This window comes from Leptospira borgpetersenii serovar Javanica (assembly GCF_003046425.1).
Classification (GTDB): Bacteria; Spirochaetota; Leptospiria; order Leptospirales; family Leptospiraceae; genus Leptospira; species Leptospira borgpetersenii.
Window position 1 is genome coordinate 115,172 of record NZ_QAJG01000005.1, and the last position, 44,829, is coordinate 160,000.

41 protein-coding genes and 3 pseudogenes (2 of these 44 only partly in view) are annotated in these 44,829 nt (G+C 39.7%); 19 read left to right on the forward strand and 25 right to left on the reverse strand.

Annotated elements, in window-relative coordinates; genetic code table 11:
• The 5 genes in view from CLV95_RS05490 to CLV95_RS05510 are tightly spaced (at most 9 nt apart) and all read right to left on the reverse strand, a layout consistent with a single transcriptional unit that may run on beyond the window.
• Nucleotides 1-44, reverse strand: the 5' portion of a protein-coding gene (locus tag CLV95_RS05490) for a DUF1292 domain-containing protein (RefSeq protein ID WP_002729472.1). Its footprint begins 283 nt before the window's first position; the window shows 44 of its 327 coding nt (coding positions 1-44); it begins with the start codon at nucleotides 42-44; the stop codon falls past the left edge of the window.
• A 2-nt stretch (nucleotides 45-46) separates the two neighbouring features.
• On the reverse strand, nucleotides 47-340 hold the full coding sequence (locus tag CLV95_RS05495; protein WP_002734311.1) for an HNH endonuclease: 294 nt from the start codon (nucleotides 338-340) through the stop codon (nucleotides 47-49).
• A gap of 9 nt (nucleotides 341-349) precedes the next feature.
• Complete coding sequence (locus CLV95_RS05500) at nucleotides 350-1,342, reverse strand: type I phosphomannose isomerase catalytic subunit (RefSeq protein ID WP_002729480.1); 993 nt, start codon at nucleotides 1,340-1,342, stop codon at nucleotides 350-352.
• Between the two features lie 5 nt (nucleotides 1,343-1,347).
• Complete coding sequence (locus CLV95_RS05505; RefSeq protein ID WP_002729451.1) at nucleotides 1,348-2,064, reverse strand: J domain-containing protein; 717 nt, start codon at nucleotides 2,062-2,064, stop codon at nucleotides 1,348-1,350.
• Between the two features lie 9 nt (nucleotides 2,065-2,073).
• Nucleotides 2,074-2,775: an LIC_12936 family protein gene (locus CLV95_RS05510; protein WP_002729449.1), complete on the reverse strand. Its 702-nt coding sequence runs from the start codon at nucleotides 2,773-2,775 to the stop codon at nucleotides 2,074-2,076.
• A gap of 116 nt (nucleotides 2,776-2,891) precedes the next feature.
• Here CLV95_RS05510 and CLV95_RS05515 point away from each other — a divergent pair, with 116 nt between their 5' ends.
• Nucleotides 2,892-3,224 (forward strand): STAS domain-containing protein, encoded by a 333-nt coding sequence (locus CLV95_RS05515; RefSeq protein WP_002729495.1) that lies wholly within the window; start codon nucleotides 2,892-2,894, stop codon nucleotides 3,222-3,224.
• A gap of 737 nt (nucleotides 3,225-3,961) precedes the next feature.
• Here CLV95_RS05515 and CLV95_RS05520 read toward each other — a convergent pair.
• Complete coding sequence (locus CLV95_RS05520; RefSeq protein WP_002729493.1) at nucleotides 3,962-4,564, reverse strand: LIC10729 family protein; 603 nt, start codon at nucleotides 4,562-4,564, stop codon at nucleotides 3,962-3,964.
• The gene (locus CLV95_RS19745; protein ID WP_080595541.1) at nucleotides 4,476-4,682 is read right to left on the reverse strand and encodes a hypothetical protein; all 207 of its coding nucleotides are present in this window, start codon (nucleotides 4,680-4,682) and stop codon (nucleotides 4,476-4,478) included. The genes CLV95_RS05520 and CLV95_RS19745 overlap by 89 nt, the downstream gene beginning before the upstream one ends.
• Here CLV95_RS19745 and CLV95_RS05530 point away from each other — a divergent pair.
• From CLV95_RS05530 to CLV95_RS05540, 3 genes are all read left to right on the forward strand, one after another.
• Nucleotides 4,596-5,555, forward strand: a complete 960-nt coding sequence (locus tag CLV95_RS05530) for a bifunctional riboflavin kinase/FAD synthetase (RefSeq protein WP_002734301.1) — start codon at nucleotides 4,596-4,598, stop codon at nucleotides 5,553-5,555. The two genes, CLV95_RS19745 and CLV95_RS05530, sit on opposite strands and share 87 nt — an antisense overlap.
• Nucleotides 5,556-5,660: 105 nt before the next feature.
• Entirely contained in the window at nucleotides 5,661-7,400 is a 1,740-nt protein-coding gene (locus CLV95_RS05535; RefSeq protein WP_016561296.1) for a SpoIIE family protein phosphatase, read from the forward strand.
• A gap of 3 nt (nucleotides 7,401-7,403) precedes the next feature.
• Nucleotides 7,404-9,200: a SpoIIE family protein phosphatase gene (locus tag CLV95_RS05540; protein WP_107694885.1), complete on the forward strand. Its 1,797-nt coding sequence runs from the start codon at nucleotides 7,404-7,406 to the stop codon at nucleotides 9,198-9,200.
• Here the strand turns inward: CLV95_RS05540 and CLV95_RS05545 are convergent.
• Nucleotides 9,197-10,153 carry a hypothetical protein gene (locus CLV95_RS05545; protein WP_002729482.1) on the reverse strand — a complete coding sequence of 319 codons (957 nt, stop codon included), beginning with the start codon at nucleotides 10,151-10,153 and terminating at the stop codon, nucleotides 9,197-9,199. The two genes, CLV95_RS05540 and CLV95_RS05545, sit on opposite strands and share 4 nt — an antisense overlap.
• 18 nt (nucleotides 10,154-10,171) lie before the next feature.
• Entirely contained in the window at nucleotides 10,172-12,091 is a 1,920-nt protein-coding gene (gene fliD, locus CLV95_RS05550; RefSeq protein WP_002729488.1) for a flagellar filament capping protein FliD, read from the reverse strand.
• A gap of 133 nt (nucleotides 12,092-12,224) precedes the next feature.
• On the opposite strand from fliD, the pseudogene CLV95_RS05555 reads away from it, so the two are divergent.
• The 4 genes and pseudogenes from CLV95_RS05555 (at nucleotide 12,225) to CLV95_RS05570 (ending at nucleotide 14,498) form a co-directional block, all read left to right on the forward strand.
• Nucleotides 12,225-12,946, forward strand: a pseudogene (locus tag CLV95_RS05555) (MIP/aquaporin family protein).
• Between the two features lie 323 nt (nucleotides 12,947-13,269).
• Nucleotides 13,270-13,707 carry a Spy/CpxP family protein refolding chaperone gene (locus CLV95_RS05560; RefSeq protein WP_002729508.1) on the forward strand — a complete coding sequence of 146 codons (438 nt, stop codon included), beginning with the start codon at nucleotides 13,270-13,272 and terminating at the stop codon, nucleotides 13,705-13,707.
• Nucleotides 13,697-14,245: an RNA polymerase sigma factor gene (locus tag CLV95_RS05565; protein ID WP_002734287.1), complete on the forward strand. Its 549-nt coding sequence runs from the start codon at nucleotides 13,697-13,699 to the stop codon at nucleotides 14,243-14,245. Before CLV95_RS05560 ends, CLV95_RS05565 begins: the two co-directional genes overlap by 11 nt.
• Nucleotides 14,235-14,498 carry a hypothetical protein gene (locus CLV95_RS05570; RefSeq protein WP_002729490.1) on the forward strand — a complete coding sequence of 88 codons (264 nt, stop codon included), beginning with the start codon at nucleotides 14,235-14,237 and terminating at the stop codon, nucleotides 14,496-14,498. The genes CLV95_RS05565 and CLV95_RS05570 overlap by 11 nt, the downstream gene beginning before the upstream one ends.
• A gap of 48 nt (nucleotides 14,499-14,546) precedes the next feature.
• On the opposite strand, the gene CLV95_RS05575 is transcribed toward CLV95_RS05570, so the two are convergent.
• The gene (locus CLV95_RS05575; protein ID WP_026054887.1) at nucleotides 14,547-17,549 is read right to left on the reverse strand and encodes a DUF2339 domain-containing protein; all 3,003 of its coding nucleotides are present in this window, start codon (nucleotides 17,547-17,549) and stop codon (nucleotides 14,547-14,549) included.
• A gap of 368 nt (nucleotides 17,550-17,917) precedes the next feature.
• Between CLV95_RS05575 and CLV95_RS05585 the strand changes: the two genes are divergently transcribed.
• From CLV95_RS05585 to CLV95_RS05620, 8 genes are all read left to right on the forward strand, one after another.
• Entirely contained in the window at nucleotides 17,918-18,271 is a 354-nt protein-coding gene (locus CLV95_RS05585) for a single-stranded DNA-binding protein (RefSeq protein WP_002729454.1), read from the forward strand.
• Nucleotides 18,272-18,487: 216 nt separating this feature from the next.
• Complete coding sequence (locus CLV95_RS05590) at nucleotides 18,488-19,051, forward strand: phosphoribosyl-AMP cyclohydrolase (protein ID WP_002733987.1); 564 nt, start codon at nucleotides 18,488-18,490, stop codon at nucleotides 19,049-19,051.
• Nucleotides 19,052-19,109: 58 nt separating this feature from the next.
• Nucleotides 19,110-20,126 carry an endolytic transglycosylase MltG gene (gene mltG, locus CLV95_RS05595; RefSeq protein ID WP_002729465.1) on the forward strand — a complete coding sequence of 339 codons (1,017 nt, stop codon included), beginning with the start codon at nucleotides 19,110-19,112 and terminating at the stop codon, nucleotides 20,124-20,126.
• A gap of 385 nt (nucleotides 20,127-20,511) precedes the next feature.
• Nucleotides 20,512-20,781 carry a hypothetical protein gene (locus tag CLV95_RS05600; RefSeq protein ID WP_002729492.1) on the forward strand — a complete coding sequence of 90 codons (270 nt, stop codon included), beginning with the start codon at nucleotides 20,512-20,514 and terminating at the stop codon, nucleotides 20,779-20,781.
• A 946-nt stretch (nucleotides 20,782-21,727) separates the two neighbouring features.
• Complete coding sequence (locus CLV95_RS05605; protein WP_002729513.1) at nucleotides 21,728-23,152, forward strand: sugar phosphate nucleotidyltransferase; 1,425 nt, start codon at nucleotides 21,728-21,730, stop codon at nucleotides 23,150-23,152.
• A 41-nt stretch (nucleotides 23,153-23,193) separates the two neighbouring features.
• The gene (locus CLV95_RS05610) at nucleotides 23,194-24,231 is read left to right on the forward strand and encodes an NAD-dependent epimerase/dehydratase family protein (protein ID WP_002729504.1); all 1,038 of its coding nucleotides are present in this window, start codon (nucleotides 23,194-23,196) and stop codon (nucleotides 24,229-24,231) included.
• Nucleotides 24,228-24,932: a glycosyltransferase family 2 protein gene (locus CLV95_RS05615; RefSeq protein ID WP_002729510.1), complete on the forward strand. Its 705-nt coding sequence runs from the start codon at nucleotides 24,228-24,230 to the stop codon at nucleotides 24,930-24,932. The genes CLV95_RS05610 and CLV95_RS05615 overlap by 4 nt, the downstream gene beginning before the upstream one ends.
• Nucleotides 24,933-24,936: 4 nt before the next feature.
• Nucleotides 24,937-26,136: an AZOBR_p60025 family cell surface glycopolymer formation protein gene (locus CLV95_RS05620; RefSeq protein ID WP_002729485.1), complete on the forward strand. Its 1,200-nt coding sequence runs from the start codon at nucleotides 24,937-24,939 to the stop codon at nucleotides 26,134-26,136.
• 719 nt (nucleotides 26,137-26,855) lie between these two features.
• On the opposite strand, the gene CLV95_RS05625 is transcribed toward CLV95_RS05620, so the two are convergent.
• From CLV95_RS05625 to CLV95_RS05675, 10 genes and pseudogenes are all read right to left on the reverse strand, one after another.
• Nucleotides 26,856-27,539, reverse strand: a complete 684-nt coding sequence (locus CLV95_RS05625; protein WP_011670816.1) for a flagellin N-terminal helical domain-containing protein — start codon at nucleotides 27,537-27,539, stop codon at nucleotides 26,856-26,858.
• Nucleotides 27,540-27,598: 59 nt separating this feature from the next.
• Entirely contained in the window at nucleotides 27,599-28,207 is a 609-nt protein-coding gene (locus CLV95_RS05630) for a dihydrofolate reductase family protein (protein ID WP_002734233.1), read from the reverse strand.
• A gap of 451 nt (nucleotides 28,208-28,658) precedes the next feature.
• A complete protein-coding gene (gene vapC / locus CLV95_RS05640) occupies nucleotides 28,659-29,057 on the reverse strand; it encodes a type II toxin-antitoxin system tRNA(fMet)-specific endonuclease VapC (RefSeq protein ID WP_002734031.1) in 399 nt (132 codons plus the stop codon).
• Nucleotides 29,054-29,284, reverse strand: coding sequence for a ribbon-helix-helix domain-containing protein (locus tag CLV95_RS05645; protein ID WP_002733962.1), 231 nt, complete (start codon nucleotides 29,282-29,284; stop codon nucleotides 29,054-29,056). The genes vapC and CLV95_RS05645 overlap by 4 nt, the downstream gene beginning before the upstream one ends.
• A 454-nt stretch (nucleotides 29,285-29,738) precedes the next feature.
• On the reverse strand, nucleotides 29,739-30,056 hold the full coding sequence (locus CLV95_RS05650) for a hypothetical protein (RefSeq protein ID WP_228003530.1): 318 nt from the start codon (nucleotides 30,054-30,056) through the stop codon (nucleotides 29,739-29,741).
• Nucleotides 30,057-30,627: 571 nt separating this feature from the next.
• The gene (locus CLV95_RS05655; RefSeq protein WP_002734114.1) at nucleotides 30,628-31,185 is read right to left on the reverse strand and encodes a dihydrofolate reductase family protein; all 558 of its coding nucleotides are present in this window, start codon (nucleotides 31,183-31,185) and stop codon (nucleotides 30,628-30,630) included.
• A 335-nt stretch (nucleotides 31,186-31,520) separates the two neighbouring features.
• Nucleotides 31,521-31,730: a KTSC domain-containing protein gene (locus CLV95_RS05660; RefSeq protein WP_016749018.1), complete on the reverse strand. Its 210-nt coding sequence runs from the start codon at nucleotides 31,728-31,730 to the stop codon at nucleotides 31,521-31,523.
• A gap of 4 nt (nucleotides 31,731-31,734) precedes the next feature.
• Complete coding sequence (locus CLV95_RS05665; RefSeq protein ID WP_002734021.1) at nucleotides 31,735-33,618, reverse strand: ATP-binding protein; 1,884 nt, start codon at nucleotides 33,616-33,618, stop codon at nucleotides 31,735-31,737.
• The gene (locus tag CLV95_RS05670) at nucleotides 33,608-34,816 is read right to left on the reverse strand and encodes an SIR2 family NAD-dependent protein deacylase (RefSeq protein WP_016561305.1); all 1,209 of its coding nucleotides are present in this window, start codon (nucleotides 34,814-34,816) and stop codon (nucleotides 33,608-33,610) included. The genes CLV95_RS05665 and CLV95_RS05670 overlap by 11 nt, the downstream gene beginning before the upstream one ends.
• A gap of 71 nt (nucleotides 34,817-34,887) precedes the next feature.
• A pseudogene (locus tag CLV95_RS05675) lies at nucleotides 34,888-35,067 on the reverse strand (DUF2130 domain-containing protein); the annotation flags it as partial.
• Nucleotides 35,068-35,139: 72 nt separating this feature from the next.
• Between CLV95_RS05675 and CLV95_RS05680 the strand changes: the two are divergent.
• Nucleotides 35,140-35,902 (forward strand): annotated as a pseudogene (locus CLV95_RS05680) (IS5 family transposase).
• Between the two features lie 46 nt (nucleotides 35,903-35,948).
• Here the strand turns inward: CLV95_RS05680 and CLV95_RS05685 are convergent.
• The 3 genes from CLV95_RS05685 to CLV95_RS05695 form a co-directional block, all read right to left on the reverse strand.
• The gene (locus CLV95_RS05685; protein ID WP_026053995.1) at nucleotides 35,949-36,221 is read right to left on the reverse strand and encodes a DUF3800 domain-containing protein; all 273 of its coding nucleotides are present in this window, start codon (nucleotides 36,219-36,221) and stop codon (nucleotides 35,949-35,951) included.
• Nucleotides 36,200-36,517: a hypothetical protein gene (locus CLV95_RS05690; protein WP_016749015.1), complete on the reverse strand. Its 318-nt coding sequence runs from the start codon at nucleotides 36,515-36,517 to the stop codon at nucleotides 36,200-36,202. The genes CLV95_RS05685 and CLV95_RS05690 overlap by 22 nt, the downstream gene beginning before the upstream one ends.
• Before the next feature lie 209 nt (nucleotides 36,518-36,726).
• Nucleotides 36,727-36,906, reverse strand: a complete 180-nt coding sequence (locus CLV95_RS05695; protein WP_016561300.1) for a hypothetical protein — start codon at nucleotides 36,904-36,906, stop codon at nucleotides 36,727-36,729.
• A gap of 1,267 nt (nucleotides 36,907-38,173) precedes the next feature.
• On the opposite strand from CLV95_RS05695, the gene CLV95_RS05705 reads away from it, so the two are divergent.
• Nucleotides 38,174-39,631 (forward strand): SBBP repeat beta-propeller lipoprotein, LipL53 family, encoded by a 1,458-nt coding sequence (locus CLV95_RS05705; protein WP_002734128.1) that lies wholly within the window; start codon nucleotides 38,174-38,176, stop codon nucleotides 39,629-39,631.
• Nucleotides 39,632-40,070: 439 nt separating this feature from the next.
• Here the strand turns inward: CLV95_RS05705 and CLV95_RS05715 are convergent, their stop codons facing one another.
• On the reverse strand, nucleotides 40,071-41,546 hold the full coding sequence (locus CLV95_RS05715) for a WGR domain-containing protein (RefSeq protein WP_016561285.1): 1,476 nt from the start codon (nucleotides 41,544-41,546) through the stop codon (nucleotides 40,071-40,073).
• 1,457 nt (nucleotides 41,547-43,003) lie between these two features.
• Between CLV95_RS05715 and CLV95_RS05725 the strand changes: the two genes are divergently transcribed.
• Entirely contained in the window at nucleotides 43,004-44,089 is a 1,086-nt protein-coding gene (locus CLV95_RS05725) for an LIC10774 family surface protein (RefSeq protein WP_002734058.1), read from the forward strand.
• A gap of 240 nt (nucleotides 44,090-44,329) precedes the next feature.
• Here the strand turns inward: CLV95_RS05725 and CLV95_RS05730 are convergent, their stop codons facing one another.
• Nucleotides 44,330-44,829, reverse strand: partial view of an O-methyltransferase gene (locus CLV95_RS05730; protein WP_002734050.1) — the 3' portion only. Its footprint extends 196 nt past the window's final position; the window shows 500 of its 696 coding nt (coding positions 197-696); its start codon lies beyond the right edge, outside the window; its stop codon occupies nucleotides 44,330-44,332.

Below are 44,829 nucleotides of genomic sequence, written 5' to 3' on the forward strand. Positions count from 1 at the left end.
CGAGTCTGCCCCTCGTGTTCTTCATCTTGAAAAAGATCGCTCATCTTCAACTTTCTTCCCTTTCGGAATCGAATTCAAAGGGAAGTTTATTCTTTTTAGAGAAATTACATTCTTTGCATGCGGGGACAAGATTGGCCTTGATAGACTTTCCTCCTTTTGCAAGAGGAATCAAATGATCCATTGTAAGCTCTTCGGGAGAAAATTTTCTTCTGCAATAGTGGCAGATCCCAGTTCCTTTTTTCTTTTTCCACCAGGAAGTTTTGCGAAGATCCTTTGCGATCCTTCTTTGTTTTGCAAGTTCTGCCTCGCTAATCCATAGTATCGGTTCTTCCGGGTCCATTCAAAAATTCTAATCTTTGTAAATCGCCCAGTCGGAACCCGGACCGGAAACGGAAAGTTTCGTTAGATCACTTCTATTGGTCGCAAAAATTCCTTCTTTCAAACCGGACGCGGTCAACAATAAAGTATCACCCTGAGAAAGCGTTTCCCCCTCCACATCGATCCGTCCTCGAAGAACAACCAAAATCTGAAACACAGATTCCTGGTAAACATCCGGAATTCGAAATATTTTTCCGTTTCCGGCAACCTCCAAAGTTTCCATCAAAAACTTATCGTTTGCCGTTAGACGAAATCTATCGCCTTCCTCCCAGAACTTAGGCGAAGGTTTCATCACAACTTCTTCGAAACGTCCGGAATAATCCAAAACGTCGAGGGCTTTGTCGAGATGTAGTTCCCTCGGTCTTCCGTAATCGTAGACTCTGTAAGTGGAATCCGAAGATTGCTGGACTTCCATCAAAAGAATTCCCGCGCCGATTGCATGGATTTTTCCCGGATTTAAAAGAAAAGAATCCCCTTCCTTCACCGGAATCTGCCTTAAGATCTCCTCGGCACGATTTTGTTCCACCAGGACTTTGAACTTCTCTCTACTTGTTGCATTAGAAAAATCGCATATAAGTTTAGCGCCAGATTCCGCTTGTAGAACAATCCAGGCTTCCTTTTTTCCCGCACTCTGCGGATCGTATTTTGCCGCGTACAAATCGTCCGGATGCACTTGGACGGAAAGTTTTTCCTTTGCATCTATGATCTTGATCAAAAGTGGGAAGGATTTCCCTCGAAACGGTTTTCCCAAAATCGAATCCGTGTTTTCCAGATATACGGTCCGAAAGTTTTTTCCGGAAAGAGGACCGTTACTAATCACGGACACGTCGTTTCCATAGTCCGAAATTTCCCAGGACTCTCCGATGTTTCCCTCCGGGATTTTTCTTCCTGAAAAATTCCCGAGCTTTCTACCGCCCCAAATCCTTTCCTTATAAATCGGATGAAAACGGATCACCTTCTGCATAAAACCTATTTTTTCACTCCCTCTAGGAGTTCAATTTTTACTTTGAGGCGATTCTTTTTAAAATGGACGAATCCTTCGGGTTTCAATTTAGCAAGATCCAACTCGTAGACCTTCCCGGGTAACAACTTACCGGCTTCCGCTTCTAAGTTGAGATTTCGAAAACTTTTATATGTACCTTTTCCACCACAGGAATCGCAGAATACGTTGGAGCCTCTGCAATCCGGACAAAGGACACGCACTACCAGAGGAATTTTCGCGGAAAGAGGAAAATTTAATTCTTCGGGAGTTAAGAGAATTCTAATATCGTAATAGATCCCGGAGTATTTTCTCCTATCTCTGTTTCTCATTCCCGCCCGAAGTAACCCTTTTCTAGCCAATTCCACCGCTTGCCCCGCGTATAAAATTCTGGTACTCGGTATCCGTTTGATTTTTGCCGGGTCGTTTTGCCCTTCCAGGGAAGTTTTAAACCGAAATAGAATCTCGGGATGTCTGGAAAGATACCAAAGATCATATTCTTTTCTTCGAACCGGATGTGTGAGAATCTGATAAGAGTGAGCGAATTTTTGAAAGAGATCGGAAGATCCCGTTTCTCGGTTGTCGGGATGGAAAATCTTGGCCAATTCTCGATAACGTGACTTTACCTTTTCAATAGATGCGAGCGGAGAAAGACCCAAATTTCTATAATGATCCGGGAAGTCGGTTTTAGATCCCGAATCATTCATAGAGAAATTTTAATCCTTCGGAAGCTCCTCCTGATAAGGCCCGCCGTTTTCCACCGCTTTAAGCGTGGTTTCCACATCTTCCGCGACAGTTTTAATGCTTCCTTCCACATACTTATCGATTCGACGGATGATTTCCAGTAGATTGGTTCTATAAATTCGAACGAGTTTTACTCTTTGAGCAGGTTCTCGAATCGTGGCTACGTTATAAACCGTTTCTTTTGTACCTGCATCCGTTTTTTTTCTCACGACCAATTCAATGGATTCCGGTCCTTCGTTCTTGATCTTTTCATTTTTCAGAATACTAATCTCTTCGTATTGAGGACGCATTTTGGAAATTAATGATTTTCTACTCCAAAACACGATCGATTCCAATTTCAAGGGAGAATTTTCCGCGCCCGCCCCCGAAACTTTCAATACGAATCTGAGATCTAGCATATAACGATTTCTACTTTGAGGGATTTGATCCTCGTAAGCGGGAATAAATTGACTATAAAGATTATCTTGTATTTTATTTTTTTTGTTTAGAAAGGCGAGACGACTTTCTATTCTTTTGTGAAACTCCGCAATATCTTTTCCTAATACTTCCAGGTCCTTAACTTGTCCCCGTTCATAGGGTAGGATTTTCACTTTACCATCCGGTTCGAACTCTTGGCCCAAAATACCGGCAAAGGCGGAAATTAAAATCAGGAAATAAAATAATTTTTCTTTCATTGTGGATTTTCCCAAAAGCCGTCCTTTATTAGTTTCGGAGGTTCTTTGATTTTCCCCATAATTTTATCAAAAATAGATTGAACTTATCGTCAAATCCTAGAAAAAGGGAAGGCGATATGGAAATCAATCACAGAAAGTCGGGAGAAACAAACATCGTGAGTCTTTCGGGCAGTCTCGACATCTATACCTCAATTGATCTCAAAACATTCTTCGAAAATAGCATCAACAAAGATAACAAAAACGTAGTCGTAAATCTTGAAAAACTTAATTACATTGATTCATCCGGAATCGGGATGTTAATCAAACAATTGAATTACGTGCAAGATCTTAACGGATCTTTTTCCATCGCAAACATGAAACCGGCGATCGAAAAAGTCTTTAAAGTCGCCGGTTTAACTTCTTACTTCAAGACTATGAGCCCCGCCGAATTCAGTTCCAATTATCCTTAACAAGAGTTTTTTCAGAAAAAAATTTCCGGCCAGCAGATTTCAAGAACACGGTATTTTCCGATGTCTTAGCGGTCAAAGTATCGAATCCACTGCCACGAAAACTCAGTTGGATAATAAGATCTTTCGAAGAGTGATCTGCAACACGCACTAAAAACGGGCATTACATCACAAATAAGAGTTTGTAAGGTAAAAAAATGGAACATAGTTCATTAGAGAAATCTAAACTTATGTTCAAAAGACGTAAGAGTTTTCGAATAACTCAACCTGAAACGCGATCCGTAGAGAGCGTTTCATTCCCCGAATAGCGGAGCGTAATGAGGGCTCACAACGTAGTTGAGAAATCAACGCGCCCCTTAGGAAGCCATAACGTTACCCACAAATTAAGAAGGCTTTTGGGATCATAAGGATCAAAAACTGATATTTTTCAAGTGTTCCGACAAGAATGAGGCTTTTTACTTGCAAGAAGTATGATTTTGTGGTAAAGAAAACCTCCCGAGTCTTCCCACCGCCTCTCCCCTCCACCCAAAATCAGGGTGGGGCGTAAGTTTCACAGAGGATTTGTAGTAATTCCGACAGATTTATCTTCAGATCCAAGTATTTGTGGGTAAGGTTATGTTAGGAAGCGTTTCATTGAGTTCTGCGGCTCAGCTTTGCTACGCAAAGAGCCTGCGAATAACTCAACCTCGCTTCTACGGGCGCTCGGTAATGCTACGCTATCTACGGCTATATCTCGCTTACTATGGGGCGCTCGATATATATAAAACGTCCCAAATTCCCCAAAAACGACCAATCTCTCCCGCATTCGGAAGTAATCTGAAATCCATTCTACCTTCAATCAATTCCCCAGGATCCACACGAAACCGTACCGGAAATTGAGAAGAATACGTATCACTTCCCGGAAACCGAACCGTCGTCTTTAAAACTCCATTCATATACACTTTCAGCTCTCTCGGTTTTATACCTTTAGGTCTTTCAGTATACGTAAAGTGCGTTAGGTCCAATTGAACATAAAGAGATTCGTTTCGAAAAGGATCTGCAGTCAGATAAAAACGAAGACCTTCCTCCGGAATCATCCTGCAAAGTCCATCTTGAAGCCTACCGGTTCCCACACCCGGCGCAGAATCCGGTCTATCTCTCTCTAACTGCATTCCATTGTGAATCGCCCAAGTGGAAAGCTCGTCGTAAGTTCTAAAATCCTCGGTACGAAGAGGCTCTCCACTTTCACCCTGATGATCAAAGTTGATGAATTTTTTAAATTTCGGATTTTCTTTCGATTGGAGAAATTCCGTATTGGTAAAAGTAAAACAGAAAAAAACGAGTATCAATCGGTGCCAAACCATCTACTCTAGTATCGACAGGATCGGGAAGAATTTGATCACAATCTCTACAATTGAACAAGCCGGAAAAACAATTCATTCTCCCTGCGTCGTTACCTTGGGAAACTTTGACGGGATTCATCTGGGACATCAAGCCCTCTTAGACCGGGTTTTGCAGGTCTCCCAAAAAACCGGACTTGCTTCCTGCGCCGTTACTTACGACCCCAATCCTGCTGTTGTACTCGGAAAAAAACCCGAAATGAAAAATCTCATGACTTTTGCAGACAAGGAAGAATGGATTCGTCAAAAAGGAATCGATTTTTTAGTCGTACTTTCGTTTAACAAAGAATTGGCGGAAATGAGCGCGGAATCGTTTTTAGAGGAAATTCTCCTCAAACAACTGAAGGCCAAAAATATCATCATCGGTTTCAATCATTGTTTCGGAAAAGAAAGAAGAGGTAATTACGAACTTCTGAAAGAATATTCAGAAAGACTAAAATACTCTGTGGAAAAAATGGATCCAGTATTTTTAAAAGAGATCAAACTTTCCAGCTCGTACGTGAGAAGACTGATCTCCGAAGGCAACGTAAAAGAAGCGGCACATTGTCTGAATCGTTTCTATTCCGTTTCCGGAACCGTGGTCGGAGGACACAAACGAGGAAGAAAAATCGGATTTCCGACTGCGAACGTCCAACCGACGAACGCAGATATTCTCCTCCCTGGCATCGGAGTTTACGCCGGATTTACCACCGTGGCAGGAATCGAATATTCCTCCATGATCAACATCGGTCACAATCCCACCTTCGGGGAAAACGCGATAACTTTGGAATCCAACATATTCGACTTTCAAAAAAATATTTACGATGAAGGGATAAAAATCGCATTCACGGAAAAAATTCGAAACGAGATTAAATTTTCCAGCGTCGAAAATTTGATCGCTCAACTCAAACAAGACGAGATTTCCGCAAGAAACATCCTTAAAACAACAATCAAAGAAAAATCATCCCGTCCTTAAGTGTAAATAGAAACTTAAAAAAGACTTAGAAATCTAAAATAGAAATTTTATAGTTTCAAATTCATTGTCGAAATCCATTCTATATCCCAAGCTTCGTTCTTCCGTATGAATTATTATCTCTTTTTTCCTATGGCGGCTTTTGTTGCAAACACGATGTTCATCGCATTTGTATATGCAAGACGTACCAACAGCCCGATCATCCGCTCTTATTTACTCTATACGATCTCTTTAGATGCTTGGCTTTTCACTTACGCATTCGGTTGGTCCTTTCCTCCGAAACCTTGGATGACTTGGGCATTTAAAATTCTCTCGATCACTTGGCTTCCTCTCGGTACACTTTATTTGGAATTTGTTTTTACGTTTCTAAACAGAAAACCCGGAATTTTTCTTTGGCTTTTTAGAATCGGAATTCCAATTTCGTATCTAATCATCCTTTCCACGGACTGGGTCATCCAGGGAAGCATCCATTATTATTGGGGTAATGAAGGCGAACCCGGTCCTTTGCACTTTTTCGTAATTTCCAACTTCGTCGCGCTTCCCGCCCTTATTGGTTTGGGAGTTTTGACCCAGTCCTTTTTCGCTTCGGGAAAAGACCAAAGAAAACAAACCGGATTGGCTATCCTAGGTTCCATGTTTGCGATATTCCTGAGTTTTTATTCAGAAATCATTCAGGTGGACGATCAGGGAAGAATGTTATCCATGCCTTTGACTTCAATCGGAATCGTGATCCAATCTTTCTTGATTTTTATCGCAATCACGAGATACGGATTTTTAAGAATCAACGTAGAAGGACTCGCAGCGGATTTGTTTCGGGACATTCACGACGGAATGATCTTGGTCAGGCGGGATCGATCCCTTTTTTTTATGAACGAATCCGCAATTAGAATATTAGGAATTTCGAATTCTCCTCCTTCCCACTTTTACCCCTCCGATTTTTTAAAAGGATATCGGGAAAGTCCGGATCATTTTTCCAAAGAGTACGAACCCATTTTCAATGTCGATTGTAGAGGAGTCGAACTCACAAGATCACACATAGAATTGACGGGAAAAGAAAGCGGATACCTTTACATTCTGAGAGATATCAGTGAAAAAATAGAATCCAGAGAAAAGATAAAACGTTTTTATTCCGATTTTAACAAAGATTTGGAAATCGCAAAAATCGCACAAACTTCCGCGATTTCCACAATATTTCCGGAAAGTTCGAAATATAAATTCTATTCTCACTTTCAACCGTTCGAGCTTGTAGGCGGAGATTTTTTACGAGCCTTAGAACGTTCCGACGGAAAATTAGATATCCTTTTTGCGGATGTTTCGGGGCACGGCATTTCCTCCGCCATGGTTGCCGGAATGTTATCTATCTCCTTCCAGTTGGTTATAGAAACAAATCCAACTCCGAAAAAAGCTCTGGAAAAAACCCAAACCTTACTTTTAAATGCGGTATTAAACCATCATGTTTCCGCAATTTATCTCTCGTTCGATCCGGATACAAAAACATTAGAATATTCTTATGCAGGTCATCATCCGATTTTGATTTTTAGGGAAGGGGAAATCATTCCTCTGAGAGGCGTAGGAAGAATCTTGTTGATTACCCCGGACACGGAATTGAACAATTATACTTTTCAACTCAAGAAGGGAGATATTTTATTCCTTTATTCGGATTGTCTTTTCGAAGTGAGAAGTCCTGAAGGAGAAATACTCGGATACGAAAATTTCATGTTAAAAATGAACGAAATCTCGGTTTATACTCCCGTCAACATTCTCAAAACCTGCATAGGCCAGGCCCTGGCCTTCGGCAACGGAAAACTCACAGACGACTTGACGATTTTGATTTTGGAGATTTTTTAAAGAATGAATCCGTACATTCTGATTCCTTTTTCGACCTTAATCATAAACGGATTTTTGTTCTCCTATGTAAGCGCACTCAAAGGAAAATCCGAAACGGTTACTCTGTATCAAAGATACTCTTTTTTACTTTTTCTCTGGCACGTCTCGATCATCCTGTATTGGTCCTTTTTGCCGAATGACTGGGCCACAATCGTTTTCAAAGCGTCCTCCTTTTGTTGGATCTTTATCGGTCTTTTATTCTTTGAATTTGCGGTTCGATTTACAAATTCTTCGTATCGATTTACGATCTACTTCTTCAGAGGCTTTTGCCTCGTTTCGTTCTTGTTAACGATTAGCACGGATTTGGTGATAACGGGCACGATTCGCTCTTATTGGGGAGATATGATTCTCGCCGGTCCTTTGTATCTTCCCATAAGCAACTTTGTAAGCGTAATTCCCACGTTAATCGGTTGTTTCATCCTAATTCGAAACGGATTTCGCTCTTCCAATCCGCTTTTAAAACAACAATCCAGACTCGTCGCTTACGGAACGATCCTTACCTTTCTATTCAGTTTCACCACAACTCTTCTTCCGAGATATTGGAGTGCTTCCCTTACATTTCCTCCGTTAAGCGGAAGCGCCACACTCATACAATCGGTCTGCATTTTTATAGCGATCCATAAATACGGATTTATGGACTTAAAGCTGGAACGTATCGCGTTACGACTTTATTCCGAAATCAGGGAAGGACTAATTCTTCTTTCCTCCAAAGGAATCCTTCTTTTCAGCAATTTATCCGCGAGAAGAATGTTGCATCTCCCAGACAGTCTAAATCTCGGATCGAATTTCGATCTAAAGGATTATCTGGAGAATTTCCCTTCCGACTCCTTCTTTAAAAGAAAAGAATTCGTCAATTTAAGCGTAAAAACGGAAAGCTCTTCCTTGAACTCTCCGGAAGAATTTCTGCAAATTATAGAAAACAAATATCTGGAAGTTTCGTCCTCTCCGATTTCCCTTTCCGGAAAAAACCGAGACAAGATTTATATACTCAGAGACATCACCGAAAAGAAAAATGCGCTTGAGAAAATTATGGAATTATTATATAGATTGGATCTGGATCTGGATTTTGCAAGAGACATTCAGCAAATGATTACCACTCGGGACTTCCCGGCTTCTCCGGACTACAAAATCCATTCCCACTTTCAACCTTATGTTAAAGTGGGCGGAGATATTTTGAATGTGATCAAAGAAAAAGACGAAAGTTTGCACATTCTTTTCGGAGACGTTTCCGGACACGGTATTTCCGCGGCGATGGTGGCTGCGATGATTTCCATAGCGTTCAACGCGGCTACGGGAAGAAGCGGATCCACGGACAAGAATCTTCTTTTTATACACGAGCTTTTAAAGGACACGATCACACTTCATTCCCTTTCTTCCGTATACATGAGATACGTTTCTTCCGAAAGAAAATTAGAATATAGTTATGGAGGACACCACGCCGGTTTGTTGATTAGAAACGGAATCTGTCACCCTATCGAAGGTTCAGGAGAAATTCTTTTTGCGACGTTGTCCCCGAAAATCCAAAGATACGAACTTGACTTGATAAAAGGCGACAGGGTTCTTTTCTATTCGGACGGCTTGTTCGAAGTGAAAAATAGAGAAGGGAACGTTTTAGGAAAAGATCATTTCCTAGAAGCGGTCGGTTCCCTGATTGTAGAAGATACAAATTCCATGATCCGATCGATCCTCTCCTACTCCGATTCTTACGGAGAGGGAGAAGTATCCGACGACATAACGATCTTTTGTTTGGAAATTCTTTAAGAGATTTTTTCCCGGATTAATTTCAAAAAAGGCAGAAATTCGTCTAACGTTCCCGGCAATTCGTATTCGATCGAATCTCCGGCGCGAATGATATCTTTCTCTTCCAAAGCGACCGCTATTGCCGCGAGAATCTCGTTCAACTCGCCCGTTTTTTCCTCGAAACCGATTCCGTCGATTTCAATCTGGGAGAAATCTAGGTCCGGTTTTTTCAACTTCAAAGTGATAAACGAAGTCAGAAGAACGTTGATCTGAGTGACGGATTGAGTCAACAACTCCGTCGCCACCTCGTCTTTTCCGGATTGATAAGCTTCGTTTACCTTTACGAAAGCCTCTTTGAGTCCGCCGATGTTATCGATAAACGTATTCAAAATTTCTTTTAGAGTGGGAAGATCCAAATCCAGAACTTGAGTTCGGGCAATCAGATCCATGATGAAAAGTTTCAAATCTCTCAGATGTTCCAAAAAAGCTTCGATGGCTTCCATGTTATCAAGATTTCCGCAGCTGGAGGAAATTTCGGACATAATTTGAGAAACGGTATTACCCGTTCCCATCGGTTTGATCTGATCGAGTTTGAGGCGTAATAAGGCTGACGCAGAATTCAGTACGTGTCCAATCCATTTGATCCCATCGCCAAGTTGGTTCGATTCTTTTTCGGTAAGAGAATCCCTTCCGAATAACGTAGAACCTACCTTATCCACGTAAAGATCCAATTCAGTTAGAGTGGAAACGAGAAAGTCCATCTCTTCGCCTACGAAAAATTCCATCTTAGTCGCCGATTCGATTCCTTGATCGTTCATGCTGGAAGCTTGAAATTCCACTCCGTCCACCGTACAACCAAGAACATACTTCCCTTTTGACTCGACCCATTTGTTGATCTCGCCGAAAACTTCGCCTAACTTTTTTTCGTTTTCCAGAGAACTATCTAACAGATGTTCGTTGATGTAAATTTCCATTTCACTCTCCTGTTTGGATCACTCGTTTTTGGCGCCTTTGAGATTATTATTCAAATAGGCCCCGACCGCTTTGTTTTTACCGACTCCTTGTTCCATATAAAGAAACTTGGACTTCAGTTTTTTCTCGTAACTCACGAGATGGTTTTCGTATTCCTTAATCTTCTTGTTGTTATCGGTGACTTGTTCTTCGAGCATCTTCACCTTTCCGGAAACAAGCCCACCCGTATCCTGAGTGTAGGGTTTGATGTGTTCGAGAAGATCGACGGCGACTCCCGTATCCATTCTCGCATCGGAGTTCGTATCAATCGCAAAAAGATTCCGCACAGAATCCGGATTTTCCGCAAGTTTAAAGCGGAGTTTTTCTTCGTCCAGAATCAGGAACCCGTCCTGAATATTGGCCCATTTGCTCCCGACGTTTCCGGTGCTGATTCCGATGTCGCTTAACATTCTCACCGCGTTTTCCCCACTTACGGGATAGGAAGAACTTGCTACGGTTTTCATTCCGGCGATCAAACGAAGCACGGTATGTTCTCCTGATAAAAGACCGGATTTAGATTTTCCTTCCCAAAAGCTCTGACCGATTTCACCGGAGTCCTCTTTTCCGTCCTTGATCTGCGCGTTCTTATCCACCGCGGTCGCGTCCTTTCCGAATTTCAAAACGGTGTTGTATGCGGCGACAAATTCCTTGAGCATCTCGAGACCTTTGTCCGAATCCGTTTTGATATCAATGCTCGCGGGTGCTTCGGTTTTTTTGAGAAGGTTCAAAGAAACTCCGTCCAAAACATCCGTAAGTCCCTCGTTTTTGGGGCGATTGACCTCGATCCCGTCGATCAGAAACACCGCGTCTTTCGCTTCGGTGATTTCCTTTGCCGGTTTGGCTCCTTTGAATTCTCCCGGAATCACTACATGAAAAGAATCTAATATTACGGTTTTACCGCTCGAATTTACAAAAAGAATCTTATGGGCCTTCTGACCAGAAGGGAAGGACTTCAGATTGAGGACGATTTTTCCTTCCTGTTTAGAAGCCGTTTCGAAAATCATCTTTTCCTTATTGTTTTCTTTATAAAGAATTCCTAATTCTAGTTTGTCTTCCGGCGCGAACTCGGTGGAAGTTAAGAGTTCTACCCTTGCGTTCTTTTTCAACTCCGTGGTGGGAATTCCGAACTGAAACGAACCCACACTCGCGATCTCCATCCACTTCTTGTCGTTTTCTTCCTTGTAAACCGGCTTTGTATCCGTTGCGATTCCGTATTTCTCCGGTTGAAAAACGGAGGTTTGATCCGCTCCTGGAAAAAAGTTCAACACCTTCGGAGGATCCGCCGGTTCAGTCGCACCCACGAGATTGACCGCTTGTAAAATTCCGTTCGTATCTTCGAATTTCAGTCTCTGCTCTTTGCCCGACAAACCCGCAGTCAACGTAAGAACGTAATTATCGCCGTCCACTTTGACAAGACCCGTGTTCACAAGACCCGCGGCGGAAATTTTAATGGAAGAAGCCAAATCTCGAATCGTTCCTCCGGAGAATTCGATTTCCTTCTCGGAATCTCCCGAAAAGATTTTGAACTTACCTGCAGGAATCTGTTTGTTCGCATCGGTTTTTTCTCCGGAGATTTGATGATAAGTTGCAAGTTCCTTAATTTCGATTTTACGTTTACCGGCGCTCGCAGAACGAGAAGCGTCCCCACTCACGACACCTTCCGGTTCGGAGACGATATTCTTCATCGCAAAAGGAGCGGTAAAAGATATGAGCGCTCTTGTTTTATTCTGCAAGTCAGTCGTAACTACTTTGAGCTCGTTCCACGCTTTTACTTGAGCTTTGTTAAACGAATTCTGTTGCTCAAGTCGACGGATCGGCTTTGCTTCCAGTTCCACCAATTTTTTTACGATCAAATTTGTGTCTTGACCGGAACTAAGTCCTGGAATCGTAAATGCGGGCATCTTATCCTCCTACATTCTTAATCGGTCGAATCGAAAAAAAAATGATAGAAAATGAAAAAATTCGAAGGTAGAAAAACGGATTGCCGATGTTAAACAAGCGTGGATTTTAGTCCCGATTTTCGTAGGGGGAAAAATGGCATCGCCTGTTTTGGGAGAATTTTTAGGAACTTTCGTTTTCATACTTTTGGGTAACGGAGTTGTGGCCGGAGTTTTACTCGAAAGAAGCAAATCCAAAGATGGGGGTTGGATCGTAATCACCGCCGGTTGGGCTTTTGCGATAATGATCGGAGTTTTCACTTCGAACGCGTTCGGAAGTTCGGACGCCCATCTCAATCCCGCGGTAACACTCGCGTTTGCCGTCAAAACCGGAGATTATTCCAAATTAGCGTCGTATATCCGGCACAAGTCGCGGGAGCTTTTTTCGGAGCGGTTTTCAATTATTTACACTACTTTCCTCACTGGAAAGAAACAAAGGATCAAGGAAAAATCCTCGCGGTATTTTCCACTGAACCGGCAATTTCGCATATCGTGTATAATTTTTTCAGCGAATTCTTAGGCACCTTCTTACTCATTCTCGGAATCGTTTCCATTTTCTCTCCTACAATGCAGGATTTAAACGTACATTTCGGAACGTTTCTCGTGGGAATTCTCGTTTGGAGCATCGGACTTTCCATGGGAGGAACCACGGGTTGCGCAATCAATCCCGCAAGAGATCTCGGACCGAGGCTCGCTCATTTCATTTTGCCGATCTCCGGTAAAGGTCCCTCGAATTGGAAATACGCGTGGTTGCCTATAATCGCCCCTCTGAGTGGCGGCGCTTGCGCCGGTTTTTTACTCGGATATTTGAAAGTTTAAAAAAGGACCGTTCCTTTTCTTGAATATGAATTTCATCAATGACATGAAAAAAAACTTTTCAAAATTCAATCCGGGCGTTCCCGCATCGGAACTTTCAAGAATTAAAATATTCTAATGTTATCGCGATGCGGTCGGGCTACTTCGGGTTCGGGCATTCGCCCTCATCCCTTCGGGACAAACCCTGCGTATCCCTAACGCGTATCGATTCGTGATTTGCAGCGATATTTAAAAAAGTGGTATCAATCGAAAAAACCGGGAAATGTAAAAAAAGCGGAACCTGAATTTTTCCCTTTGGTCAAAGTTCTATACAATGGAGGAATCCAATGAAAAAAATTTTTAAAGTTTCCGGTCTGATTCTTTTAGTCCTGGGACTGCTGGCAGGAGGCTGCAGACATTACAGGTCTCCCGAAAAAAGAGCCGAGTTCGTCGTTAAAAAAATCACTTCGGAATTGGATTTGAACGATTCTCAGAAGAAAGAACTTCATCGTATTAAAGACGAGGTCCTGTCTAAGAGAAAAGAGCTTAAACTACAAGGACCGAGAATTCCGTCAGAAGTACTTGCCGAGTTTCGTCAGCCAACTTTAGACGAGAAAAAAATCAATAAGTCGTTCGAACTGGAAATGAATAAGATGAGCGAGATGAGAACTTTTATGACGAAAAAAGCAATCGAGTTTCATACGATTCTCACTCCCGAACAAAGAAATAAACTAGTGGATTTGATTACAGAGTTTCAACAAAAACACCGTCATCATGATGACTGAATCCGAATTTACGGAAATTGTAAGTTCCACTCGGGAAATTGTCCTCTCTGCGATAGAAAAAAATCTCGCAGAGAGGTTTTCCTATGCCATCGACGACGTAGCTCAGGAAACTTATTTTCGAGCGTACAAAGCCCTCAAAAAGGATCAATTTCGCCAAGAATCAAAGTTGAGCACTTGGTTATATACGATCGCAAGAAACGAATCCTTAAGAATGAACGACAAACTTAGAAAAGAGGAAGAGCGCGCGGAGAAATTGACCAAGTCCAAAAAAGAAGAAGACTTCCTCATAAGCCATACGGACTTAAATGAAAATTCGAAACGATTGAACTCCCAGGAAATGATCGGAACGTTACGCGCACTCTTAGTTAAAATTCCGGATAAATATAGAAAGGTTCTCGAGTTTTATCTTGCGGGATATTCCGAAAGTCAAATCGCGGAGACGATGGGAGTAAAACCGGGAACAGTTAAATCGAGAGCATTTCGAGGAAAAGAAATGATAAAACGAGTCGGAATCAAGGAGAAATTTTATGAAAAATAATCGTACTTTTTCCCTGAAAGAAGAAATCCGAAAAAGAAAAAAAGACAGGAATTGGGTGAGGGATATTTCTTCGAACGTAATTCGCAGAGATAAAAAAGAAACGAAAAACAAACGTATGTTAGGCGCTTCTCTCGTTCTATTCATAGGCCTAAGCGCATACGTCGATTTTTGGGCCCAGGATTTGGATCTTAGAAATCAGGATCTTTTAAGTATAGGAATATTCGAGGAATTGGAAAACGCTCTGGATAAATAAAAATCCATTTCTTCTCTATTTGATCGTTTTCGATTATAAAGGAGTGTGTCAGATAACCGGTCCGTCTAAATGGGAAGTTCTATAACGAAAAACCCTATAGGTTAAAAAAAATAGAATCATTAATCCGAAAAAGAAAAAACCTCGAATGATCCAAGTGGAAACGGGAGGTTCTCCGATCGAATAACCGAAATTTTCATTCTCACGCTCTTCTTGAATTACGGATCCGATTTGAAATACAGATTCTGAAAAAGTTTTTTCAAAGTCGAACTCCGGATAAAAGGCATAAGGATTGCCGTAATAAATTCTTAAATTTTGAATCGAATCCGAATCATCTTCCAAGTTGAGAGGGAATATAATTTCTTCTTGAAGGATAAAAATTTCCATCTTTTCCAGAGTCAGCGGATCGTCGTCTCCGTCAAAAATTTCTATTTTCAATTCGGAAGAAATCGGTTTATGAAAAACTAAATTCGTGTCCGATGATCCATTCGATTTACGGAATATCTTTCCGCCCCCCAGTCGTTCAAATTCTTTGGAGGAATTTTTAAAGAATACGTTCAATTTTCTTTCGAACTTCTTTTCTTTGATAAATAACATCGCTCTATGAATCGGGACTTTCATAGGATTTCTAAAATAGAATACGCTCGATCTCGTATCCGAATTAAAACCGGATTCTAAATCGGTTTTTTCCACGGTTTTTTTGAACTCCATTCTTTCGGGAACGGATTCGTAAATAACTTTAGTAAATTCTAAATTTATGTTGGAAGCGTTTTGATCAACTTCGATTCGAACGTATGTTTCGTCTTCTGTGGCGGTAAACTCGATTTTGTCTGCCAAGTTTCCTTCCTGATAATTATAAATCGTAAACTCGGAATCAAATCTCCAATTTTCAGGATTTACTCCCAAATAAATTTTTCCCTTAATCTCGTATTCTCCCGGCGCTTTTACGACAATGGATTTGTATTTCGTTTTAGTAGGGATTTTCGGAAGTTTTAAGACGTAAGTATACATGTCGGACTCCCCTTTTTCCTGAAAAAGAAGACTTGGTTTTTTTTCCCCGCCCTTATCGGATGCTCCCATTACCTTTCTGGAGATAAAAGGAATCGTGCGACCGTTATGAACAATCCTTCTATCGTTGATTCCGGAATGCCTAACGACGTCCTCGTCCAATTTTATTTTTCCGTAATATACGTTTTCTTCTTCTCCGACATTGCCGGCTTTATCGGGAAGTTTCGGAATCCTGATTTCCTTATAATATCTATATCCTTTTGTGTTGATTTCCTCCGCATTCAAAGGGAAAGCGAATATCGCCGACAAAAGCAGGAGTAGTAAACCCGAAGTTTTTTGGTAGTCCATGAGTTTTTCTCTAAACTTTTGATAAAATAGGCTCACTAGTATAAAACTCACTCCTAGAGTAAATCCGGCGACAATTCTAACGATCATACTCATCGTCCATATATCGTAAAAATATAATTTTCCCACCAGTACAATCGCAATCACAATTCCGGCGATCCTGAAGGATTTAAAGGAATATCTAAATCCTATAAATAGAAATACAGAAGAGTAAAAGGCAAAAACATAAGAATATGCTAAATTTCTGTAATGTTCGTCATAAACAGTGTGATAAACGTCCATCAGAGTTCCTAAAATCAAAGTGAATATTCCCATATAGATAAATCCTCGATGGAACCGGAAAAAATCCCCGTTTTTTTGAATATAGTATGTTCCGAAAAGAAACAAGGAAGAAAGTAAGTATAAAGCGAACCGTTCGTTTAACAAAAATAAACGACTTACGTCGTCCATCGGATTAAAAAAATATAATTTAACCAAAGCCGAGATCCAAAAACCGGTCGAAACGTATCGGAGATGTGTGTTTCCGTATTTTGAACTCAAAAAAGAGACTACGCCCGCAAAAATAATCCAGGAAAAAGTAAGCCAACTTTCTTCCGAAAAATCCAAAAGAGCCACAAAGGTGAACCCCAAAAGAAGATACAAATGAATCGTTTCGAATATTTCAAGTCGCGACGGATAAAAGAAGCCCGATTTTTTTCGACTTAACAAAATCCATAACGAAAAAAGAACGGCGCCGAACAATATAAAATGGGAACCGAATTTCGGATAAGTTTCCTCTATTTGCACATACCCCATAAGTCCGAAACACAAAGAATTTAAAACGAGAAATATAGGATAAAATATCCAATTCCACCGGGGAAACACTCCGCCCGAATTTTCGTTTTTTTGTACAAGTTTCGGAAACAGGAAACCCTTTCCATAAACGAACAAAAAATACGTAATATTGATAAACAAAAATGGAACGAGAAACCCGCTTTGTTGCATATTATTCATCGCCCAGAAAAGATACAATACGAAGTTCGCAACCAATAGAAAAAAGGAAGATACAATCCAGGTCGTTTTTCTAGAAATTAAAAAAAGCAGTATATTCAAAAAAACTAAATATCCAAATAAAAATCGGTAAGAGTTTTCCCCTGTCGAAATCAATATCGGGGATAAAATAGAACCGATCAGCGCAAAGATATACAAAATTTCCTTACGGATCCAATAAGCTAACCCGGAAGAGAATACGCTTAACAAAGAAAGATATAAAAAAGTCTCCGAAAGAGAAAAGAAATCGTAGTAATAATATCCGCCGAATAAACTGAGATAGACGATTGAAAATCCGGCTCCCAAAACCGATTCCGGTAAAATCCGAAATTTTTTCCGGGCCAATTGAATACCTGCAAGACAAACTCCGAAGCCCGTCGACAAACCGACCAAAACCCGAACGGATTCGTTTACCCAACGATTGTCAAAGGCGTATTTTATAAACCATGAAGACGCAAGCAGTATGGAAAGTAACCCGAGTTTTCCCAAAAAATTTCCGCCTAAAAAAAGCTCCCAATTTCTTTTTTTAAGGGGAGTTTCCGAAGGGGTCGAATCTGTCGGCGAGAACTCTTTCGATTCCGGAATCGTTTGTTCGGTTGAGATCTCTTTTCTGAGAGATGCGATCTCCGCCTCTAGCTCGTCCAAACGCTTTCGTATTTTGTTTAAGTCCAAGGAAGCCCTGCTATATTGAATGGCCGATTTTCCTCACGTTCTTAAGATTGAAAAGGAAAAATTCAATCCGGTTGAAGTTGTTTGAATTTTAATCGGAAAGAAAACAACTTGTCGACAAAAGGTATGGATGAACAGAAGATCCGCCTCAAACACGATCACAACATGATTCGTAATTTTCTCAAAAGCAAAGAAAGAATCGTATCTACCAACGCAGGTCCCAATTTCACGAGAGTTCAGCATAACAAATGCGAATATGTAAGGATCTGTAGAACTCCCTAAAAAAAATCCAAAATTATGCTCCGTTGGATTCCTGCTGAGAACCGTTTTCGGTGAGGAAGAAAATTTTCCTCGCAATAGGAGTATGAAGAATGAAAAACTTAGCGCATATCGTTTTGGACGGAAATCTCACCTCCGATCCGGAAATTAAAACCTTAAACAGCGGAAAGAATGTAGCCACTTTCACTCTGGCGGTCAACCACGACTATAAATCCACACCGGAAGAACCAGGCGAGGTTTCCTTTGTAGACATCGAATTATGGGACCGCCAAGCCATAAACGCGCACGAATATCTCAAAAAAGGAAAAAAAGCGACCGTGATCGGCGAACTTCGTCAGGATCGATGGAAGTCGCAGGATGGAAGTAATAGAAGCAAACTAAAAGTAGTCGGATATACGATTCGGTTCGACGGTTTGCCTGGAAGAAAGGAACGGGAAGCAGCTTAAAGGGAATGGAAATCTGCAACGCGATCCTCATCCGTTGGGATAAAACTATAACCAGGAAGCGTTGCAGAAAGTCGAATGGGGATTTTTTTCATCTTTTTCAAAATAAGAAGGTGAAAACAGACTTTTCCTCCTATAGACAAAGCCGTAGGATTTGATTGGACCGAAGACGGATTTTTAAAACTTTGGTTTTATGAGTTCCTACATTCCAAAAACGTCATGAGTTCCCGCAAGATCACAATCCTAAAAGTTCAAGAATCGACTCGGTCGATTGCGTCCCTCTCTCAAATCTCAGAAGAAGAATTACCTCGGTATCGAAATGGCCTTCCCAAAGGATTTAGAGAAGAAGTGGATTGCGACGAGGATACGATTTTATTTCTGCATCCGGATTTTCCACCTTTGAATTTTGAAAAAATACGAGAACTCTTAATACTTCCCACAAACGAAATGATTCCTATCGTAGCGATCGATGCTCAAAATCAGATTCTCATGCAGGCATTTGGAAATGAAGAAAGCCAAAGGCTGACTTTACAAACCGGTTACGCACATTATTTCAGCCGATCCAGAAACCGGCTCTGGAAAAAAGGGGATACTTCGGGACATACGCAAAAAATTCTTCAAATCTTGTCCCCACTCAACCAGTCTTTTTTGATCTATCAAGTGGAGCAAAAAATTGCGGCGTGCCATGAAGGATACTACAGTTGTTTTTTTAGGGAAAGAATGCCAGGGGGCGAATGGAATCTGTTGCCGGTTTCGAGAAATTTTCTTCCAGAAAAGAACTGAAATCGTACTCTGTCCCTAGATCTTCTTTGAAAGTTATTGAAGGAAATAAATTGGATTTATGAATATTAAGAAATTTTTGATTTTCTCCTGTCTACTAATCGCAGTTTTTCTTTTGATTGCCGTTACAACGTTTTTTATCGTGGACGAACTCAAAGGAGGCGCTGTCGGATCCGGACAGACCAAGATGGATCTACTCATCGAATCCGGAAATACTCCCGGAAAGATCGTGGAAACTCTCTCCACTCACGGAATGATCAAATCCTCCAAGTATTTTCTTTATCTGGTTCGTTTTACGAGAAGTGCCGGAAAGATCAAACAAGGTCTTTACGAGATCAACGATGGAATGGACTCCAGAAAAATTCTTCAGGTAATCACAGAAGGGAAGGTAAAACTCGTAACCTTTACGATTCCGGAAGGATATAACAATCGCCAGATCGGTGATCTTCTGGTTTCCAAAAAGATCATCCCGAAGCGCCAAGACTTCTTACTTGCCGCGAGCAAACCCGAACTTTTGAGAGAATTCAACATTCCTTCGACTTCCGCCGAAGGATATCTTTTTCCGGAAACGTACAGTATTCCGATCAACTATCCGGTCGATAAAATCGTTCGAATGATGATCAAAAGATTTTACGTTCGAATCGCAAAGATCGAAAAAGCGAAAAATCTTTCTCCCTCCGAACTTCATAAATTCGTAATTCTCGGTTCCGTCGTAGAGCGTGAGGCAAAAAGGAACGAGGAAAGACCTCTGATGGCAGGAGTTTTCAACAACCGTTTAAAACGAGATATGCCTTTGGAATCTTGTGCCACAATTCAATATCTTTTTGATAAACCGCACAGTAGGATTTTCGAGAAGGATCTCAAAATCGTATCTCCGTATAACACTTATTTAAATAAAGGATTTCCTCCCGGACCGATTTCCAATCCGGGCTTTCCCGCTTTGGAAGCGGCATTTTATCCAAAGGAAACCGAGTACCTCTTTTTTCTCTTAAAAGGAGACGGTTATCATTATTTCGCGAAATCCCTCAAAGAACATTTGGAAGCAAAAAAGAAGTATATAGACGTACTCTACGATTAATAGAAACGAGACGGCTTGAGTTTAACAAAAATGTAGGGCTCACGATAAAGATCGTTAGAAAATCCATAAATCGCCGATTTGTGGGAATTCCTACGTTCCATTACGAACTTATGAAATAATCGTGCTGATTTCTTTTGACGTTTTAAGACAGTCTCTTACTGCTCTCTATCAAATCGAAGTACCGTAAACTTTTATTGTAAAAGCCCTGCTTCAGCACAAAATTCGGGCGTTTTATTTTATAGTTCTTGAGTAGAAACAACTCAATCAAAGCCCGAAAAAATTTTCTGTACAGAAAACGGATCATAGAATCGAATTTCAAAATAAGAACGATCGATTCCGCCTATATCCGGTCGTTTTTTTAATTTTTTCAATTAGGAAAAATCATATGGCCACTCCGGATTTAGAAATCAAAAACGTAACAAAGGAATTAATGGAAGTTCAAAAGGCTCTGAACGTTTTTCGGGAAAAACAGAAAAATCGGGAATCCATTGACGAAGCAGCCGTGGAATTCGTCACTAAAGCGGACTTAGTCATCCAAAGAGCCGAAAAAAATGAGATTTTTTTAACCGACGACCAAAAAAGAAGGATTAGAAGTAATCTTCTTAAAATCCGCGCTTCTTTAGAATCTGTCCTCAATCTGCAGAGCGACCCTTGAAGCAAGTATCATGTAACGCTCCTCCCTATGGATCGCGTTTCAGACTGAGTCTCACGTTAAGGGTAGTTTGCAATGAATTTGGAAAGTAAAGGTCCAGAATACTTTACTCGTTGAATTGGAATCGTAAAAACCTAAAACGCACATTTTTTCAAGTGTTCTGACAAGAACGAGGCTTTTTACTTGCAAAAAGTATGATTTTCTGATAGAGAACCCCCGGACCAGCCATCTCGCTTTGCAACCCTTAGGGAACAATGCGGCTTTAGTTCCTCCACCGGCCTTCTCTTCTTGACTCCGTCGAATCAAGAACATCATACTCGGAACTGTCTTATGTTCAAGAATCATACGAATCTACGGATCGCGTTGATTTCACAAATACTTTGTGAGCTCCTCATTACGCTCCGCTATTCGGAGAATGAAACGCTCCCTATGGGTCGCGTTGATTTCACAAATACTTTGTGAGTTCCTCATTACGCTCCGCTATTCGGAGAATGAAACGCTCCCTATGGGTCGCGTTGATTTCACAAATACTTTGTGAGTTCCTCATTACGCTCCGCTATTCGGAGAATGAAACGCTCCCTATGGGTCGCGTTGATTTCACAAATACTTTGTGAGTTCCTCATTACGCTCCGCTATTCGGAGAATGAAACGCTCCCTATGGGTCGCGTTGATTTCACAAATACTTTGTGAGCTCCTTATTACGCTCCGCTATTCGGAGAATGAAACGGCTCCCTATGGGTCGCGTTTCAGGTCGTTCGACAGATTTTGGATAAATTATTAGCTAACCTGCTTAAAAATTTCACTTTATACTTTAAAATTTTTCCGACCGAAACTCCCTTTTTTAAAAAACTCTATGGTGTGTTGAAAAAAATCTTTTTCTAAATCGTTTTTGACATCCTTAGGCCTCTAAAAATAGCATATCCCCTAAGTGGCAAATATTGAAGTAGGTGTGATCGCTGCAGCGGGCAAAGGAACGCGGGCCTATCCCAGAACGACATACATTCCCAAACCCTTATTCGAATTTCAGGGAAAAACGATCCTTGAACGAAACGTCGAGCTGATGCAGAGTACGTTCCGTGTTAAAAAAATTTATATTATAGTCGGCCACCTCAAAGAAATGGTACTTTCCGAAATCGAAAAAATTCGGAAAAATCATCGGGATGTAGAAATTATACCTTCCCCTTGGACCACTAAGGGCCTTGCAAGCGATATCGCAAGTTTGGAACCGCAGATTCATTCTCCATTTATCACGATTCTCGGAGACGAATTCTACTTCTATCCGGATCATAAAAAGTTCATACAGACACTCCGAAAACATCCAAAACTCATCGCCTCGATCGGAGTCCAAAAAACTTCTCTTCTTTCCAGAATCCGAAAAAATTATTCCGTGGAATTACAAGGGGATCGAATCTTGGAACTCGTGGAAAAACCTTCCGACCCTCCGAACAATCTCCTCGGTCTGGGAAGCTATCTTTTTACTCCCCCTTATTTCGAATATTTTAAACAAACTCCTCCTTCGGTCAAAAATGGAATCATCGAAATCACGGATGTAATCGATCTGATGGCAAAAAAAAGCCGCAAGGTTTTCGCGACAGAACTCAACGTGGAATATTTCAATATCAATTCCATGCAAGACTACCACCATGCGGTTTATGAGATCCGAAACGAGGAATTCGCACGTTTTAAAACTACGTTGATCGTTCCCACAAAAAACAACGAAAGATCCATCGCGGATGTGATCGTGGATTTCCGGGGAAAGGTGGACGAAATTTTGATCGTAGACTCCGGCTCCACGGATAAAACATTAGAAATTACTAAAAAAGAAAAAGCGAAAGTTATTTCCTGTAAAACCGAAGGGGACGAGGATCACTTCGGAAAACAGATTCGGGAAGGGATCCGGGCCGCATCCGGAGATATCGCGATCATCATAACCCCCGACGGATCATATCGTTCTAAGGATTATCCGAAACTTTTGGAATATCTCAAGGACTCCGATATGGTAATCGGGACCCGAACCACAAGGCAGATGATCGAACAAGGCTCCAACTTACTTCCCGGAGTCCGTGTGGCCAATCTGATACTCGGAAAACTCATCGAGATTTTTTGGTGGGGAATGGAGCCGCGCTTTACGGACGCGATGTGTTCTTACTTTGCGATCTGGAAAGATTCTTACTCTAAAATCGAACCGGATCTAGAGATGAATGACCGGAGAGTCATTCCTGAACTGATGATGGAAACCGTTCGTTCATACATGCGTTGTATTGAAATTCCGATTTCCTATTATCGCCCGATCGAGTCCGTTCCCAAAAACATGACCCGAGAGTTCCTTTCAATCGTTCGTTTGATGCTGAAGAAAAAATGGCTCGGAATCTAATTTAGAATTTTATAATTATACAATATTAAAAAGGGATATTTATGGCAAAAAAAGTTTTAGTGACGGGCGGGTGCGGATTTCTGGGCTCCCACGTTTGTGAAACGTTTCGTAAACAAGGTTGGGACGTTGTCAGCTACGACAGTATGACCAAATACGAGTTGAAAAGAACCGGATACGGTACCGAAGCTACTCGAGAATATAATTGGAATTTTTTAAAAGATCTCGGTGTTACGATGGTGAAAGGGGATATCAGAAACCTTGAGCATCTTGCGGATCGTACGGAAGGTTGCGATTTTATCGTTCATACTGCGGCACAACCCGCGATGACGATTTCCTGGGAAGATCCCGAACTCGACTTTACCACAAATGCATTGGGAACTTTTAATGTTTTGGAAGTCGCCCGTAAACGGAATATTCCGGTCGTTAATACGAGTTCCATACATGTATACGGAAATTCAATCAACGACACGCTTAAAGAAGGAGCCACATCCTACGAAAGAAACCCGGCAGCGATCGGAGAAGATCAACCCGTGATGGTGGGGGAAATTTCCCCGCTTCACGCTTCTAAGATGAGTGCGGAACACTACGTAAAAACGTACGTGGATATATATAAGTTGAAGGCAGCAACGTTTCGTTTTACGGGGATTTACGGCGAACGCCAGTTTGGCGGAGAAGATCATGGCTGGGTGGCGAACTTTGCGATTCGTTCCGTGTTCGATTGGCCTTTGCGGATTTTCGGAACTGGTAAACAAGCACGCGATATCCTTTATGCCGCGGACGGAGCTGAGAGTTATCTCCGATGGTTCGAGAATCCAACTCCGGGAGTTTTTAACATCGGCGGCGGTCCCGAACACAAGATTTCTTTATTAGAATGTATTCATCTGATCGGAGATATACTCGGTAAAAAACAGGAAATCGTATTTGACGTAGAAAGACCGGGAGATATGCGTTATTTTATCTGCGATATTACCAAGGCGAAAAAATTCGGATTCAACCCTAAATTCAAACCGAGAGAAGGTGTGGAAAGATTGATTCACTGGATCCAAGCGGATAAATCCGTATTCGAAGTCAAAAAATGAAAAATCTCGTCGTCATTCCCGCTTACAACGAGGAGAAAACGATTCGCGAAGTTGTCGAACGGGCGTTGACGTATTCGGACGTTCTCGTTGTCGACGACGCTTCCAAGGATAAAACTCCCGAAATTCTAAAAGTGTTGATTCGTGAATATCCGAAGAGATTGTTTACGATCCGTCACGAAAAGAACACTCATATTCCCGGAGGAATCCAGGACGGAATGAAATTCGCGGTCGAAAAAAAATACGATTCGGTCGTGACCATGGATGCGGGCCTTTCCCACGATCCGAATAAACTTCCCGAATTCATCAAAGTGGAAGCTGACCTAGTAATCGGAAGTCGTATAACGACGGTCGGGGTTCCATTTTACAGAAAACTAATATCTTTTATAGCCGCAAAGGTGATGAATTATTGCATTTCTCCGGGTTTGTTCGACGTATTCGGCTATCGATTGCGGGATTGCACTTCCGGATATAGAAAGTATTCTAAAAAAGCGTTCACTTGGATTGCTCAAACTGAATTGGAATCGATCGCGTTTGATTTTCACATGGAAGCCCTTTCGATCGTGGCTAAAAATCAAGGAACGATTCGGGAAATCGGAATTCACTACGTGTTTTCCAACTCCTCTTTCAATCGAAGGGTTTTAAAACAAGCGATTCAGTTTGCGCTAAAGTTATTAAAAAGAAAACTTGGTCTCGACGGCTAAAAATATGCAAAAAATTGAATCTTTATTTCGAAAAGTCGATTCTCCCCTAAAAGGCCTGATTGTTCTCGTTTCGTTATACGGCTTCGTAACACTCGCACTTTGGTCCCGTTACGAGTGGAATCCTTCCGCGATGGTGAATTTCGGAGAGGAATTCGTCAAAAAGAACGAAGCGGAAACTCCAAACGGAGCAATCGCATTTCAGGGAAAAGAAGGAGACCTTGGCGCCGGTTACGACGGCCAAATCTTTTACTATTATTCCAGATCAATCTCCAATCTGAGTCTAAAATGGCCGGAGGGATTCGACGCTACATACAGGGCTCCTAGAATCGGTTATCCGTTACTAATTTCTCTCTGGGGAATTTTCGGTAAATGGGGAAACATCGCAGGGATGTATGTCTTGAGTATTTCGCTGCTTTATCTTTCTTATTTGGCTCTTCGTGTTTTATTAAACGACAAGTCCCATTGGGCGATTTTATATCTCATTTCTCCGTTTACTTTGGCGAGTTATTCCGTTCTTGTGAGCGATACGATCATGGTTTCGTTGATCGTGCTTGCAATTTATTTTTACGAGAAGGAAAATTACGCCCTATTCTATGTTCTTTCCGGTCTCTCTTTGGTTACGAAAGAACCAGCGTTATTCTATCTTTTATCTTTAGGGCTTGCGGCTTTATCCCGTAAGGACGTGAAGAAAATGTTGATCGTCGGCTCCACGTTGATCGTTCCTTTACTTTGGCAAACTTATCTCAAATATACCCTACCTGGTTGGACTCCGACAAGACTTGCGGTTTTTATGATTCCCTTCGAGGGGATTTATAAATATCTAATGGAGTTGGGCACGAGTTTTACCGGCAGCGGAGGAATCAAACAGATCGTTCGATCCTTTTCCAAATTTCCTCTCGTGCTCCAGTTTCTGACGATGTTTTTGATCCCTTTTACGGGATCTTGGAAGAAGGGAACTTTTTATAAAATCGGTTTTTCTTTGGTGATCCTAATGATCGCTATCGCCAATCACTACCACTTCTGGTCCGAATACATCAATACGATTCGCCTTTTTACATTTTCGATCCCCTTATATCTTTTTATCAAAGCAGAAGACGAAGAAATGATCGATCGGCCTTTCTTGATTTTATTCGGTTTGAATTTGATTTTGATTTTGGCGAGACTTACGATTTTGTACAAAGTTCAGAATTATGTTGTGAGATAGACCGAGAATTCGTCTTTGACATAAGTTCTCGGGAATAGAATCTAAATTCCAACTTCAAAACAAACGATGTATCAATCTCCATCGTTTTCCATTACGATCGTATCGGCTGTTGAATTTTTTCGTTTTTAGGCGATTCGAAAGGTACATATCTTCGAGATATACGTAATCTTGTCTGCATATTCAAGCGAAACCTTCATCTTCGTACCGCATCTTATCCCAATTCGCACCTAATTATTTATATTTTTTGTATATTCTTATTTTTGAATTTATCTCATAATGCATCGTAACATTTACGAACTCAACGTCGCATTCCGAGGATAGAATCCATTTCGACTTTTTTGAATAACTTCCGGTTGTCCACAACTAATGTGAATTCGATATAAGGTTCTGTCCCAAAAATGGGACAGAACCTTGCAGCTTAATCTTTCTGACAAAGCAGAAAACTAAAGCGCGTTCGCTCCCTAAGGGTCCGCTCGGGTAACTAAAGCGTCTCGCTTTTATTGGCGCTCGACGGGATTTAGGGACACGCTGTAAAAAAGTTTGGGCGAATCCAGCCTTTGTAAGCAAAGGCTGGACCGCGCTTTAACTCAGTGTTTCTCCCTAAACTCAGTGAAACGGCTTCCTTAGGGGCGCCGTTTCAAGTCAAAACATATAATCGCTTTCGCATTTGTTACACCAAACTCGCGCTATTTATAAACAGACTTTTTATACGTGGTAATTCAATTGGAGTTTTTTTGAGTTTCTTGTAGAAGATACGAGGAATCTACATTTGAAAAAGATTCATTTAATAATTCTTGCAAATGTTCGCTATAGTCCAACCGCTCCCACAAGACGGCAATTCTGGTTCTTTCAAAGCTTAAGATCGAGAGAGAATAATCCATAACACCGATAGAACGATTCGCGGAAATTGCCGTTTTCACATCCATTGTGCTTTGGAAATCTTTTGAACTACACGAAAGAATGCCGAATTTTTCAAGCTTTAATTCCGGCAACGGAAATAGAATCGAAGAACTGTAAGGATCGATTTGCAGAGACATGTTCCTCGGCCAAGAGGAATGTTCAGTATTCAACAAGGTTCTTTTTTTGAAATTAGCGCTTTCACGAATTCTACAGATTTCTTTTAGTAATTCCTGAAATTGTAAGTCCAATTGATTTCTATCTTCATCCGCATAAATTCCGTGAGCGCTTTGAATGGCCAATACTCTATTCTTTTGTACAATCTCGGTGATTACTTGTAGATGTGTTTCCAACCTTTGTAAAAAGCTACGCGCTTCCGCAATTTGAGTAAATGAAACATCCTTTTCCGAAACGCGTTTTTCCATAAGGGAACAGGAAATATAACCCGCGTTAATCAGAATCATAGAGCAAAAAAATCGAGCAAATCGATTTATAACACGAGTCATGCCAGACTTTTCGGTGATTTACCCAATTCTCTTAAATGAAACAATTATTTTTTCCAATTTTATTTCTCTTTAAACTCCAACAGTATCCTATCCGTCTTGACTTTTCCGGCTCGCTTGTAATTAGCAATAATCACTCCACTTGGTGTAACAGAACTGTCTATTAATGTAAATGCCACCGGAATGGTCCCATCATCAAACAAACGTTTACCCATACCAAGCGTAACGGGAAATATTTTAAGCCATAGCTCATCCACTAAATCATTCTTAAGTAGCAGTTGAACAAGTTTGCCACTACCCCAAACTTGAATGTCAGAACCTTCTGAACTTTTGAGCTTTTCGATATCTGCCAAACTTTCGAGGAATACTGAGTTTTTCCAATCTGACTTTTTCATAGTCTTGGACATGACATATTTTGTGCCATCATTGATGCCCGGCCAAAAGTCTGCATGTTCAGGCCAGTAATCGGCCCAAATATCAAATGTTTCTCTGCCCAAAAGATAATCCGCAGGTTTCATCTGTTTTTCCATGACCTTACCAGAAACTTCGTCAAAATACGGCGCAGTCCAACCGCCATACTTGAAGCCACCTGACGTATCCTCCTCAGGTCCACCAGGCGCTTGCATGACTCCATCTAACGTAATGAATGATAAAACAATTATTCTTCTCATATGATTTCACCTCTTCTAATAATTTATAAAAACTTCGAATGAAGATCAATTAATAACAAAATAAATTATCTTACATCGCCTCCCTTCATAAAAAGGAAAGATAATATAGATATTATTTAAAAACAAGCAACAATATCTTTCTCCAACATGCAACTCTTACTCAAAAGTATATAAAAAAGTACGAATATTTTGCACTGAAATAGGGTTTTGTAATAAAAATTTATGGCACTCAATTTTATAGAGATCAGTAGCACGTTTCGCCCAATATGATGCCGGACGATCCTAAAAACCTGGCTGGATATGTCATATAATACAAATGTCTTCTCGACGTTACGTCTCCGAATACATATACACAAAGAAGTTGACATGAGGCCTTGAGCAAACTTTAGCGAGAACCGTGAATGGCGAGCAAGAGAAGAGTTGTAATGAAACGCTTTGGTCCAAGACGAGGCTAAAGCCAATTTTCTATTTTTAAATTTGGAATCCTTTTAAACTCTTTTTCATTATTAGTAACTAAAATTCCATTTGAGCTTAGAACAACCGAAGCGACTAACAAATCATTTGGTCCAATAGGAATTCCTTGAATTTCTAAACCACTACGAACTTCCGCATAAATTTCTGACTCTATATCATTAAATCCGATAATTTCGAATGGGTCCAAAAAACTTAATACGATTTCCCTATTCTTTTTTTGATCGTTACTTTTAAATGCGCCTAAAAGTAACTCAGCTTTAACCACTGAAGGTATTTTAATGCGATTTGGATTTAACTTTCTAATATTCTTCTCTATATTTTCACCTTTACCTTTTAAGAAATAAATACATATATTTGTATCGAGAAAGTAATTCACAATTTCTCCCTTTTCGAATCAATTGTAAATTTTAACTTTTTAGGTTCAGAAAACGATTCGTCTTTAATGGAACCAAAAAGACTAAAATAATCTTCAGGCCAGTTTTTATCTAGAGAACTTTGTATTTTTACTCTAACCCATTGGGAAATAGAAATCTTTTCTTTCTTAGCGGCAGTTTCGATCTTTTTTAAAGTATCTTGATCAAGATATAACGAAACTTGAGGCATATCACTCAATCCTCCATCAAACAAGTATATAGGCAAGTATAATCTTTGTCAAGATAGTAAAAATACAAAAGGAGATCTTAATTTCCCGTTTTAAGACGAACTTTACAATTACACCGAACGAAGTAAGTCTTCTCGACGTTACGTCTCCGAATACATATACACAAAGAAGCTGACTGAGGCCTTGAGCAAACTTTAGCGAGCGATAAAGAAAATGTGCGGTTGAGTCCAAGCGGAAACCGGAGAAACGAACACAGTAAGAAGCCGAAGTTAGTCGATATGCACTACTCAACCAATCGATAATTTCCAGATTCAATTTTTTTCGCGGGACCCTCTTTAAAATTATCTTTTTTAGAAATAAAAATTTTTGGTGGGTTATCTCTGCTAATATGGATTTTTACCTTTCTCGGCGGCGTTCCATGATTTTTATCAGTTTTATTTATTGTCTAATACTTTATTATGAAAATCTGAAAGAACGTATGAAAGTAATATAATTTCGTTTCTGAGGCCCCAATATCCCAGCATTTTTAATTAAAATCAAGTCCGCTTTATGGTTACTATCTAAATTTAAAATAGCAAAAACCCTTTTATTTTTCCTAAATTTGCTCCAAATCGGAATACTCAAAATAGATTGGTTACCATTAAAAAGCTCTTTTTGCTTCTTAGTTAATGAATTAATCGGATCTTTTAAATTTGAATCTGCAGAATCATAAACTACATGTCGACCTGTTTTCCAAGATATTCCACAAGCACCTTTTCCTTTATACCATTTCATTTGAAGTTCTCTTTCACTATATAACAAATCGTCCGGAAAGTTAGAATAAAAGTATATCTTCATGTAGTTTTTTCTTAAAATCCCTCCTTGAGTTAAAAGCATTAGAGTTGTTGAAAAACTAATTCTCTGTCCGTTTCTGCTTTGTTGAAATGGATGTTTGAAGCGGTTTTGTTAATTCGAATCATGGAATTTTTCAACAACTCTATTATATTCATACGAAAGGAAGGGATTTCTGCATCTCCACCACGATGAATTTTAATATAATGAACATACTTTTCCACTACTTGACTAAAACTCAGAGTCACTGTTGTCCTAATTTCATCGATGTCAGATTGATTGGTAAAAGAAGACTTAGTAAGTAGAACTTTGTATATAAGATATATCTAATTCATTGCGGCTCGGGGCGCATATGCGCGAAGGATTGACTGAGGTTCGAGTAATCATTAGTGAACGTAGTTACGTCCCGCAAGCCGAGTGATAAAACGAATGTGCGACCCCGGAAGTTATGCGTTCCTTGCCTACCACCCAAAACACACTTTGTGGAAAAGTAAGTTTCGTTTGGGCTTTCTAGTCACGTATGCCTTCTATACTGAAGGGCAACGACACCGGATTGAAAGTTCTTTGAAGCAATGAGGTCTAGTTGGAGTCTGTTTTGCGGCGTCACCGTTTCGAATAGCCGAGGTCCTTTTCCGGCGACTACCGGATGAACCACAAAATGATACTCGTCAATCAGATGATGCTGCGAAAGTTGGGACGCAATACTCAAGCTACCTACAGAAATGTCTTTTCCAGGCTGCTGCTTGAGCGCAAGCACCTCTTCAGCAACATTTGCGTGGACGATTCTCGTCTTGTGCCCGGCAACTTCTTTCAATGTCGTGGAGAATACGACTATGTCGAGCGAGTCGAACACGCGTGCAAACTCATTGGTTGCTGCGTCCTCCACTTGGTTCTTGGCGACATCGGGCCAATAGGGCACCATAAGTTGATAAGTTGTGCGGCCAAAGAGGATGACACTCGTATTGCGGAGTTGCTTCGTGAAATATTCATGCAGCTCTGCGTCGGCAATCATGTCCTCGTGGTTGCAGTACCCGTCGGTGGTAATGTTGATTCCAAAAACAACCTTTCTCATGAGAAGACCTCTCTTTTGTGATGTTTAGATGAAAAATTCGCGTACCGCCTGGTCAAACCTGCAACTGGCTGGTAGAACGTCAGTAAGACGCATAACAATAGAACTTACAGACGCCGCTGATCTCGAAGTGTTAATCACGCAAAGGAACGCAAGTATATCTTACTGAAATATCCTTCTTTTACTATGTAGTCAAGCGAGTAAAGCAATGCAGCTTTAACCCGGAGTGAGGATCGCATGAGCAATCTCGAACGGAGCGGTAAATAACGGTTTTTATTAAAATCGATTAGTATTTTAATCAACCAACATTTCCTTTAAAATCAATTTCATTTTACATATTACACTTTAGAGTATCTATAGGAGCCTTTAATGCACGCAGCTAAATATTCACCATGTGAAACTGCACTCATTAATCCTTGATGAATGGATTCAGGTACATCAAAATACTGATATGTTCCACCGTTTAAAAATTCAACTTCTAAAGTTGATGTTTCTGAATCATATCCTATTGACCTTATATTCGTTGAAGAAACATTTTCTCTTTGCATAATTTTAATTATCCTCCTTAATTCTACTAATTCGATGATTTTGTGATCTCCAGACTTCCACTATCTCTTCAAATCTTGGATCTTTTTCCATTTTTATACCCCATCCTCCAGGCACTTGCGAATCGGATTCCAATACTTCATCATAGACGATTGGATCTTGACTATCCGGTCTCCTGCTCTGTGGTGGGGGTTCAATTTGTGTACGCATAGGTAATTTAACTGCTTCACCCAAAATAATTGCCTCACCTGTTCTTAATATTGGAAGCATATTTGTTAAACCTTCTAAATTATCAGATATAGTTCCTGTAATTTGACCTCTATCCTGAGAATTTGCTAGTCTCATAGCAAAGAATGTTCCACATTGAGAGAGAATTGTTGCATTCACTTCAGAAGGTCTCTGACTTACAATCATAGCACCAATTCCATATTTTCTCCCTTCTTTTACTATTCTTTGGACAACCTTAGAAGCCATTCCTTTCGAATTTTCGTTTAAATAAATATGCGCTTCTTCCATGACAAATAGTAAAGGACGATGCCGTCCACCCTGAGATAAATCACGAGACCAAAAAAGTGCCTCATACAAAAGTCTAAGAAGAATACCGATTGTTGTATAAAGAATATCTGATGGTACACCGGATAAATCAAGAATTGTGACTGGTTTTTCACTACCTATCCAACTTTTTAATAGTGAATCTAAATCTTTCTCAACCTTTCCATCTTTATCTGGCAACAAGTCTTTCGGTTTAAAAATAAAATCATATCGAGGAATCCTCAGTTTAGAGCCAAGTAATAATAGTTGTTTTCCAAAGTTAAGCGCATTGGGTAAGTAATGTATCTTTTCCTTATCTTCACTATCATTTTTAACATTTTTAAAAATTGGAGCGATTCCCTGTATTGGATTACCCTTTTGTTCTCGGCCTTGAGAATCTAATTCATAAGCTAAATTATCAATCGGCCGTCCAGCAGGACCTTTATAATACGTGCCAAAGGTTTCTATATATAGCTGATGCCATAAATTATGAATATTAAACGGAATAGGTGAATCAACGCTTAGAGAGTCTTGTGTTACTCCTTTTTTAGGATTCTTTTCTAATGATTTTACTTTTTCGCTTTGAATTTTTTCTAAAATGATATTACGTGCCTTTTCATCACTGAACTCACCAAAGCAGACCTCACAAAGCTCATCAAAATTTAGTGCCCAAAATGGGATTTGAAGTTCATTTTCCTTGAATTTTGCCTTACTGCTTGCATTAATCTTAAAAATATTCGCTCTATCAAATAAGGCATTACCATATTCTCCGTGTAGATCTAAAATGAGAATCCTGGCAGATGGATAAAGTTCTTGATTTGATAAAGCGTTAATGATACTGGCAACCGTAGTCGATTTTCCTGAGCCCGTAGTGCCAACTATAGCAGAGTGACGAGTAACTAACTTATTAATATCAACTAGTGCAGGTATGGATTCTGCATTCGCAATATGCCCAAGCTTTACGAAATATGGTTTATCTGGTTGTCCATAAATACGATGGAGCTCTTTTTCCGACACAAGATGGATCTCATCACCTAAGGTTGGATATTGCGAAATCCCTCGTTGAAAAGTTCCATTCCTTTGACTTTCGCCAATAAGTTGGATTGTCATCCATCGATTAGCATAAGAATCAGTTTCTTTATTGCTTTCTGGCACAGAACTCGCGCCTACTTGACTAACGATGCCAAACAAATCAAAGAAACCTATCGGAATCCGAACAAAACTTCCAATTTGTCCTATACGATATCCTTGGCCATCTATATAGATAAAATCCGTTAGGGATTCTTCTGTAAGGAGAACACTAACTGTCGTACCATTTACATCTTGTACATTACCTAAGAAAGTTTCCCTATTTTTCATCTTTATACTCGAATTCTTCGCCAATCAAAGTCTTGAGAAAATCTGAAAAGATAGAAAAATCACCTAACTTTATCCAGGTTTCATATTCTTCTGGATCATCTTTCACCTTAGTTTGTGATATATAGTTATTTAAGCTTGGCTCTGGTGCTACCTTCTTTTGTATCCATGAACCCAAATTTGTTCCAATAATTGCTTTATCGAAAGTCCATACATTCAAGTTATGCCGATCTAAGGCTATCTTATATGCCTTGGCATATCTTTCCTTAGAATTATCAAGATATGTATTATACATAAGAGATAAAACCATTGCGGTCGGGTTAGATTTTAGTGCATTTACTATCGTATCGTTCAAGTGTTCATCACCAAATGAATAACCAACGATTATCAGTAGTGAAGACTTTTGCCTGATAAACATATTTAATTGCTCAATCAAAGCCAAATAAGGCATCTTCTTGCTTTCCTCATATTTCAAATGGGAGGGATAAATGAGGTGAGCAGCATCATTCTTTATTTCAGAAGATCTATAAATTATTCTTTGGCCATTTACTATTTCCTGATACCAGTTGATAGAACCATGAATTTTCCAAATTCTAGTCCAGTGACTTGGAATTAAACGGTCTGCAACAGATCGTAAGTCAAAAAAAGGCCTCCTAGCCCCTACAAAGCCATCGAAATAAGGGACTTCCAATTTCTCAAGCGCTTGCTCCATTAGTATATCGTAATTTGTTGTAAATATTTCGATTGGAACTTCACGATCAATAGAACTAATCCACTTTACCAATTTATGATAAGGTGTTTCTGTATCAGGAAGAAGAACGTCAATTTTTTTAACTATTAAATTACAAATACTTTTTTCTAATTCTGCTAAATCTGACTCATTGAATCCTCTAACACTTTCTCCTTTTGAAACTTCCAAAAGCCCGCGAATAAAGCTTAAGATATCTTCAACGTTCTCAGGACTCTTCCCCGCTTTTATTAGTTCTTGTAGTAAGGCTTTATATTTCTTATCATTTTTTAATTCATTGTTAAGCCAAACTGTTAGGTTCTTTATATCAGGAATTAATGGCCATTTATCCGGAGGCAAATCAACTGCAAGTGGGCAGCCGGATGCGATAAAAAAACCTATTGGCTTTTTATCTTGCGATAATGATTGTCTAATATACTCTAAATGGCGAACGGGATCGTGATTATTAAGCATTGTAAATTTCTCCGCATGTTTTCAAATAAAAGAAAAGCATAAATTCTACTCGTTTGGTAACTCCAAATTTTTTACAACAGGTAAGTTGCTCCTAACCCAGTCAGATCGCCATACATACCTGCCGTATTCTGAATTATTCTATGCATTTGTTTTTCTCGCTTCGACCAAATTTTTTCCATAGTGATCTTTTCAGAATCCAAATCATTCTTCATCTCTTTGAAGGTATCTCCCATGGATTCTATTCGCTGTCTAAATTCAAGACCTACTAATAGCTTATCCCAAAACTTACCTGTACTTAAGTCGCTAAATGTAAAATGTAGAGTATGAAATCGAAATTAGGACATTTAGATCCCTGAACCTATTTTGGCTAAAATTAAAAGAATTACTTCCAAAGAATAGGCGCCTCCTTTCAAACGGGGTCGTCCTCGCTTGGATGATAGAACAGCCCTTGCTGCGATATTCTATCGAGTTAAAACAGGAATTCTTTGGAGATATATGCCCCGATGTGAAGAATTTTTGATAAGATTCATAAAGAAGCTTTAAAGCTCTATGATCATTCTATTAAGATTAGGACGAAAGGAAATGGCTGATGATGAAAGTCAAGTGAGGGCTCCCAAAGGGGCTTTTCACCGGACCAAATCCGACGGATCGCGTTAAAAGACATATCCTCGTTGACCGATTAGGGGTACCAATTCGTTTGTAATCTCTCATTCCGGGACCCACGATTCTAAACTCCTCGTTCCCACGTTAGAAAACTTTCGAGTTTATAGAAATAAGAGGTTTTTGAAACCGGAAATATTATCTCTCGATAAAGCCTACATCGGACAACCAATCAAAAGTGATCTAAGGAAAAGAAAAACTCGATATAGAATCCCAAATAAAAAGAATACAAAATATCCTGAATATATTCTCCCTTTAAAAAAATTTCGATGGATCGTTGAGAGGACTTTTGCTTGGATTAACGCATTTAGAACTGCTAAAACATGTTGGGAATTTAAAGAAAATAATTATTTGCCCATTCTGAAAATTGTTTTTACTCTGATCCTATCAGAATGGCTCTTAAGTAGTTCTGGGGCCGGCTCTTAGCAATCCCGAACAAAGCGAGGAGATGAAGTTAGTCAGCGTGCGCTTATTAGAAAGGTGGAAAATATTCAATTTTGACAGCTCTATCAATGACATACCGGATAAAATCAAATTTATTTTTTGCTTTGTTCTTTATAAGACCAGCAATTATATCTGCTAATTGAATCAAAGGTTCGTTTTTACTAGATAACATTTCCATTTGTGAAATAGTCCCAATTGGAAATCCGTCAGCATTATTTCGTAGATATTCAAAAAATTCATTTTGGAACTTTGAATTTTTTCCGCCGTACTCATCAAATATTAAATTCTGTTTACATAAAATTGAGTAGCATGCTCTGCATCATCAGGATTGTTCACTAAAAAAATTCCAAGACTAGAAGATCCGATAAAAAACTCGCCTTCCTTTTTAAAAGGTATAACTATTCTGTGCTGAAATGAATTTCTATTATAAGTTCCTTGGAAAGGGATCTCTTTTATTAAATTTTCGATTTTTTTCGAATTACGAATTCCTACACAGTGCGTTGCCATAAAACGAATAAATATTGTCCTATCTTCGGCATCTTCAACGCCATCTGGCTCCCAATCTAAAGCTCTTTCAGCTAAACTCTTTTTTCTCATAAATATTAGGAATTGCGTCTAACGAAAGAGTCTCCTCGACATTGCGGTCGCGAGCGCTTTTGCACGTGTGATTGGCACGAGGTTCTCGGGGCGTCTTAGCGCCATCGCGCGAACCGAAGTGACAAAACAATGTGGCTTTAGCCCGAACGAGGGTTGCCTTAGCAATCCCGAAGCGCAGTGAGAAACCGAAGTTAGGTGAAGGTACAAATTTATAAAAATACTTCTTTAAAACCTTTTCCCGATTTTTCGAAATAAATTATATCCTTACTTTCCGTAATAGTAAAAGCATCCTGATCAAAACCATTTGATGATACGAAAATTACTTTATCAGGTTTCCATAGGGCAGCGTTATTTTCCATATCATCGTCAACAGATGAGGATAATTTCATAAAATTATATCGAATCCAGAATTGTTGGCTTTTTTGAAAAAGATTCTATATTTTAACTTTTGAAACAAGCATATTACGGTATTCTTTTCATGCTTCGAGTAGTAACTTCTGATAATTTTCACACAAAGTCATACTCTTTTGAATCAATGCTGAACCAATAAGAATCCTCCTCTCTTTTTTAAAAAGAAAAGAATTAATAAATACTAATTAAGAGTATAGTAATTTTTAAAATAATAAAATAACCGAACCTATAGCTTCGCCCCATAAGTCACATAAATTTTGAAAAAAGTAATATTCGGTAGTGTAGGGTCAAGGAAATTTCGGTAGTATCATTTTTGTCATTTTTTCCCACAAATAACGGGCAAATCTGCACGAAACAAGAATATGCTAAAATTTGATTGTATAGAACCGTCCTTAAAAAGGGATAAATGTCCAATAACGCAAATAAAATGTTTTGCAAGAATGAAGTGTAAAAAACAAAATCATGGGAAAATCCATAAAACCCGGAGAAAATGAAACCAGAAAAAAGCTCGCCCTGAACTGTTTCAAAATAGATTAGACCCAATACTAAATCATAAACATTTGTTGTGTCAATTAACGGATAGGATAACTGGGAAAAATTTAAGAAAGAATTATACAAAGAAAACGGGAAAGCCAAATACAAGATTAAGAATTGTAATCACCTCGAAATGAGTGATACGAATTCTGAATGAAGTCTCTGAGATCTACATATTTAACGTGAGTTCGGCCTAATCAATGCGAAAGGGATCGATGCGAGGTCAAGTTATTGGTACTTTACAGCGTATCCCAAAACTTAATTCTGCTTTATCAGAAAGATCAAGCTGGCAACTAAAGCGTCTCGCTTCTATTGGCGCTCGACGGGTTTTGTCCAGCCTTTGCAAGCAAAGGCTGGGTTCGCCCAAACTTTCTCATATCGAACTCACATTATTTAAAGTCAATCGTTGTCGATAAGATGGTCCTGAGTTGAATCGAAACCTTTTTTGAAACAGACTTTAAAGAAAGGCATCGATCTTCATAATTCTAAACAACTGAAAACGTTTTAATGGAAAGATCCAGAACGAATGCTTCGATAAAAATTGGTTTAGAAATATAAAAAAGGTAAGACGACTCTTATAGGGAAACATTCATTTCCTATTCTTTTTTCAAATAGGGTAAAACACCCTACTTCTCCCAGAATTTCTCTTTAAAAAACCTTGGACTTTTTTTAGTCGAAGAATGAAAAGTATACCGAGTGTTGAGGAAAATTATGATACATCTTTTGATTCTTTTTTCCATATTCTTATTTCAAGTTTGTTCGCCTACATCCGATGCGAAAACAAACGACTACTTTCTGATTCCTTTAGTTCAAGGGAATAACATCGGTTCTATCGCCGCTCATGGAAATCTAGATTCCTTAGATGTACAAGAAACACCGTTGCGGGAAAATTCTGTCAGTCTTGAATGGGCTTCGTTATATGGTGGAAATCCTAACAAAATAACCAAAGATTCTAAACTCGCAGTAGATGAAAAGGGTTTTGTTTACGTCGCAGCCGATATAGACAGCGATCCTTTTTATGATGAATTGACCAACAAGTGGATACATGGAGGTCAAGATCTGATCCTCGCGAAATATGATTCCCGGGAAAATGTAATCTGGATGCGATCCATACCAGGAGTCCTGGGCACAAAATTGAATGTTACGGGAATTGCGGTCGATCCCGAAGGAAACGCATATGTAACCGGTTCTATAATTGGTTCTCTTGAAAACATACATGTCTTGGAAAACCAAGACATGTTCGTAATTAAGTTCGACTCGAACGGAGTTATAAATTGGATCAAACAAACAGGGGTAAACGATAAAAGATATGAGGTCTCTCCCAAAAAAATCACCGTAGATACATTCGGAAATTCTTATATTGTTGGAACCTCAAACGGACCATTCGGAGGAAACAGTATAAAGAGAGGTAACGGATTTATCGTCAAACTTGATACCAACGGAAACCAGATTTGGATCGAACAACTTTCCATTCCAGGAGCGGAGATCATTCCGGTTGGAGTCGCCTTTGACAAAATTACGGGTAATATTTACATGAGCGGTTCCGGACGCAACGCAAACTTTGCGACCAATTCAACTCCCGGTATCGGAGAAAACGACCTTTTCATTCTTAAATACGATAGTAACGGAAACCGACAATTCTTTGCACAACTCGGTGTCCCTCTGAAATCAGTTTTTGGTAAGGCCATCACTGTAGATCGATTCGGAAACGTTCTTGTAGGAGGATATAGTAATGCGGATTTCGGCTTGAAACTGGATGAAACGGGTTATCTTGGAACCATTGTAAAATACGATTCATCCGGCGTTCAACAATGGATCAGACAATTCGGTCCTCCCACGGCTCAAAAGCTGACTATAATAGACGAAATAACAACCGACAGAGCAGGAAACGTCTTCACGACGGGTCAAACCAATGGATTCATCAAATTTAATGCAGGCCCTTCGGAAGGCGACCACGACGTCTTTGTAACAAAACACAGTTCTTCCGGAGAAGTCCGACGATTATGGCAGTGGGGAATCATCCGATCGACTATGGTGGGTTCGGGAATCGGAGCCGACTTTGATGGGAATCTTTATTCTACCGGATGGGCAACCCGAAACGTATTCGAGGAGCTTTTTGGAAATGAAATGATGGGAGCCATAGATACATTTCTAATAAAGTTCAGATGATTCCTTTTCAGGAACGAACGTTCCAAATATTCGTCTGGAATAAAACGAAATTTTAAACTACTCGAGAAACGTTGTTTGAAACACCTGAATTGTGTTGTGTGAGAATAAAAAAACAAATTTCAGTAATCAATTTAATTAACATGAGTTCGATATAAAGCTCTGTCCCAGTTTTGGTACGCGCTGTAAGAAAGTTTGGGCGAATCCAGCCTTTGCAAGCAAAGGCTGGACCGCGCTTTAACTCAATGTTGCTGCCTACGGTCGCAACATAATGCTCCAATTCCTTCGGAATTTCCACTACAATCGCTTTCGCATTTGTTAAACCGAACTCACGTTAATTACACGGGACAATCCGTACTTTCAAATATGGGTGTTATCTGTAAAAAAATCCTTAGGATGCAATCCACTGTGTAATTTTTTGGAATGAGGGATTACATTTTTATTAAATACTTTTGTATTTAAGCTGATTTAAATCGCAGTCGTTTTCGTCCGCATCACTTCGAATTCCCAGATAAGTGGGTTGATACAAAGAACCCCCTCTGTATGCGTACAAATAACGTACTTCTATAATATTCCTTTCTTGAGGCATTTCGAAATTAATCGGTATGGTTACGTTTCCAACATGAATCCAGGACTTTCCGTCGTAAAGACGCATGCTTACACTACGTTTTAGATTTACTGTTTCTACGCTTACCGTCGCGGTCTCGTAAAATTTGAATTTAATCTGAGCCCCTCTGCTTGCGGGTCTACCCGCTTTGTAAGGAGCACTCAAATCTTTGAATACGATTCCTTCCTTTTGTTTTTCCCGCAATTTTTCGAGAAGTCCTTTTTTGTCTTTTGTGGAGACTACCAATTCAACAAGACAAAAGGTTTTGTCCCTACCCTTTAAGATGGACTGAAGTATCGCATAACGCTCTTGGTAGGAAAGATGTTGAATATCTTTTCCGTCTTTCGAAAAAATGTCGAAAGGATAAAATACGTCTCCGACCGACTCCCCATCCAAAATAAAGTCGTCCTGAAAACCGAGAGCATATTCGTATATGATTTGTGAAATCGCGATAATTAGACCCTTGCGATTGATTCCTTCCACGTTGTCTCCGGTCTTTCGGATCATCATACGATTGCCGTCCAATTTTTCCTGAGCTCCATATTGATCATTTTCAATATACGCGGAGAGTTCCTCTTCCTCGATAGGATTGAGAAGTTGACAATGAACACCGCTTATTCGTTCTTCTTTGTTTGTATGAAGATAAGGAGTTCCGGATTCTCCTTTCGTATATCCTTTCGACATTTTGGAGTTTACGAGCTGGTTCATAATTTTTTGAGCGGATTCGTAAGAAACCGGCTTTGAAGTCTTGGTCCCGGTTTGAAGAGTACTTCCACGTCTGCCAAAAGCGAAGAGAACCACATACCCATCTCCTTCCGGATCTATATTTACATGATAAACTTTGTCACTACCGTCACCTTGATAATAAAGACTGATCTTATTTAACTCTTTAGAACTTTCTGATGGAATAGTTTCTAAATCTTGTTTTACGGTTTTCTGAGATGACGGTTCGACTTTATCCTTCGGTCGTTCTTCGATCTTTTGTGAATCAGATTTCGATTGCTTTTCAATTTTTGGAATTATAGTTTTATCTATTTCCTTTCGACTCTCCTTGTCCGATTTGGGTTTCTTATTATCATTAAGAACTGACTTTCCATTTATATCATTTTTTTCTACATAACCCTTCTTTAATTTTTCAGAGAGTATCTTACGCGCTTCTTTTAAGCAGGCTTCTTCAGTTTTAAAATTTTTAGTTTGAGATGTTCCGGCAGCGCCTGTTTTGCCATAAATAATGGTAAAGGAATTTCCCAAAACTTCTATGCTCCAAAATTTGTCCGATGTATCGCCTTTATAAGTTAGGTAGTGCTTCATAAGATCCGCTTGAAGTGTATTTTAATTTATTATTATATTTAAATTTTATAAAAACACATCCGGTTTGACGTTTTTTCGTTTTAGGATGTATTTTTTCCTTTAGCAGTAGACTATGAAACTTCTTGTGTAATCTTAGAGAAACTTTTCTGCTAAAGCACCGACTAATACAGGTGATCCGCCCCATATGCAGTTTACTTTCCGTTTTTGCGATAAATGCAAAGTCTCGCGCCTAACTTTTCAAACCCAGAAAATACACTTTTTATCTGATATATGGGGGGCCAATCGAAGTAGTAAATAATTTTTCGCATATTTCTCATTAGAGTTGTTGAAAAATTAATTCTCTGTCCGTTTCTGCTTCGTTGAAATGGATGTTTGAAGCGGTTTTGTTAATCCGAATCATGGAATTTTTCAACAACTCTATTAAATAATTTAACTCGTTAGAGAAAACATTCACGACGATCGATTGGTATTTTCGCAAATTTTATATACCGCAGGATAATATAATATATCGGGAACTGTTCTTAGGATAAAACAACTCAAGCAGAAAGATCGCTAAAGGGCACATTCTAAGATCAAATCCGCAAAGCAGAGGCGTTTTCACTCTGAGCCACAAAGTTCCTCTTTACCGTGTCATTTTCGGCTCTATAAATCAATTTACAGGAAACAAAAGAGATTCTCGAGGTTTAAAGTAAAACAATCGAAAGAGCGAAATCCGGCTGCAGATTCTAACCGATTCAAGAAATCGTAGATTTGTGAATTCCCAACGGATTTTATCGTTGGAACACTCTCGTAGGAATTCCTACATCCGAGGTTTTGGGACAGGCATAAATTCAATCCATACGGAATCAACCAAGAGACGATAAAAGTTCCATTTTACTTTTAGCGATACAGACATTCAATCTATGATAAACGCTACTTAAACGTGAGTTCGGCATAACAAATGTGAAAGCGATTATTATGCTATATCCACAAAAAGCAACACTTTAGTTTGAAACACTCAGCTAAAACGCTTTTTACAAAAGCGTTTTAGCTTGCGAGCCATTTTAGTTATGAAGTTTGCGAATGATTTGCAGAACTTTCTTATATCAAATTCACGTTACTTACGATATCTCCTAACTGATTATCTTGGGACGCCTCCAAAAATCAATAGCCTACTATCCTATCTTTTATCTCGGAAAGAGCCATCGCTTTATCTTATGGAAATCACTCTATGAAATCTAATGCGTAGTTATTAGGAAACTTACAATAAGTTTTAAATTCAAATCAATTAGAGGCTCTCATTGTAGAATCGCCTAACACAAATATGTCGTTAGTAACTATCCTTTTTCGAATTTTAATTTTGATTCTTTCTTATAGCTGATGTTATTTTTTTTGAAACAAAAAAATAACACTACAAAACTTGACAATTTTTCGATTTGATTTTAGAATTCCGGATTCTTGAAACAAGGAGAAATTAAATGAAACAAATTTTTAGTATTTTTTTCATAATATCGTTGTTAGTCGGTTGTGCTTCGGAAAGCGGAGAAAACAACAACACTTCCAAGTTGATTTTGGGAATCGTCAATCAACAACCGTTAACTCTAAATCATTCCGATCGGAAATCTTCGGAATTGGTGATTATCGATATTCCTATGCATTACGTGGATTCCATTTCAGGAAACGACTCCAACGCAGGCACAAAGTCCGCACCCTACCGCACAATCACAAAGGCAATTTTAGCCTCCAAGGCCGACGGTACAAAAATGATTTACGTTGCACCCGGAACTTACGATACCTCCATCGGGGAGACATTTCCCATTTCTATTCCGGACGGAGTCAACCTATATGGAGACTATGACGGAAAAGGTTTGGTCGGAGGCTCTTCTTCCTTTTATGCGGGGCCGCCCGGAACCACACCTAAAACAGGGCCCACTTGGATCAACGGAGGAGGATTCGATGTAAATAATACCGCTTGGAATGCTACTATCATCCCGAAAAATAACTCTCAAATTGCCGGGTTTAAAATCATCAACCCGAATCCGCTGAGCCCGGGAGGTTATTTTACAAGAGGGATTTCCATACAGAATTTCGTATCCATAAAAATTAGGAATAATACGATCACTGGGATGTCCTCGGGAGCCGGTATCTATATTGAATATTTTACCGTAACGGCTGTCGGTAGTAATACAATCTCCGGAAATCAAATCACTTCCAACTACTGGGGAATTGAAGATGGCGGCATTCGAGCTTCCTATGACAAAGTGGAGAACAATTTCATCTCTCGAAACTTCATAGGTATCTCCACTACGCAAGGACTTGATTTGGGACAGGGAACGACCGGAAGCGCAGGCAACAACACGTTTTCCTGCAATACATACGAGGATATAATGATAGGAGGAAGTAGTAACATTTCAAAGACTCAATACGCAATGAATAACTATTGGGATCATTTTGCGCCTACGATGTCTTCGACCCATATCGACGGCTTGGACATAAGAAACTATAGCAATACAACTCTCGTTTACTACGCGGGAGGAGGAGTGGCTCCAAACGCTTGTAACTAAAAAACGATCCTTCCCTCTTTTTCGATATAAAACGAGGGAAGGAGCTTCGATCAAACATTTGGAAAAAAATATTTTTGAAATAGAAAACTTTCGGCTTTCACGCAGTCCCATCCCGCTTGAGTTTTAAAATAAAAACTCCTTTAAATTCCAAAAATGGGAATCTAATTGTAAACCCGAGCAAGAGTAAATCAAAATTTCATTTACGATCACGCGGCGATATATATTTTATAAAGACTCGATTTACTTTTTTCGAATCAGCGAAACCCCGTCGGCAATCGGAACCATACTCACGTCCACGTTTAGGTCGCTACGAACAAGTCCGTTGAATTTTCGAATCCCGATCGTGGAAGGTTCCTGATGAGCCGAGTCGATCACGCTTCCGTCCCACAAAACGTTATCTGCAATCAATAAGCCACCCGGTTTGAGAAGTTTTAAAATCAAAGGATAATAGTTCGGATAATTCTCCTTATCAGCGTCCAAAAAAATCAAATCGACCGAGGAAGGTCCGAACGTAAAATCGAAAGCCCATTCCGGAGCGGATTTCGAATCCAAGAGTAGTTGCAAAGTTTCTAATGCAGATCCGATCTTCAAACGAACCTTAGGTTCAAGACCGCTTTCTTTCCAATATTTCCGAGCGACTTGAGTCCATTCTTCACTGATGTCGCAACAGAGAATTTTTCCGTCTTCCGGTAATGCGGTCGCGAAACAAAGGGAAGAATATCCCGTAAACGTTCCGATCT

Bases quoted from the DNA above. Each gene is read 5' to 3' on its own strand.
- CLV95_RS05590 (WP_002733987.1), top strand. From the start codon at position 18,488: ATGAGTTCCCGCAAGATCACAATCCTAAAAGTTCAAGAATCGACTCGG.
- CLV95_RS05535 (WP_016561296.1), top strand. From the start codon at position 5,661: ATGAATTATTATCTCTTTTTTCCTATGGCGGCTTTTGTTGCAAACACG.
- fliD (WP_002729488.1), bottom strand. From the start codon at position 12,091: ATGCCCGCATTTACGATTCCAGGACTTAGTTCCGGTCAAGACACAAAT.
- CLV95_RS05650 (WP_228003530.1), bottom strand. From the start codon at position 30,056: ATGAAATGGTATAAAGGAAAAGGTGCTTGTGGAATATCTTGGAAAACA.
- CLV95_RS05585 (WP_002729454.1), top strand. From the start codon at position 17,918: ATGAAAAACTTAGCGCATATCGTTTTGGACGGAAATCTCACCTCCGAT.
- CLV95_RS05510 (WP_002729449.1), bottom strand. From the start codon at position 2,775: ATGAAAGAAAAATTATTTTATTTCCTGATTTTAATTTCCGCCTTTGCC.
- CLV95_RS05610 (WP_002729504.1), top strand. From the start codon at position 23,194: ATGGCAAAAAAAGTTTTAGTGACGGGCGGGTGCGGATTTCTGGGCTCC.
- CLV95_RS05725 (WP_002734058.1), top strand. From the start codon at position 43,004: ATGAAACAAATTTTTAGTATTTTTTTCATAATATCGTTGTTAGTCGGT.
- CLV95_RS19745 (WP_080595541.1), bottom strand. From the start codon at position 4,682: ATGAATCCCGTCAAAGTTTCCCAAGGTAACGACGCAGGGAGAATGAAT.
- CLV95_RS05665 (WP_002734021.1), bottom strand. From the start codon at position 33,618: ATGAAAAATAGGGAAACTTTCTTAGGTAATGTACAAGATGTAAATGGT.
- CLV95_RS05690 (WP_016749015.1), bottom strand. From the start codon at position 36,517: ATGAGAAAAAAGAGTTTAGCTGAAAGAGCTTTAGATTGGGAGCCAGAT.
- CLV95_RS05645 (WP_002733962.1), bottom strand. From the start codon at position 29,284: ATGCCTCAAGTTTCGTTATATCTTGATCAAGATACTTTAAAAAAGATC.
- CLV95_RS05545 (WP_002729482.1), bottom strand. From the start codon at position 10,153: ATGGAAATTTACATCAACGAACATCTGTTAGATAGTTCTCTGGAAAAC.
- CLV95_RS05560 (WP_002729508.1), top strand. From the start codon at position 13,270: ATGAAAAAAATTTTTAAAGTTTCCGGTCTGATTCTTTTAGTCCTGGGA.
- CLV95_RS05620 (WP_002729485.1), top strand. From the start codon at position 24,937: ATGCAAAAAATTGAATCTTTATTTCGAAAAGTCGATTCTCCCCTAAAA.
- CLV95_RS05660 (WP_016749018.1), bottom strand. From the start codon at position 31,730: ATGCAAAGAGAAAATGTTTCTTCAACGAATATAAGGTCAATAGGATAT.
- CLV95_RS05540 (WP_107694885.1), top strand. From the start codon at position 7,404: ATGAATCCGTACATTCTGATTCCTTTTTCGACCTTAATCATAAACGGA.
- CLV95_RS05520 (WP_002729493.1), bottom strand. From the start codon at position 4,564: ATGGTTTGGCACCGATTGATACTCGTTTTTTTCTGTTTTACTTTTACC.
- CLV95_RS05615 (WP_002729510.1), top strand. From the start codon at position 24,228: ATGAAAAATCTCGTCGTCATTCCCGCTTACAACGAGGAGAAAACGATT.
- CLV95_RS05695 (WP_016561300.1), bottom strand. From the start codon at position 36,906: ATGAAATTATCCTCATCTGTTGACGATGATATGGAAAATAACGCTGCC.
- CLV95_RS05565 (WP_002734287.1), top strand. From the start codon at position 13,697: ATGATGACTGAATCCGAATTTACGGAAATTGTAAGTTCCACTCGGGAA.
- CLV95_RS05515 (WP_002729495.1), top strand. From the start codon at position 2,892: ATGGAAATCAATCACAGAAAGTCGGGAGAAACAAACATCGTGAGTCTT.
- CLV95_RS05600 (WP_002729492.1), top strand. From the start codon at position 20,512: ATGGCCACTCCGGATTTAGAAATCAAAAACGTAACAAAGGAATTAATG.
- CLV95_RS05630 (WP_002734233.1), bottom strand. From the start codon at position 28,207: ATGAGAAGAATAATTGTTTTATCATTCATTACGTTAGATGGAGTCATG.
- mltG (WP_002729465.1), top strand. From the start codon at position 19,110: ATGAATATTAAGAAATTTTTGATTTTCTCCTGTCTACTAATCGCAGTT.
- CLV95_RS05655 (WP_002734114.1), bottom strand. From the start codon at position 31,185: ATGAGAAAGGTTGTTTTTGGAATCAACATTACCACCGACGGGTACTGC.
- CLV95_RS05625 (WP_011670816.1), bottom strand. From the start codon at position 27,539: ATGACTCGTGTTATAAATCGATTTGCTCGATTTTTTTGCTCTATGATT.
- CLV95_RS05705 (WP_002734128.1), top strand. From the start codon at position 38,174: ATGATACATCTTTTGATTCTTTTTTCCATATTCTTATTTCAAGTTTGT.
- CLV95_RS05500 (WP_002729480.1), bottom strand. From the start codon at position 1,342: ATGCAGAAGGTGATCCGTTTTCATCCGATTTATAAGGAAAGGATTTGG.
- CLV95_RS05715 (WP_016561285.1), bottom strand. From the start codon at position 41,546: ATGAAGCACTACCTAACTTATAAAGGCGATACATCGGACAAATTTTGG.
- CLV95_RS05505 (WP_002729451.1), bottom strand. From the start codon at position 2,064: ATGAATGATTCGGGATCTAAAACCGACTTCCCGGATCATTATAGAAAT.
- CLV95_RS05570 (WP_002729490.1), top strand. From the start codon at position 14,235: ATGAAAAATAATCGTACTTTTTCCCTGAAAGAAGAAATCCGAAAAAGA.
- CLV95_RS05670 (WP_016561305.1), bottom strand. From the start codon at position 34,816: ATGCTTAATAATCACGATCCCGTTCGCCATTTAGAGTATATTAGACAA.
- CLV95_RS05495 (WP_002734311.1), bottom strand. From the start codon at position 340: ATGGACCCGGAAGAACCGATACTATGGATTAGCGAGGCAGAACTTGCA.